The 57,671-nt window shown below is 63.5% G+C and carries 48 protein-coding genes (2 of these 48 cut by a window edge); 28 read left to right on the top strand and 20 right to left on the bottom strand.

Going from position 1 to position 57,671, the window contains the following annotated elements:
* Positions 1–506, bottom strand: partial view of a hypothetical protein gene (locus R2834_01630; protein ID MEZ4699002.1) — the start only. 1,246 nt of this gene lie to the left of the window's left edge; only the first 506 of its 1,752 coding nucleotides appear in the window; the start codon lies at positions 504–506; its stop codon lies beyond the left edge, outside the window.
* Between the two features lie 11 nt (positions 507–517).
* A complete protein-coding gene (locus R2834_01625) occupies positions 518–3,526 on the bottom strand; it encodes a tetratricopeptide repeat protein (protein ID MEZ4699001.1) in 3,009 nt (1,002 codons plus the stop codon).
* Between the two features lie 109 nt (positions 3,527–3,635).
* Between R2834_01625 and R2834_01620 the strand changes: the two genes are divergently transcribed.
* The 3 genes from R2834_01620 (at position 3,636) to R2834_01610 (ending at position 5,781) form a co-directional block, all read left to right on the top strand.
* Complete coding sequence (locus tag R2834_01620) at positions 3,636–3,857, top strand: hypothetical protein (protein ID MEZ4699000.1); 222 nt, start codon at positions 3,636–3,638, stop codon at positions 3,855–3,857.
* An 81-nt stretch (positions 3,858–3,938) separates the two neighbouring features.
* Positions 3,939–4,676, top strand: a complete 738-nt coding sequence (locus R2834_01615; GenBank protein ID MEZ4698999.1) for a hypothetical protein — start codon at positions 3,939–3,941, stop codon at positions 4,674–4,676.
* A 157-nt stretch (positions 4,677–4,833) separates the two neighbouring features.
* Positions 4,834–5,781, top strand: a complete 948-nt coding sequence (locus R2834_01610) for a PfkB family carbohydrate kinase (GenBank protein ID MEZ4698998.1) — start codon at positions 4,834–4,836, stop codon at positions 5,779–5,781.
* Here R2834_01610 and R2834_01605 read toward each other — a convergent pair.
* Positions 5,770–6,258 (bottom strand): hypothetical protein, encoded by a 489-nt coding sequence (locus R2834_01605; GenBank protein MEZ4698997.1) that lies wholly within the window; start codon positions 6,256–6,258, stop codon positions 5,770–5,772. The two genes, R2834_01610 and R2834_01605, sit on opposite strands and share 12 nt — an antisense overlap.
* Before the next feature lie 492 nt (positions 6,259–6,750).
* On the opposite strand from R2834_01605, the gene folB reads away from it, so the two are divergent.
* Positions 6,751–7,122: a dihydroneopterin aldolase gene (gene folB / locus R2834_01600; protein MEZ4698996.1), complete on the top strand. Its 372-nt coding sequence runs from the start codon at positions 6,751–6,753 to the stop codon at positions 7,120–7,122.
* Between the two features lie 30 nt (positions 7,123–7,152).
* On the opposite strand, the gene R2834_01595 is transcribed toward folB, so the two are convergent.
* Positions 7,153–8,529 carry a DUF839 domain-containing protein gene (locus R2834_01595; GenBank protein ID MEZ4698995.1) on the bottom strand — a complete coding sequence of 459 codons (1,377 nt, stop codon included), beginning with the start codon at positions 8,527–8,529 and terminating at the stop codon, positions 7,153–7,155.
* Positions 8,530–8,690: 161 nt separating this feature from the next.
* On the opposite strand from R2834_01595, the gene R2834_01590 reads away from it, so the two are divergent.
* A complete protein-coding gene (locus R2834_01590) occupies positions 8,691–9,506 on the top strand; it encodes a phosphatidylinositol-specific phospholipase C/glycerophosphodiester phosphodiesterase family protein (protein ID MEZ4698994.1) in 816 nt (271 codons plus the stop codon).
* A 197-nt stretch (positions 9,507–9,703) separates the two neighbouring features.
* Here the strand turns inward: R2834_01590 and R2834_01585 are convergent, their stop codons facing one another.
* Together R2834_01585 and R2834_01580 are read right to left on the bottom strand one after the other, a co-directional pair.
* Positions 9,704–13,459, bottom strand: coding sequence for a BamA/TamA family outer membrane protein (locus R2834_01585; protein MEZ4698993.1), 3,756 nt, complete (start codon positions 13,457–13,459; stop codon positions 9,704–9,706).
* Positions 13,460–13,464: 5 nt separating this feature from the next.
* Entirely contained in the window at positions 13,465–14,340 is an 876-nt protein-coding gene (locus R2834_01580) for an SdiA-regulated domain-containing protein (GenBank protein MEZ4698992.1), read from the bottom strand.
* A 194-nt stretch (positions 14,341–14,534) separates the two neighbouring features.
* On the opposite strand from R2834_01580, the gene R2834_01575 reads away from it, so the two are divergent.
* Together R2834_01575 and R2834_01570 are read left to right on the top strand one after the other, a co-directional pair.
* Positions 14,535–15,281 (top strand): DUF5706 domain-containing protein, encoded by a 747-nt coding sequence (locus R2834_01575; protein MEZ4698991.1) that lies wholly within the window; start codon positions 14,535–14,537, stop codon positions 15,279–15,281.
* 112 nt (positions 15,282–15,393) lie between these two features.
* Positions 15,394–16,173, top strand: coding sequence for an MBL fold metallo-hydrolase (locus tag R2834_01570; GenBank protein ID MEZ4698990.1), 780 nt, complete (start codon positions 15,394–15,396; stop codon positions 16,171–16,173).
* Here the strand turns inward: R2834_01570 and R2834_01565 are convergent.
* Both R2834_01565 and xseB read right to left on the bottom strand, forming a co-directional pair.
* Positions 16,157–16,873: a hypothetical protein gene (locus R2834_01565; GenBank protein MEZ4698989.1), complete on the bottom strand. Its 717-nt coding sequence runs from the start codon at positions 16,871–16,873 to the stop codon at positions 16,157–16,159. The two genes, R2834_01570 and R2834_01565, sit on opposite strands and share 17 nt — an antisense overlap.
* A gap of 82 nt (positions 16,874–16,955) precedes the next feature.
* Complete coding sequence (xseB, locus tag R2834_01560) at positions 16,956–17,165, bottom strand: exodeoxyribonuclease VII small subunit (protein MEZ4698988.1); 210 nt, start codon at positions 17,163–17,165, stop codon at positions 16,956–16,958.
* 136 nt (positions 17,166–17,301) lie between these two features.
* Here xseB and R2834_01555 point away from each other — a divergent pair, with 136 nt between their 5' ends.
* Positions 17,302–18,081 carry an SDR family oxidoreductase gene (locus tag R2834_01555; protein MEZ4698987.1) on the top strand — a complete coding sequence of 260 codons (780 nt, stop codon included), beginning with the start codon at positions 17,302–17,304 and terminating at the stop codon, positions 18,079–18,081.
* A gap of 74 nt (positions 18,082–18,155) precedes the next feature.
* Here the strand turns inward: R2834_01555 and R2834_01550 are convergent, their stop codons facing one another.
* Positions 18,156–19,214: a hypothetical protein gene (locus R2834_01550; GenBank protein ID MEZ4698986.1), complete on the bottom strand. Its 1,059-nt coding sequence runs from the start codon at positions 19,212–19,214 to the stop codon at positions 18,156–18,158.
* 198 nt (positions 19,215–19,412) lie between these two features.
* The gene (gene xseA, locus R2834_01545) at positions 19,413–20,663 is read right to left on the bottom strand and encodes an exodeoxyribonuclease VII large subunit (GenBank protein MEZ4698985.1); all 1,251 of its coding nucleotides are present in this window, start codon (positions 20,661–20,663) and stop codon (positions 19,413–19,415) included.
* A gap of 167 nt (positions 20,664–20,830) precedes the next feature.
* On the opposite strand from xseA, the gene R2834_01540 reads away from it, so the two are divergent.
* The 3 genes from R2834_01540 to R2834_01530 all read left to right on the top strand — a co-directional run bounded on the left by R2834_01540 (position 20,831) and on the right by R2834_01530 (position 22,824).
* Positions 20,831–21,307: a low molecular weight protein-tyrosine-phosphatase gene (locus R2834_01540; GenBank protein ID MEZ4698984.1), complete on the top strand. Its 477-nt coding sequence runs from the start codon at positions 20,831–20,833 to the stop codon at positions 21,305–21,307.
* A 136-nt stretch (positions 21,308–21,443) separates the two neighbouring features.
* Positions 21,444–21,965 (top strand): SET domain-containing protein-lysine N-methyltransferase, encoded by a 522-nt coding sequence (locus tag R2834_01535; GenBank protein MEZ4698983.1) that lies wholly within the window; start codon positions 21,444–21,446, stop codon positions 21,963–21,965.
* Positions 21,952–22,824 (top strand): fructosamine kinase family protein, encoded by an 873-nt coding sequence (locus tag R2834_01530; GenBank protein MEZ4698982.1) that lies wholly within the window; start codon positions 21,952–21,954, stop codon positions 22,822–22,824. Before R2834_01535 ends, R2834_01530 begins: the two co-directional genes overlap by 14 nt.
* Here R2834_01530 and R2834_01525 read toward each other — a convergent pair.
* From R2834_01525 to R2834_01515, 3 genes are all read right to left on the bottom strand, one after another.
* Positions 22,817–23,515: an HAD hydrolase-like protein gene (locus tag R2834_01525; GenBank protein MEZ4698981.1), complete on the bottom strand. Its 699-nt coding sequence runs from the start codon at positions 23,513–23,515 to the stop codon at positions 22,817–22,819. The genes R2834_01530 and R2834_01525 overlap by 8 nt on opposite strands.
* A gap of 5,716 nt (positions 23,516–29,231) precedes the next feature.
* Positions 29,232–30,596 carry a TrpB-like pyridoxal phosphate-dependent enzyme gene (locus R2834_01520; protein ID MEZ4698980.1) on the bottom strand — a complete coding sequence of 455 codons (1,365 nt, stop codon included), beginning with the start codon at positions 30,594–30,596 and terminating at the stop codon, positions 29,232–29,234.
* 106 nt (positions 30,597–30,702) lie between these two features.
* Positions 30,703–31,455: a sugar phosphate nucleotidyltransferase gene (locus R2834_01515; GenBank protein ID MEZ4698979.1), complete on the bottom strand. Its 753-nt coding sequence runs from the start codon at positions 31,453–31,455 to the stop codon at positions 30,703–30,705.
* 217 nt (positions 31,456–31,672) lie between these two features.
* Here R2834_01515 and R2834_01510 point away from each other — a divergent pair, with 217 nt between their 5' ends.
* From R2834_01510 to R2834_01495, 4 genes are all read left to right on the top strand, one after another.
* On the top strand, positions 31,673–32,968 hold the full coding sequence (locus R2834_01510) for a citrate:proton symporter (GenBank protein ID MEZ4698978.1): 1,296 nt from the start codon (positions 31,673–31,675) through the stop codon (positions 32,966–32,968).
* Positions 32,969–33,004: 36 nt separating this feature from the next.
* Positions 33,005–34,333, top strand: a complete 1,329-nt coding sequence (locus R2834_01505; protein ID MEZ4698977.1) for an acyclic terpene utilization AtuA family protein — start codon at positions 33,005–33,007, stop codon at positions 34,331–34,333.
* On the top strand, positions 34,333–34,635 hold the full coding sequence (locus tag R2834_01500) for a hypothetical protein (protein ID MEZ4698976.1): 303 nt from the start codon (positions 34,333–34,335) through the stop codon (positions 34,633–34,635). Before R2834_01505 ends, R2834_01500 begins: the two co-directional genes overlap by 1 nt.
* 114 nt (positions 34,636–34,749) lie before the next feature.
* Entirely contained in the window at positions 34,750–36,792 is a 2,043-nt protein-coding gene (locus R2834_01495; GenBank protein MEZ4698975.1) for an alpha/beta hydrolase domain-containing protein, read from the top strand.
* 64 nt (positions 36,793–36,856) lie between these two features.
* On the opposite strand, the gene rfbB is transcribed toward R2834_01495, so the two are convergent.
* Positions 36,857–37,939, bottom strand: a complete 1,083-nt coding sequence (gene rfbB, locus R2834_01490) for a dTDP-glucose 4,6-dehydratase (GenBank protein ID MEZ4698974.1) — start codon at positions 37,937–37,939, stop codon at positions 36,857–36,859.
* Between the two features lie 160 nt (positions 37,940–38,099).
* Between rfbB and polA the strand changes: the two genes are divergently transcribed.
* Positions 38,100–40,877: a DNA polymerase I gene (gene polA / locus R2834_01485; protein ID MEZ4698973.1), complete on the top strand. Its 2,778-nt coding sequence runs from the start codon at positions 38,100–38,102 to the stop codon at positions 40,875–40,877.
* Positions 40,878–40,902: 25 nt separating this feature from the next.
* On the opposite strand, the gene R2834_01480 is transcribed toward polA, so the two are convergent.
* From R2834_01480 to R2834_01470, 3 genes are all read right to left on the bottom strand, one after another.
* Positions 40,903–41,514 (bottom strand): hypothetical protein, encoded by a 612-nt coding sequence (locus tag R2834_01480; GenBank protein ID MEZ4698972.1) that lies wholly within the window; start codon positions 41,512–41,514, stop codon positions 40,903–40,905.
* A 592-nt stretch (positions 41,515–42,106) separates the two neighbouring features.
* Positions 42,107–42,562, bottom strand: a complete 456-nt coding sequence (locus R2834_01475; GenBank protein ID MEZ4698971.1) for a hypothetical protein — start codon at positions 42,560–42,562, stop codon at positions 42,107–42,109.
* Positions 42,563–42,565: 3 nt separating this feature from the next.
* Positions 42,566–44,107, bottom strand: coding sequence for a PA14 domain-containing protein (locus R2834_01470; GenBank protein ID MEZ4698970.1), 1,542 nt, complete (start codon positions 44,105–44,107; stop codon positions 42,566–42,568).
* A 247-nt stretch (positions 44,108–44,354) separates the two neighbouring features.
* On the opposite strand from R2834_01470, the gene R2834_01465 reads away from it, so the two are divergent.
* Together R2834_01465 and R2834_01460 are read left to right on the top strand one after the other, a co-directional pair.
* Positions 44,355–45,659: a pitrilysin family protein gene (locus R2834_01465; protein ID MEZ4698969.1), complete on the top strand. Its 1,305-nt coding sequence runs from the start codon at positions 44,355–44,357 to the stop codon at positions 45,657–45,659.
* A gap of 74 nt (positions 45,660–45,733) precedes the next feature.
* Positions 45,734–46,993: a pitrilysin family protein gene (locus R2834_01460; protein MEZ4698968.1), complete on the top strand. Its 1,260-nt coding sequence runs from the start codon at positions 45,734–45,736 to the stop codon at positions 46,991–46,993.
* An 18-nt stretch (positions 46,994–47,011) separates the two neighbouring features.
* Here the strand turns inward: R2834_01460 and R2834_01455 are convergent, their stop codons facing one another.
* Genes R2834_01455 through R2834_01445 form a run of 3 tightly spaced genes read right to left on the bottom strand, consistent with a single transcriptional unit; the run spans position 47,012 to position 48,491 of the window.
* Positions 47,012–47,206, bottom strand: a complete 195-nt coding sequence (locus R2834_01455) for a PspC domain-containing protein (protein MEZ4698967.1) — start codon at positions 47,204–47,206, stop codon at positions 47,012–47,014.
* Positions 47,207–47,208: 2 nt separating this feature from the next.
* The gene (locus tag R2834_01450) at positions 47,209–47,847 is read right to left on the bottom strand and encodes a PspC domain-containing protein (protein MEZ4698966.1); all 639 of its coding nucleotides are present in this window, start codon (positions 47,845–47,847) and stop codon (positions 47,209–47,211) included.
* A gap of 29 nt (positions 47,848–47,876) precedes the next feature.
* Positions 47,877–48,491, bottom strand: coding sequence for a 5-formyltetrahydrofolate cyclo-ligase (locus R2834_01445; protein ID MEZ4698965.1), 615 nt, complete (start codon positions 48,489–48,491; stop codon positions 47,877–47,879).
* 193 nt (positions 48,492–48,684) lie between these two features.
* Between R2834_01445 and ffh the strand changes: the two genes are divergently transcribed.
* The 10 genes from ffh to R2834_01395 form a co-directional block, all read left to right on the top strand.
* On the top strand, positions 48,685–50,034 hold the full coding sequence (gene ffh, locus R2834_01440) for a signal recognition particle protein (protein ID MEZ4698964.1): 1,350 nt from the start codon (positions 48,685–48,687) through the stop codon (positions 50,032–50,034).
* A 53-nt stretch (positions 50,035–50,087) separates the two neighbouring features.
* The gene (rpsP, locus tag R2834_01435; GenBank protein MEZ4698963.1) at positions 50,088–50,807 is read left to right on the top strand and encodes a 30S ribosomal protein S16; all 720 of its coding nucleotides are present in this window, start codon (positions 50,088–50,090) and stop codon (positions 50,805–50,807) included.
* A 20-nt stretch (positions 50,808–50,827) separates the two neighbouring features.
* Entirely contained in the window at positions 50,828–51,367 is a 540-nt protein-coding gene (gene rimM / locus R2834_01430) for a ribosome maturation factor RimM (GenBank protein ID MEZ4698962.1), read from the top strand.
* A 34-nt stretch (positions 51,368–51,401) separates the two neighbouring features.
* Positions 51,402–52,115, top strand: coding sequence for a tRNA (guanosine(37)-N1)-methyltransferase TrmD (gene trmD / locus R2834_01425; protein MEZ4698961.1), 714 nt, complete (start codon positions 51,402–51,404; stop codon positions 52,113–52,115).
* Between the two features lie 93 nt (positions 52,116–52,208).
* Positions 52,209–52,571: a 50S ribosomal protein L19 gene (gene rplS, locus R2834_01420; GenBank protein MEZ4698960.1), complete on the top strand. Its 363-nt coding sequence runs from the start codon at positions 52,209–52,211 to the stop codon at positions 52,569–52,571.
* Between the two features lie 18 nt (positions 52,572–52,589).
* A complete protein-coding gene (locus tag R2834_01415; protein MEZ4698959.1) occupies positions 52,590–53,408 on the top strand; it encodes an MqnA/MqnD/SBP family protein in 819 nt (272 codons plus the stop codon).
* Between the two features lie 9 nt (positions 53,409–53,417).
* Positions 53,418–53,882 carry an SsrA-binding protein SmpB gene (gene smpB / locus R2834_01410; protein ID MEZ4698958.1) on the top strand — a complete coding sequence of 155 codons (465 nt, stop codon included), beginning with the start codon at positions 53,418–53,420 and terminating at the stop codon, positions 53,880–53,882.
* 34 nt (positions 53,883–53,916) lie between these two features.
* Entirely contained in the window at positions 53,917–55,137 is a 1,221-nt protein-coding gene (tyrS, locus tag R2834_01405; GenBank protein ID MEZ4698957.1) for a tyrosine--tRNA ligase, read from the top strand.
* 185 nt (positions 55,138–55,322) lie between these two features.
* Complete coding sequence (locus R2834_01400; protein ID MEZ4698956.1) at positions 55,323–55,709, top strand: BlaI/MecI/CopY family transcriptional regulator; 387 nt, start codon at positions 55,323–55,325, stop codon at positions 55,707–55,709.
* Positions 55,710–55,711: 2 nt separating this feature from the next.
* On the top strand, positions 55,712–57,671 hold the 5' portion of the coding sequence (locus R2834_01395) for a M56 family metallopeptidase (protein MEZ4698955.1). The gene runs 689 nt beyond the window's last position; only the first 1,960 of its 2,649 coding nucleotides appear in the window; the start codon lies at positions 55,712–55,714; its stop codon lies beyond the right edge, outside the window.

Genomic DNA, 57,671 nt, shown 5'->3' with positions numbered 1-57,671 from the left:
CCGCTGCTGACGTCGTACGGATTCTTCAATTCGGAGAACGCGTCGTCCTGGCTCAGCAGGTTGCCCTCGGTCCCTTCGTAGTCCACCTGGGCGTAAAACGAGGTGCGCCGGGTGACGGGGATGTTCATGCGCGCCACGAGGAGCCGGCTGAGGTAGCGGCCGGCGCTGGCTTCGAGTTCGCCGCTCAGCGGCTGCACGTCGCCGAGGAACGACACGCGCGGCGGCTCGGGTTTGCTCACCGTAGACCCGGGGAGATCGGCCTTCGCCTGTTTATAGTTCTCCGTCAGCGGCACGCGCGACGAAGGGACCTCCGGCACGCGCGGCGGCGGGTTGAAGCCGATCAGCGGCTGCCGCTGGAGCGAGGGGAAGCTGATTTCGAGCTGGCCGAGGATCTCCACCTCGCGCGGCGAGATATCCGGCAGGATGGTGCGCGACGTGTCCGCGTTTTGCGCAAACGCGGACAGACTCGGCGCCAGCAGGGCGGCCAGCAACAAGAGGCGTGTCATCAAAGGACTCATCAGAGGGATGCCTTTTCTTTAGCGGCACGGTCAGCATAAATCGTGCCTCGGAATTCTTCGAGAACGCGATCGTACATCTGGGCGGCGTCGCCCCGTTGCCCGATCGCCATAAAGGCGCGTGCTTGCGCCAGATAGCCTTCGGCCATCCAGTTGGAGTATCCGCTGAACAGCACCGGCATCCGGCCCAGCTCTTCGATGGCGGCGCGGGCCTGGCCCTGGCGCGTCAGCAGGTCGCCGAGGCGGTAGAGCGCTTCGGCGCCGGTCTCGTCAGGGCTGTCGGACGTCACCTGGCGGTAGAGCTGGATCGCCTCCATCGGCCGGCCGGACGCTTCGTAGACGCGCGCGAGGCCGAGCAGGGCGGGGCCCATCTGGATGCGGTTCGAGTTAGTGCTGGTGAGTTCGGTCAGCTGCCGTTCGGCCTCACCCAGGCGGCCGAGGTTCATGAGCGCCTTCGCCTGCCCGTAGCGCGCCTGCGCCATCAGGGCCGGCGTCGCCCCGCTCATCGTCTCCAGGTTCTTGAACAGATCGAGCGCATCCTGATTGCGGCCCTGGTCCAGATAGATCTGGCCCAGCTTCAGCGTCGCTTCCGGCCGGCGCTTGCTGTCCGGGTAGCGATTGACGATCTGCTGGAGGAAGGATTCGGCCTCCGCCGGCTTGCTGCGCTCGGTCAGGATCGTCCCGATGTAGTAGTAGGCGTCCGGCAGGAGTTTGATGTTCTCCGATTCGCGCACGAAACGTTGGAAATCGGCCAGCGCCTCGTCGGTCCGCCCCGTCTGGTACTTCACTTCCGCCTGGCGGAAACGCAGCTCGTCGGCCACGGGCGACGAGGGGTTCGCCGCGGTGAACTCGTCGATGATGCTCGAGGCGCGGGTCGGGTCGTCGAGGGCGTCGAGCGCGACCTGGATGCCCGCGGCCGCGTCGGCGGCGAAGGGGCTGTCGGGATACTCGCGCAAGACCTTCTCGTACGCCGCGACCGCCTCGTCGAGCCGTTCGGCGTTGAAGAGCGCGTCGCCGATGCCGTACTGGCTTTTGGCGGCGAGGGGGTCGCGCGGGTAGTTCTTGATGAGGCTCTCGTACGCGGAGATGGCCTGGGTGTAGTTCTGGTTCAGGAAGTAGAGATAGCCCAGGTTGTACTGCGCCTCTTCCTTCCAGTCGCTTTCCGGGAAGTCGCTGAGCAGCTTCCGGAACGTCGCGATGGCGTCCAGCTGTTCGCCGGCGTTGTTGTAGGCCTGCCCGATCTGGTAGAGCGCGTAGTCGTCGCTGTCCTGACCGCCCACCTGCTGATAGGCCTGGATGGCTTCGGGATACCGCTTCAGGGCGTAATAGCTGTCGGCCAGCCGGAGCTGGGCGTCGGTGCGGTAGGGCACATAGCCGTCGGATTCGCGGTATTCCCGCAGGAAGGTCCGGAATTCGGTGATGGCGTCCTGGTAGTTCGCCTGCTTGAAATAGGTCCAGCCCAGCGCATAATGCGCGGCGTCGACGTGTTTGCCGCCCGTGTTGCCGCGCAGGTACTGCCGGAACAGGCTGGCCGCCCGGTTCAGGTCGCCGGATTGATGGTAGCTTTCGGCCGCCCAGAACAGGGCGTCGCTGCCCCATTCCGACGTCGGCGCGCTGTCGTGCAGGCTCATGAACGCCGGCGCCGCCTCCCGGTAGTTCTCGTACCGGTACTGGAGCCACGCTTTCTGGAAGAGGACCTCGTTCTTGAGATCCGCCGGCGCGGCGTTCAGCGCGATGGCGCGGTCGAAGTTGCTCAGCGCCGCGTCGAAGTCTCCGAGCGCGATCATCGCGCTGCCGCGGCGGTAGAAGGCTTCGCCCCGTAGGGACGAATTCGGGTAGTCGTTCAGAAGCCGGCTGAACGCGTCGCGCGAGACCTCCCAGTTGTGCAGCTCATAGGCCGTCATGCCCAGCTCGAAGAGCACGGTATCGGCCATCGGGCTCCGGGGGAACTGGTCGGCGGCTTCGTGGAAGAGGTTCATCGCCTCGGGCAGGTTGCGGGCCAGCTTTGTGTTGACGGCCTGATAGTAGGCCGACTTGCTGGCCAGTACGTCCCGGCTGCCCTGTTTGGCGAGCCCGAAATTGTCCGCCGCCCACTGGAAGGCGCCCTGGAAGTGGTAGTTCCAGGCGAGGCCGTAGAGGGCGTTGCGGTAGTAGGGGCTGTCGGGGCTGCTTTCGGTGAACCGGCGGTAGTGCACGATCGCGAGATCGCTGTTGCGCATCTGGTTGTACGACTCGGCAAGCAGAAAATGCGCGCGGTCCTGCGAATAGCTGTCGAGGTTCGGCATGCGGCGGTTCACCTCGTCGATCGCGCGCTGGTATTCGCCCTGCTCGTAATAGACCTCCGCCAGGGCCAGTCCGAGCCCCTGGGTGTAGGTAGAGTTGGGATAGCGGGCGGTGAGCAGTTCGAAGAAGCGGGCCGCGGCGTCCGGCTCGCCCTGTTCGATCTGCAGGGTCGCGATGGCGTAGAGCGCGGTGGGCGCCGTGGTGGTCTCCGGATATTCGAGCGCGGCCCGCTCGTAGTAGCGGATCGCTTCGGGCACGTTGTTCAGATGCGTGGCCGACTCACCCATCCAGTACAGGGCCTTCGAGGCAACTTCATCGGGCGGAGCCTGTTGAATAACACGAGCAAGGGTAGTAATCGCCCGGTCGTAGTTACCCTTCGAATAATAATACGTGCCCAGCGCCAGCCGCGCGTCATAGGCGAGAGGATGCGATGGATATTGATCCTCGAACGTCGTAAAAAGCGCGATCGCCTGTTCCTCCCTGCCCACGATCAAGGCGGACTCGGCCTGGTAATACAGGGCCTCGGGCGTGCTGATGTGATGCGGGTACCGCGTCCTGAAGTCATCGAACGCGTCGATGGCCTGCACATACAGCTGGTCCGAGTACAGCTTGAACGCTTCGGTATACACCCGCTCCGGCGTTTCGGCCGCGAATTGCGCGTGAGCCTGCGACGGGACGCAGCAGGTGAGGACGAGCAGAAGGCCGAATATCAAACGTGCCTGAACCATCGTCGAAGGGCGAAAGGCGGTTGGCATGAACTGGAAAGGATGATGCGGGGAAACGGGGGCGTTTGCGGATAGCAAAGGAATATACATCCGGGCCAAACAAGTGACGACCATGAAAAAAACAAAGCACGAACCTACGCCGGCCGCGACGCGTTCCGGCCTCGATCGCGAGACGAACGGTCACGCGGATGCCGCCGATTCCGAGCCGGCACAGGAAGCGGCATCGACCGATGTGCGCGGAGAAGCGACCAGATGGGTACAGGAAAATCAGACACTGGCGCTGGTTGGCGCATTTGGTGTCGGCGTCTTTCTCGGGGTGCTGCTCCGCAAATAGCGTCGGTTGCGGCGCTGCCCATGATAAGAATCTCCGGTAAAGCAGTTCCCTTTCCCCCTTTAATAGCCTGAAAACACGACCATGAACGATACACCTCCCAAAACCGAAACGACCGATGCCCTTCCTGAAGACGGAGCGCAGGAGTCCGCATCCCGCGTGGACGCGATGCTGGACGAGGCGCGCACCGCGTACGAAAAGGCGCGTCAGGAAATGACCGAGGCCACGGAACGGCTTCGCGGCGAACTCAAGAATTTCGACGCCCGGAAAGCGGGCGAAAATGCGCGCGAGTGGGTCCGGGAAAACCCGGGTCTTTCGCTGCTCCTCGCCGCCGGCGCCGGGCTGGTGCTCGGCAAAACGCTTGCCAACGCGCTCCGCGAGGAGCCGCTCACGTGGCAGGATCGGGCACGGATGCGCGCCGGACGCCTGTCGAACGAGGCGCGTCGCTTCGCCGATGAAGCCTCGCAGCGGGTCTCCCGCCAGCTGAGCGACTCGGGCGACGAGGTATCGAACCACATCCGCTCGCTGGGGAGCCGGATGCAGCACCAGGCCGGCGAACTCTCCAGCACGCTGGCCCAGCACGCCGGCGAACTGAGCGTGGAAGGCCTGCGCCGCGCGCAGCACTGGCTCGCCTCGCTGACCGATTCCGCCGAACAGGCGACGCGCTCCCTCCAGAAAGCCACCCGCGAGGCCGCCTCCGCCGCCGGCCAGCATGTGCCCGACCGGCAATCGCTGCGCGACGGGGTCAACCGGGCCGTCCAGACGCTTTTTGGCGTCATCGCGTTCAAGAAGATATCGGACTGGATCAAGGAGCGCTATTAGCGGGTTTGCTAGGCCGTTCATCGAGCGGCGCCGGGACGCGCTGCTTCCCTCTCATTAAGGATTGCCGGCTGCAGCGCGCATCGGGGCGCCATCGCCGCCATCGTCATGGCGGCGCGGGTGAGCCTCGTGCCGGACGGTCGGGGAGTACAACGAAGCGTTGAGTATTCTCGCCATTGGAACCGTCGCCTTCGATTCCATCGAAACGCCCTATGGATCGGCTGACCGCGTGCTGGGCGGCAGCGCCACCTACATCACCCTCGCCGCGCGGTTCTTTTGCGAGCCGGTGCGGCTCGTCGGCGTCGTCGGGGCGGACTTTCCCGAGCCGTACATCGAGGCGCTGCGGGGCTGCGGCGTGGATCTCGACGGGCTGGAAGTCGACCGGGGCGGGGAGACGTTCGCCTGGGCCGGCCGGTATCATGACGACATGAACGGCCGCGACACGCTGGCCACGCACCTCAACGTGCTCCAGACGTTTTCGCCCAAACTCCCCCCGCGTTTTCGCGACAGCCGGATCGTCTGCCTCGGCAACCTCGATCCGACGATCCAGATGCAGGTGCTCGATCAGATGGAGAGCCCGGACCTCGTCATCTGCGATACGATGAACTTCTGGATCGACCATACGCCGGACGCGCTCCAGCGGCTCCTGGGGCGCATCGACTGCCTGATGATCAACGACGAAGAGGCGCGCCAGCTGGCCGGCGAGTCAAACCTGCTGCTGGCGGCGCGGGCCATCATGGCGAAAGGACCGCGGATCCTGGTCATCAAGAAAGGCGAACATGGCGCCATCGTGGTGGATGACGAGTCGGTGTTTGCCTTCCCGGCCTTCCCGCTGGAGCGGATCCAGGACCCCACCGGCGCCGGCGATACGTTCATGGGCGGCTTCGCCGGCTACCTGACGCGCGAAGGCCGGTACACGAGCGACAGCATCCGCCGCGCCATCCTGTACGGAAGCGCCCTGGCCTCGTTCACGGTGGAACGCTTCGGCCCCGAACGCCTGCTCCATCTGCAGGCTGATGAGATCAACGAACGCGTGGCGGCCTACCGGCGGATCACGCACCTGCCGGAGATCCTCCCGCTGCCCGGATCGAACGGCTCAGGCCACTGAGAGGAGCATCCGCGCGTTCGCGATCCACTTGGATTCGATCAGGCCGGCGTCCACGCCGAGTAGTGCGGACACGGCCCGCACGTCGGCCCGTCCCCACTGCGCCACCTGCTCGACCGACGTGTAGCCGAGTTCGGTGAGTGCGCGCTGCACGTGCAGATCCATGCCCGGTATCTCCGAAATCGGATGCGCCCCGCCGTGCAGGTCGAGCCGCGGCTTCTCGATGTAGAACGAAAGCGGCCGGAATTCAGGGACCGAATCCCCGGAGGCGGGCACGCTCGCGAACGCCATGCCCGGCGCGAAGCTGGAGTCCGACGCGCGCGCCGATTCGCGTTTCGATTGCCGCTCCTGCCGGCGCTGCTCGAGTTGCGCTTTTTTGCGCTCGGACGATTTGGCTTTCAGGAAGAACAGAAAAAACATGATGCTGGCGATGCACAGCGGAATCGCCACGGCTGTCGATAAGAGGGCAAATAAAGACATGCTCACTTCGTTGCTGCGTTGGTGACTTCTTACCCGGGAAGTACTTTCCTTGCCCCGGGCAACCCCTTCCTGATCGATCAGGCCCGGAGTTGCCGCATCGGATCACGGAGACCGGACAGGCTTCGGAATTTCATCGATTCCGGCATGAACAGCCTTCGCGCGCACCTGGATGTCTCTCAACACATTGGGGTAGAAATGGAGAAGCGCACAGCGCGGCAGACTCTATGCCGGACTGCGCGCAGGCGTACCTTCACGACCATGCGGGCGAGTTATCACGATGCTCGGCGCTTCTAAAAAGCGTGCTCATAGATACGACGCGCTGAGCAATCGATTAAGTAAGATCAAGCTTAATTCAGGTGCGCCATTTACGCAAGTATCCGTGTGTGAATTAGCCAGTCCCATTCAGTTTATCGTGAATTCCCCCGGCACGCGTCCAGATGCTCCGCCGGCGGCGTACCTTGCGGCGTTTCGTTCAGCCAGCCCGCATCGGTCATGTCCACAGGCACCGTTCGCCTCATAAATGCCGTTTTTTACGCCCATCACGGGGTCATGCAGGAGGAACACCGGATCGGGGGCCGCTATGAAGTGGATGTGTCGATGGACCTCGATTTCGAAGCCGCGGCCCGGGAGGACGACCTGACCCGCACGGTGGATTACGAGCAGGTCTACCGCCTCGTTCAGCGTATCGTTACGGAGAATCGCTTCTACCTCATCGAGAAACTCGCCTACCTGATCGGCGAAGAGGTGCTGAGCGCCTACGGGCACGTGGAAGGGGTCGAGGTGCTCGTCCGCAAACCAAATCCGCCCGTCGGCGGCACATGCGACCGCGCGGAAGCGCTGTATCGCTGCCGGCGCGCCGACTGATCCCCACGAATCCCCCCGGAAGCCGGGTCGTCAGCTATAGCGCTCCCAGGGTCCGGTGATGGCCAGAGTGAGCCCGTCGACCTGGATGTTGACGAAGAGGGTGGACCCGTCGGGGGAGAAGGTCGAGCCGGCGAACTCGGAGTCGCTCAGGGTATTCGCCGCAAACCGTATCACCTCGCCATCCGGCGTGATGCGCAGCAGATGCTGGCTGCCCGGACCGTCCTCGCACACGACGAGATCACCCCAGGGCGATACGGTGAGGTTGTCCGCATTTTCGACGATGGATCCGTCGTTGGGCTCGACGAACAGCTCGAGCGTAGCCGGATTGCGGGATTCCTGGGCCTTGCCCTCGGACGGGCTCGGCGTATACCGCCAGATCTGCCCCTTTTTCTCGCGTCCGCCATTCGTGCAGGCGAAGTAGATCGCGCCGCCGCCATACCACATGCCCTCGCCCCGGGCGAAGCGGGCCGCGCCGGCTTCGAACCCCCGGAAGCGCAGGTCGTCGTTGGGCGCTTCCACGTCGTCCAGATCCACCCATTGCACGGTCTGGATGGATCGGAGCGGGACGGCGTTCGGGTCAGCCTCCGGCCAGTTTCGCGTGTCGAGGGAAGGGCGGTCGACGATGGCCAGCGCCTGGAGCTTGCCCCCGCGGGCCAAGTCGCCGGGCGCGACCGGGATGTAGCGATAGATCAATCCGTCGTGCCGGTCCTCGGTCTGGTACACGATGCCGCTGGCCGGGTCTACCGCGATGGCCTCATGGTTGAAGCGGCCCATGGCCTTGAGGGGAACCGGTTGGAACAGCGCGGGCCTGACCGTCGCCGGCACCTCGAAGTTGAATCCGTGATCTTTCGCGTTCACCTCGCCGGCGCGCTCGACGGTCTCCTCGCACGTGATCCAGCTGTTCCAGGGCGTGGGGCCGCCGGCGCAGTTGCGCTGCGTGCCGGCCAGCGAAAGAAATTCCCGGACGACGGACTGGCTTCGCGTGTCGTACACGAGGGTCGTCGTACCGCCGAGCGACGGCGTGCCGTCCGTCCCGGGGTCGTAGACGAACGATCGGTCGATCCGGGAAAACAGCGCATTGTTTTCGCCATAAGCGCCCATCCCCGGCGTGACATCCACTTCATGATTCCGGACAAGGATCGTCAGGCCGTCAGGGCCCGGAAACGCCGCCATGCCATCGGGGCGCGCCGGCACGACGAACCCGTCGGCCATCGGGTCGCCCGCGCGGGAGATCACCCGGTAAGAGAAGCCTTCGGGGAGATCCAGGATCTGCTGCGGATCGGAGGCCAGATGCGGGGCATACCGACGCTCGGAGAGCCGGGAATCGACATGGAACAGGCGGTGCAGCCCGGCAAAACCCAGCGAAATGGAGCCGGCCTGCTTGAAAAAATAGCGGCGTGAAAACATGTGGGCGTCGTGGTTGAGTGGAATCCGACGGATGCCTGCGCTATCCTGAACGCAGGCAGGGCGACGAAGGGGAATATACACTACGCACCGGGATGGCCGCGGGCGGACCGGGGCGAAAAGGGGTTTTTTAACGATAGCATGATGCGCGTTGCATGGTACGAATGGATCTGAAAGCATGGGGCAGGCTCTGCCGTATGGCGCTCGCCGGGGTTTTTCTTACACTGCCGGCGACGGCCCAGCCGGCGCCGCTGCTTCGCGCGCACGCGCACAACGATTACGAACACGAGCGGCCGTTGCTCGACGCCCTGGAGCGCGGCTTTACGAGCATCGAGGTCGATGTGCACGAGCGCGACGGTGAACTGCTCGTCGGCCACGACGCGGATGACCTGTCGCCGGACCGCACGATCGGGTCGCTGTACCTGGCTCCGATCGCAGACCGCGCCGCCGCGCACCACGGGCACCTGTTCCAGGGCGACGTGCCGCTGCAACTGCTCGTCGACTTCAAGACGGACGCGGCCCCGACCTATGCGGCCCTGGAGCGTATCCTGGAAGCCTACCGGCCACTGCTCACCCGCTACGAGAACGGCGTAGTTTATCCGGGCACGGTCACCGTGGTCGTGTCGGGCAATCGGCCTCGCGAGGCGATGGAGGCGCAGCGCGTTCGCTACGCCTTTTACGACGGCCGGCTGGACGACCTGGACGACAAACCCCACGCGCCGGCCTCACTGATGCCGCTCGTCAGCGCGAGCTGGCGCGACATCGCTCCCACCGGCACCGCGTCACCTGGCCGCCGCGTGCGCCGGCGCATCCGCAACCTCGTCAACACGGCCCACGCCCAGGGCAAAAAGATCCGGTTCTGGGCCACGCCCGAGGATGAAGACCTGTGGCGCCTCCTCTACGACGCCGGCGTGGACTACCTCAATACGGACCGCCTGGACGCGATGAAGGCGTTTATGGAGCTGGAGAGGGAGGGGTAGAGGATTGAAGATCAAGGATTGAAGATCAAGGATCAAGGAGCAAGAAATGCATCCCTTGATGGTCGATCCTCGATCCTTGACCCTCGATCCTTGACCCTCGATCCTTGACCCTCGATCCTTGACCCTCGATCCTTGATCCTCGATCCTTGATCCTCGATCCTACCCCTCGAACCCCGAAAGCTTTCAGCTTTCGGGACCTAGTACAGGAAGCCGAACGACACGGTCAGCACGCGCTTCTCCGCTGAAAACCCGTACGTGCCGGTGAGGACGAAGGCGTCGAACATATCCAGCCATAGACCCCCGCCGTAGCCGGGATGCCAGACGCGGCCAGCGGAAGGGTCGGCCTCGGTCCAGACGCGGCCCACATCGAAAAAGCCGAGCGCGCCGAGGTGCCCGATGGCGATATAGGTGGAGAAGTCGGCGAGCTTGGCGCGCAGTTCGGTGTTGGCATAGGCGCTCGTGCGGCCGGCGAACCGGTTGCTCCGCCAGCCGCGCACGGTGGACCGTCCCCCGATGGTGTTGGCTTCGAAAAACGGGAAGTCGCCGAACAGGTGCGCCGCCCCGACACGGGAGGCCAGCGTGACCTGCGGGGAGAGGGAAGGGGACAGGTACAGCGACCATTCGGAGGCGAGGCGGCTGTAGACGGCGTCGGCGTGGAGGATGCCGGCGTTGAACCGGGCGTCGCTGATCCAGCGCATGCCCTGGCTGGGGTTGGCGGGCCGGTCGGTTTGATCGATCGTGAGCGTGGCGCTCGCGCCGGCGTACACCTGGTCGTCGAAACTCTCCGGCGAAATGCCCAGCTGGGCGATGATCCCGCCCGAGGCATCGGATACTTCCGTGAAGCGAACGTGGCCGCCCACGGCGAGCTGCGCCCCGGGCTCTCCGAAGATCAGCGCCGGCGCCAGCGTGGCCTGCGCGAGCCGGGCCTGGTAGTATTCGGCGTCCGCCACCGTGTTTTGCGTCTCGTTGCCGAGGCCGAAGTAGTTGCGGATGTTGCGCGGCGAGCGGATGCCGGCCTGCAGCGCCACGTCGGTGCGGCCCAGCGCATCCACGAAGAGCCCGTCGTAGAGGACATTGTAGGCCCCGGTCAGCGCCGCGGCGTTCGCAACCAGCCGATGGCTCGCGGCGAACGGCTCCTTGCGGAAGCCGTTCAGCACGATGCGTACGCCGCCGCCGACGTACACCCCGTCGTCGTCGTTGTAGCCGAAAAAGAGCTGGGGCAGGCGGACGTTGTACTGAAAACCGAGCGGGTCGTACGCGTTGACGGCCGGGTCGTCCGAGCGCACGATGCGGGTGCTGCGGCCGGCGTGGGCGACCGTGTTGCTCGCCCGGGTGTCGTAGTACACCGCCTTGACGCCGCCGGCGCGGACGGTAGACCGGTCGTCGAACGTGTCCTCGCCCTCGCCGCCCACGGCGCGGACGGCGATGCCGTGCCGCACATCGCCCGAAAAAACGAACCGGTCGTCGCCGTCGAGCCCGTAGAGGACCACTTCCCGGGTTTCGCTGCGCAGGAAGGTGCGGCGGTACATCTCGGATCGCGTTTCGCCCTTCCGGGTGATCGAGTAGACGACGACTTCCGTGCGCTCGTCGTCGAGCCGATGCACCTCGAAGCGTTCGTGTTTGTTGGATCCGAACAGGTCGACGCGTCGCGCCCCCATGAGGTAGTAGGCCTCGGCGGCGGCTGGCAGGCGGTCCCGCCGGGCCTTGAGCGTCGCCTTGAGCCGCGCGCCGTGGAACGCGACCACGGAGGCGGGCAGGGCGTCGATGCCCTGTTCGATGACGTCGTCCGTCAGGGCCGCCTGGAGCGATTCCGCCTGGGCGAGCCAGACGGCGCGCGAGGCGGGGCCGGTGAGCCGGCGATCCTGGGGCATGCCGTTCATCGTGAGCCCCTTGAGGTTGCCGAAGTCATCCGCGAACTGCTGGAATTTGGGGTCGAAGCCGATCCGTGCAAGCGACGGCAGGACCCCGTCGAACCGGTTGAACGCCCAGTCGCGGTCTTTCGGCACCGGGCGATACAGCTTGCCCTTTCCGTCGGTGTCGTCGAATTCGGCCCAGCGCCACTGGTTCTTGTGCCGGTCCCAGTCGCTCAGCAGGATGTCGAAGAGGCGCGCCCGCACGAAGGCCTCCACGTCGATGCGGTTGTCGTTGTCTTCCTCGATCTCGGCATACATCTTCTGCGCGCTCACCACGTCTTCCGAGCGGCCGACATTCGGGAAATCCGACATGTCCTCGTCGGGCCGGAGCTCGAACATCATGAGCTGCCCCCCGAAGGTCTCCCGATAGACACCCAGCCGCGGGTCGTCGGGCACGTAGACGAGGCGCGGCTCGGAGTGGTAGATGCCGGCGGCCCGCGCGAGCGGTGGAATGGCGAAGGCGCCGTAGGGGTGGATCGACGCGATCTGATCCTGGACGAGGTCGCGCGCCACCGTGTTGCGCAGCGCCTGCGGCAGGGACACCGACGGATCCTTGTCGATGGACCGCAACCCGTACTCTCGCCCGTCGGCGCCCCGGAGCCGGAGTGAAAACGTCTGCATGCCCCCCCCGCGCTTGACGGGAGTCAGGCCGCCCGCTTCGCGGCCGAGATCGAGATAGGGGACCGTGACGGGCAGCGCCCAGATGTCGCGGTTGTGCCGGCCCAGGAGAAATTCGTACACACCTCCACGGACGTAACCCGGGTTGGCCGCCAGCGTGCGGGTGCTGTCCGTGTAGTCCGGGTACGCGTCCGATGCCTGCGCGGGGACTTCGGGGTCGACCGCTTCCCGCGAGGGCCCCTCGACCTCGGCGCGGAACACGAGTTCGCCCTCGGCGCCGTCGGGCTCCCATACCTCCAGCCAGACCGACCCGTCATCGTAATAGTTGAGCGCCGTAAACCCGGTATTCATGTGCGTGAAGGCGGCACCGCCGCCGCGGGCGACATGCTCCGGACGCGCGCCGGCGCCGCTCACGATGTACCGGTGCCGCGGACCCTCGAAGTACTGCAGGCTGTGTTCGTGCCCGGCTGCGTAGATCAGCGATTCGTGCTCGCCGAACGCGCGCTCCAGCCCGGTTCGCATCGCGCGGTAGACCGGATGCGCGAGATCTTGCCGCGATCCGTACAAACGGACGAACAGCGGGTACAGCGAGCCGACGAAGGGGAGCGGGAGATACGCCCGGTCCCACAGCTCGGTCAGCGGGAAGAGGTGGGTCTTGAACGCGTAGCGGCCGGCATGCTGGGCGTTGGAATAGATCGGATGATGCCCCACCACCAGCACATGCTCGTCGTCATGGTCCCGCAAGACCTCGTCGAGTTCGAGCAGCACGTCGCCTTCTTCCTCGACCTCGAAGTCGCCGGCATCGCCCGTGGCGCGTTCGTGCCGCGTGAGCCACCACTCGGTGTCGAGGGCGACCAGCGTGATGGCCGGCGTCAGTTCGACGACCGCCGGCCCGGGGAATCCGTCGTCGGGCAAGAAGGTGTTGCCCCGATCGAGGTACGATTCGATGTACGCCTCCTCACGCGCCAGCGCCGCCCGGCCACCGCGCGCGCTGTTATTCCAGTCGTGATTCCCGGGGATGAAAACCACCCGGCCCGGGAAGTCGCGCACAGCGTCGAGCTGCCGGCGAAGGCGAAGCTCGGCCGTAGACCGATCCGGATGCGTCGAGTCCGGCAGGCCGCAGCAGTAGATGTTGTCCCCGAGAAACACGACGGCGCCGCGTTCGCCGGCCGCATCGAGTTTGGTACCGAGCAGCGGGAGGGGATCGGGATAGCCGTCGCGCGGCGGGCTGCCGGCGTCGCCGATGAGAAACACGCGGTAGGTGATATGGTCATCCGTCAGCGCCGGCGGGTTCGACCGCCAGTCGCGATGGGCGGGGGCCGTATACGGGCGGGCTGCAGTGCACCCTGCGAGGCCGAGGAGCAGGGCGAGACCGAGGCCGGCGGCGCACGAGGTCAGGGCGGAAGTAGGGCGGGTGGGCATGCCGGTCAGCGGGGTCGGAACCGAAGCAGGGTGGCGGGTCCGGCGCCGCCCTCGTTGGAGAGATACAGGGTGCCGTCGGGCATGAAGGCGATGCCTTCGGGCTGGTTGAACGACGACTCGGGAATCGCCACCGCGGCGCGGACGGATCCATCGGGCTCGAGCACGACGATGCTCTTGAGCACCGAGGAGACGACGTACATCAACCCGTTGGTAGGATTGATGGCCAGCGCCGACGGTTTGAACCCGCTGGCGTCGACCAGCGGCGTGAGCGCACCGCGCAGCGCCCGGTTCAGGGGATGGCGATCCAGGTGGGTGACCGCGTCGGGGGTGATGATAAAAGCCGGCTCCTCGATCAGCTTCTGCTGCGTGAGATCGTACGCGTAGATGGTCTTTCGGCCCTTGAGACCGCGCCCCGGATACTCCTTGCACGCGATGAGCAACCGGTTATGAACAGCGTCGAACGCCAGGCCTTCCGTATCGTACCGGCTGCTCAGGTCGGTTTTGATCTTCTCCGCATCGGGGTCGTCGCGCTGCCAGTCGTCGATGCGCCACAGGGTGCCGTTGCTTTCGAGGATGAACAGGCCGTCGGGCGTCAGTTCGATGCCCTCGTAATCGCCGTCCTTTCCGAACCGGGTTTCGCGAACGACTTCGCCTGTCTCGACATTGATCACGAAGAGCCGGCCTTTTTCATCTTGCACGGCGCCGAGGTGGGTGTCGTCGAGCACGGTCAGTCCGGAGATTTCCCGGAGCACGCCCGGCAGTTCGTAGACGGCGTCGGGGTGGTCCAGGTCGTACGAGGCGAACGCCCGGGCCGGCGGGTCTGACGGCCGCGCGAGCACAAGGAGGCCGAGGGCGATCAAGACCGAAAGGTAGTGAGTCATCGTGTCCCGTGTGGGTGGGCGGAGCGGGTGGTTGCCGGTCACGCGCAGGGGCTGCGGTTGGATGGGCCCCGGTAAGATAGTAAATTGGACCGATCCACATCCCGGCGCCACGTGGCGGCCCGCTTGCGGGGGGTCGGGGCCCGAATACCCAGTGAGTTCCAACGCCGGCCGCATCGCGCGCCGCCCACCGTTCCATGCAAGAGAAAAAACGCAAGACCGTCGCATTGGATTCCCGCGACGAAGCACAGGATGCGACGTATCCGGCGTTCGGCGAGCCCGTGCCGGCGGATCCGCCCGACGAAAACGAGGCGGGCGGAGCCGGAAACGGGAAGAAGAAAAAAAAGAAGAAGCAAAAGAAAGGCGACGAAAAGGTCTCCGGTTCCTCCCGGGGTATCGAGACGCTGTTTCGCACGTCGTACCGCACCAACATGGACCTGAGTTCGCTCGCGGATACGAAGGCGAACATCATGATCAGCATCAACGGCATCATCATTTCGATCATCCTGGCGTCGATATCCCCCAAGATCGACGCGAATCCCTGGCTGATCCTGCCGACGACCGTTTTGCTCATCAGTTGCCTCATCTCCATCGTGTACGCCGTGCTCTCGGCCCGCCCCCGGGTGCATAAGCAGACGATCACGCTCGAAGATGTGCGCAACAACACGGCGAACATCCTCTTTTTTGGTAATTATGTATCGCTGAAGGAGCAAGAATACATCGCTGGTATGAAAGAACTGCTTCAGAATTCCGATACCTTGTACGAGCAGATGATCAAGGACATCTACAGCCTTGGCCTCGTGCTGATCAAGAAATACCAGTTGCTGCGCGTCTCCTACACGGCATTCATGTTCGGTTTGATCGCCGGCGTGCTGCTGTTCAATCTCGTGTATCTCTGGGTCGTCTTCTGGCCGACGGGTGCGGCGGGCGCGGTGTTGCCGTGATCAAAACGGGATCGTCTTTTGAGTGAGATATCTGGGCTTTAGTAAACGATAGGTCGTTATGACGGTCAAATTCTGGGGGGTACGGGGTTCCTTTCCCACTCCGCATCCCCAGATGCTTCGGTACGGCGGAAACACGTCGTGCGTGAGCATCGCGCTGGAAGGGGCGATGCTCATCATCGATGCCGGCACGGGAATCCGGCATCTCGGTCGCACCATTTCCGGCTCGGATGAACCGTTGTACATGCTGTTCACCCACCTCCATAACGACCACATCGAAGGATTTCCTTTTTTCCCCCCGCTCTACGACACGCACCACCGCATCCACCTGATCGAATACCGGCAGGGCGCCCTGCAATGGTCGCCGCTCTCCATGCTGGATGGCGTGCATTTCCCGATGCGCCCTTCAGCCGTCATCGCCGAGCACGCGCTCATCGAGGAGGCGGGGCCTATGTTTCTGCGGCGCCACGGCATGGAGGTGGATACCGTGCGCGCCAACCATCCGGGGGGGGCCTACGGCTTCCGCGTGACGCACGCCGGTCGTTCGTTCGTCCACATCCCCGATAACGAACTCAATCCGCCGGACTCGGAAAACCCCGTCCCGTTCGCCGAATTCGTCCGCTTTTGCCGCGGCGCGGACGTGCTCTCGCACGACGCCATGTACACCAGCGACGACATGCCGGCCAAGTGGGGATGGGGACACAGCCAGCTCGATCAGGTCTGCCGGCTCGCGATCGAGGCCGGCGTCCGACATCTCGTGCTGTTTCATCACGACCCGGAACGTACCGACGATGCCATCGATGTGCTGCAGGACCGCGCCCGCGCCCTGCTCCAGCCCCACGGCATCGAGTGCACGGCCGCCTACGAGGGGCTTACCTTTAATCTTGGGCGTTGAGGCCCGAGGCCGCCATGTGCTGGAGCAGCAGGCGGGCATTGGTCTGATTGCGGATGTCCTGGCTGGTTTGCGGCTTCAACACCAGCAACTGCCTGAGGTGGAGGAGTCCGCGTTCGGTGTCGCCGAGGCGCAGATAGGTGGTGGCCAGCTCGTGCTGCACGAACGGAATGAGGGGATCGAGCTCGGCGGCCCGGCATAGCAGCGCGAGGGCGTCGTCGATGGTGGCCTTCGGCAATTCGCCGTAGAAGAGGTGGGCCCACGTCTGTTCCACCCAGCTCAGGCCGGCCAGTTCGCGGTACAGAATCCCCAGCGCGACATAGGGATAGGCAAAATCGGGATCCAGCTCGATGGCGGTCCGGCTCTGGCGTTCCACCTCCCGCGCGAGGGCGATCCGCTCCTTTCCGCCCTTGAACTGCGCCAGGTTGCCCAGCGTGGCCGCCAGCAGAAAATGGGCCTGCGCGCTGTCCGGAAACGATGCCACGAGGCGCTCCGACAGGCTGACGGCCTCCTTGAAGTGGTCTTCCGCCGACCCCGCGCCGCGCTCGGCGAGGGCGTCGAGACCGATGTCGTAGTGGCACCGCGCCAGCGCGCGGGCCAGGGCGAACGGGAGCCGGCCTTCGGACAGGCGCTCCGCCTCGCTGTAGCGATCGAGGGCGCCGAGCGGGTCGTACCGGGCATAGAGCGAGTCGCCCAGCGCCATGGCGCGTTCATAGGCGCCCGCCTGCGCCTGCGCGAACTGCCACGCCGGCAGGAGCGCACACCAGAGCAGGAGGAGGAAAGGTCTATTCGAGGCGAAGCTCCTGGATGCGCAGTTCGGCCTTCTCGAGCCGCTCCTGGCAGCGCCGGACGAGTGCAATGCCCTCTTCATATGTTTTCACCGCCTCATCGATGCCCGGAGGATCGTTCTCGAGGGTTTCTATGATCTGTTCGAGACGTTGAAGGGCTTCCTCGAACGAGAGCGTTTCATGGATCGGGGCTTCGTCGTTGGACATCTCGTGAGCTGGTCTGGTTGCGATCGGGGGGTAGTACCCGGAACGCGGGGAATCGTTCTGCGCGATCTCTTCATGCAGGCGCACCCTCGGGTTTGTATATTCGGCTCGACCGATTGATCGAGCACTCCGAGAGGCCATGGACCTGCATCTACAAGGAAAAACAGCCCTGATAACCGGCGCCAGCCGCGGCATCGGGAAGGCGATTGCGTTGCAACTGGCGCGCGAAGGATGCCGGCTCGTGCTCTGCGCGCGCGACGCAGGCCGGCTGGACGAGGCCGCCCGCGACATCGCATCCGAAACCGGCGCGGACGTCGCCACCGTCGCCGCCGACATCACGAACCCCGACGCCCCGGCGCGCCTCGTCGAGGCGGCCGACAAACGGTTCGGGGGGATCGATATCCTCGTAGGCAACGCCGGCGGCAATCGCCGCAAGTCCCTGGTGGATACGACGGACGCCGACTGGGCCGACATCATCGAGCTGAACCTGATGGGCCACGTCCGCAGCGCCCGCGCCGTCGTGCCTGCCATGAAACGGCAGGGAAGCGGAAGCATCGTCTTCGTCTCGTCGATCTTCGGACGCGAAGCCGGCGGTCCCGGGCTGTCGATCTACAACACGACTAAATCGGCGTTGATCAGCATGGCCAAAATCCTCGCCCTCGAAGTAGCCGGCGAGGGCATTCGGGTCAACACCGTGGCGCCGGGCTCCATCCGTTTCCCGGGGGGCAGCTGGGACAAACGCTGTATCGACGACCCCGAAGGCATGAAGGTCTTCATCGAACAGAACCTCCCCCTCGGCCGCTTCGGCACCGCCGAAGAAGTGGCCGACGTCGTCACCTTCCTGTCCAGCGACCGCGCCAGCCTGATCACCGGCGCCTGCATCACGGTCGACGGATCGCAGTCGAAGTCGCTGATTTGAGGGTAGGTTCGAGGACCGAAGTTCAAGGCTTAAGGAAGCTATCCTCCTTAAACCTTGAACTTCGATCCTCGAACCTATTCAAACGCCATGACCGTGGCCACGAGGCGCCGCTGGCGGTCGTGCTTGCGGTTCCACTGGATGAGGATGGGGCTCTGGTAGGTGCCGTGGATGATGGCCGGCTGCTGGTTCTGCTCCCGGTCGGCGACGAGGAAGCGGACGGACCGTTTCATCTGCAGCGCGCGCGCCGCCTGGGCGGCGAGGACTTTCTGGATGCCGCGCCCGAATAAGGACGTGCTGAGCCCCAGGCGATCGAGGGTGCGGTTGACGACGTGCACCAGATCGTACTTGGCGTAGTTCAGCATCTTGTTCGGCACCGCGCGCGGGTCCTTGAGCATGTGCCAGCCCTTCTGCGCCACGAACCGCATCGGGTTGTGCAGGATCTCGGCGAGATCGTACTGCATGAGCAGCGTTTCGTACTCGTTGACGGTGAGGGCCGCGCCTTCTTCCTCAGGGGCGAGGTTGATCTCGACGCGCCCCTGCTGGATGCCGAGCCGGCGGACCTCATAGTCGAGCTGATCCATCAGGCCGAGCCGCGGATCCTTGAGGTTCACGGAATCGACGCGATGCCCGGAAACCGGCACGATCAGAGGGATGGTGTGGACGGGCACCTCGCGGTTGTAGCCGATCACGGTGGTCTTCCGCCGGCGCTTCGTGCCGTCGCACTCGCCGTCCAGATCCACGAAATACACCGGCATATCGCCCCGGTGCTCGTAGGTGACGCAGTTCTCGAGGCCGGAGCTGATGTAGGTCAGATGGGAGTCGCCGTTGAGGGGCTCGGACAGCTTCTGCTCCTCGGTCAATTCCGTGCGGAGATGCAGCTTGTCGTGGCAGTAGTTCGCGAGCGGGGGGAAAAGCTCCTTGAAGCCGTCGACGTAGGCGCGGACCGAATCCGGGCTATGATTGAGGCGGTCGCAGACGCTTTGCTCGAAGTAACCGGCGGTGGTGTGGAAGGAGCAGTAGAGCGCCTTGTCGTAGGTGCGGAAAAAGTCGGCGTTGTGCTCCTTCAGCCGGCTGGAGATGTCGATGACGTCGAATCGAGACGCCGGCGTAAGCTCTAAGCTGATTTCAGCCATGTGTATCTATCTAAAGGCGAAGATTCGGTGAAGCCTACAGCGAAACCTTCGCAATGTCAACTCTCGGAGCCGCGAAGGCGAGCCGGCCAACGCAGAGTCGCACGGGTGGGTGCCTGCGACCGACGTTCAACGTTACACGGCCGCCAAGGTTCGTGACCATGCGGCAGGCGGGCTTTCGCGTCATCGGGCCGCCGGCGTCTACGCCGGGTCGGTCCCGTCCGTTGCAGTATCGACCAGCCGGGCCGCTTTCTTACCGTCGAAAAAGCGCAAGGTGAGGTCGCCCTCCGGCGCAAACTCGTGCGACGAGAAGATGCGGCGGCCCTCCTGCTCCACGACGGCATACCCCTGCCGAAGGGGGCGCGACGGGTCGAGCAGCGTGAGGCGATGGCGGATGGATTCGAGCCGCGATTGCTGCAGGCTGATCATCCGGGGCGCCGTCCGCTGGAGCCGGCGGGCGTATTCGTCGACACGCTGTTTATGCTGATCCAGCAGATACAGCGGCTGCCGAAAGCCGTACGAGGCGACGAGCGCGCCGAGGCGCTGCCGGCTCCGCTCGATGCGCTGGCGCAGGAGAACGGTCAGCCGGCCCTCCAGGCCGCGCAGCAGGCCCAGCAGCTCGCGCCGGTCCGGCGCGACCAGTTCGGCCGCCATGGACGGGGTGGCGGCGCGGACGTCCGCCACGTAGTCGGCGATGGTGAAGTCGGTCTCGTGGCCCACCGCGCTGACAATGGGGATTTCCGAGGCGAAGATGGCGCGCGCGAGCACTTCTTCGTTGAAGGCCCAGAGGTCTTCGGCCGAACCGCCGCCCCGGCCGACGATGAGCACGTCCGGGCGGAGCGCGTCGCCGGCGGGGATGTCGTTGAAAGCCGTTATGGCCTCGACCACCGACTCGGCCGCGCCCATGCCCTGTACCTGGACGGGGCAGACGAGCACTTCGAGCAGGGGATAGCGCCGTTCGAGGATCGTGAGTACATCGTGCAGCGCCGCGCCGGATCCGGACGTGACGATGCCCACGCGCCGGGGAAACGCCGGCAGGGGTTTCTTGTGCGCGTCGTCGAACAGTCCCTCCGCCGCGAGTTTGGCCTTGAGCGCGGTAAAGGCCTGCTGGAGGGCGCCCTCGCCGCCGAGCCGCATCGCGCGCACGACCACCTGGAGATCGCCCCGGGGCTCGTAGATCGAAGCGCGCCCGTACGCCTGCACGAGCATCCCGTCTTCCGGACGGAAATAGATGGTTCGCGCCTGCTGCTGCCACATTACGCAGCGAACCTGCGCGTCGGCGTCTTTCAGGGTGAAATAACAGTGCCCGGACGTGTGGCGCTTGAAGTTGGACAGTTCGCCTTCCAGGCACAGGTCGCCGAATTCACGCTCCACCTGCCGGCGCGCTTTGGCGATGAATTCGGTAACGGACCATACCGGCGTCCGGCCGGCGGTGAGATCGGGTTCGCTCATGACGTGACGCGCTGAAACAAAAACGGGGAATGGTTCTTTGTGGGATGCAAGATGCGTGATACACGATGGGGGAGCGCTCCATACGTGAGGAGGCCCGTCCTGCATCCCGTATCCTGCATCCATGAAAACTCCCGCAACACCTCAAGCCCCAACCACGGAGGCCATTCTTGGACAAAAAGATACGCGTGATGTTTGTCTGCATGGGGAATATTTGCCGAAGTCCCCTCGCGGAGGGCGTTTTTCGCCATCTCGCGCGCGAGGCCGGCTCCGGCGACGCGTTCGAGATCGCCTCGTCGGGCACGGGCGGCTGGCATGTCGGGGATCCGCCGGACCGCCGCATGCGCCAGACCGCGACGCGCCACGGCATCTCGCTCGACGGCCAGCGCGCCCGCCAGTTCGAGCGCGCGGACTTCGAGCGCTACGACCACATCCTAGCGATGGATGAGGACAACTTGCGTCACCTGGAAGCTCTCAGCCGGCACGACGCGCACCGCGACAAACTCGCGCTCTTCCGCTCCCACGACCCCGAACCGGGCGACGGCAATGTGCCGGACCCCTACTACGGCGGCGACAGCGGCTTTGAGGAGGTGTACCGCATCGTGCACCGCACGGCTGGGGCGCTTCTTCAATCGCTGCGCGATTGAAGAAGCGCGGTTTCAGGTTTCGTGTTCAATGTTCAAGGTGACTTGCCCTGAGAACGCCTGCTGATTGAAGGGTTGGATGTGCAATTTCCTTAAACCTTGAACCTGCTTCATTAAACCCCTTCCAACCCCTTCCCCCATGCTGCACCCCGACATCGTCGTTCGCGACGGGCCCCACGGACAGGGGCTTTTTGCTGCCAGCCTTATCCGCAAGGGCGAAACCACCTGGGAGGCGGATCCCGGATGGGATAGTCCCGACAGGTATTTCACGGAGGCGGAGATCGCAAGCTGGCCTGAAGAGCGCCAGCGGGCGTTTTATTTCCACTCGTACAAGGTCGACGACATCCACTGGGTCGGCGGCGATCAGGAGCGGGATGCGTCGCTTTTGATGAACCATGCGTGCGAACCGAATACCTGGTTCGTATCGGATACCCGGATGGTGGCGATGCGCGACATCGCGGCCGGCGAGGAGATCACGTACGACTACGCGACCAGCCAGGACGAGGACACGCTGTTCGACTGCGCCTGCGGCTCGTCAACCTGCCGGCGACGTGTAACCGGGATGGAGCACCGGGAGGCGTGGTTCGCCGAGCGGTACGCCGGCCACACCTTGCGGCACATCGCCGAAAAAATGGCGCGCGCCGGCCATGTCGCTACCTGACGCGCTCATCGACACCCTGACGGCAATCACCGGCCCCCTTCGCGCCACGCATCCCGTCGGGGGCGGCTGCATTGCGCAGGCGACGTTTCTTGAGGCGGAGCGGGGAGATTTTTTTCTGAAATGGGGCCAATCGCCGGTCGGCGACACGTTTGCCGCCGAGGCGGCCGGCTTAAACGCCCTGGCCGGAGCCGGCAGCTCGCTGGTCGTCCCTTCCGTCGTGGGAATCGGATCCCCCTTGGCATCCCTGCCCGGTTTTCTGTTGCTCGACTGGCTCGTGGAGGGCCCATCCGGCCGGACCGCATCGACGGCGCTGGGACGCGGGCTCGCTGAGATGCACCGCGCGACCGCCGACCGATACGGGTTCGATTCCGACAATTTCATCGGCCGGCTCCCGCAATCCAATGGGTGGATGGCGCGTTGGCCCGATTTCTTCCGGGAGCGCCGGCTGGCCCCCCAGGTCGCGATGGCCAGGGAAAATGGCCGGTGGCAAAGCGCCTGGAATGCGCCACTCAATTCGCTGTATAGCCGGATCGACGACCTCATCCCGGCGCATCCGCCGGCTTCGCTGGTGCACGGCGACCTCTGGCAGGGCAATGCGCTCGCCCTGGCGGACGGTCGGGCCGCCCTGATCGATCCCGCGGTCTACTTCGGGCATCGGGAAGTAGACCTGGCGATGTCTGAGCTGTTCGGCCGGTTCGATCCGGGCTTTTACGCGGCCTATGCCGAGGCATGGCCGCTGGAGGCGGGCTATCCGGAACGGCGCGACCTCTACAACCTCTATCATCTCATCAACCACCTGAACCTGTTCGGCGGCGGTTATGCGGGTTCGGTGGCGGCCATCCTGCGCCGCTTTAGCTGACCGCCGGCGCGAGGATCACCTGCTCGATGAACGCGTCCGCGTCGGTCAGATCCTCCAGCAGGAGATCCGGGCCGTGCGCGACGAGCGTATCCCGCGTGTGGTGTCCCGTACACACGGCGACGGAAAACACATTGAGCGACCGGCCGCAGAGGATGTCGTGTTTGGTGTCGCCGATAATCACGATGTCCTTTCCGGCATAACGCCGGCTCGTGTGCGCCTCGGCGCGGTCGAGTGCGAAGGGGGCGAGCTGGTACCGGTCGTGGTGATCGCTGCCGAAGGCGCCGAACGGAAAGAAGTCCGCCAGCCCGATGCCGCCGATCTTGATGTAGGCCGTGGGCTGGAGGTTGCCGGTCAGGAGCGCCAGCTGCACGTCGTCGCGCTCCGCCAGCCGCTCGACGAGCGAACGCACCCCCGGCAATTCCCGGGTGTTCTCCGGGGTAAACGTTTCGGTAAACACCTCCACGAACAGTTCCAGCGTCCTCGGGAGCATTGCCTCCGCTTCCTGCTCCGTGAGACCGTTCAGCACCAGCACGTCGCGCATGATCTGGGGATCCGTCCGCCCCGAGAAGTCGACGCCCTGGGTGGTAACCGGGCAGCCGATCAGCTGCTCGATGCTGCGTTCCATCGCCTTGCGGCCCGTGCCGCGCGTGACCAGCATGGTGCCGTCGATATCGAAAAGAAGTAGTTTCATCCTGGAAAGGGTCGATTGAGTGTGGCGACGGAATGCCTGGACCGGATGATTAGGGTCTGGGAACCCGAAAGGCCATATTCTAATCAGTTAATTGGACTGCGATCAAGTTCTTGAAGGGCCTCACGAGCGCTGGAAGTCCAAGTTTGTGATCAGCTCGACATTGATAGCCCTTCTTCGTAGTGGGTAAGCGATGTAGCGTGAGAGCAATGCGGTGAGCGACTTTTCAACGAGATCTGAGTTCTCATACTCATTTCGATCCCCTTCTGAGAACAAGCCGAGTACAGCTTGCCCAACGGCTAATGCAAGAGACGGATCACTTGCAGTATGTGGTGCGATTGTGTCCACAAAGTGATTCTGCGGTCAGTCGCAAGGAGGACGCCAGAATTCATAAGAATAATGTCAATCAACGTTCGTGTCTCTGCTGTCAGTGGTCGATAGTTTTCATTCCGGGAACGTTGGAAAACGCGCCTTGGCACTGCCTGTAGGTCTTTGTCTGGATATGTGGCCGCACTAACCAATACGTCCAAGGCGAGTTGTGAGCTGTGAGACCAGAAGTATGCTGCGGCATAGGCAGGCGGAGGAGGCAACACCCGGGGGGAACGCCCTCGTGAATGACACCCGAATTCGTGTCTCTGCTTCAGGGTCTTCGGTCCCCACAAACAAGACAAAAAGTAGCTCACCGTACGCCTGTAAGGCGTTCCTTGTAAGGAGACTATCCACTTGGTCCAACCAGGCGTAAGCAATTGAGCGAGGTAAATGATCAAGTGACAAGGCGAAACCAACCAAGCCTTCAGGTCGGTCTAATGCAGTCAGTGCCTGCGACAATATGGAGCTGACGATCTTGGTTGACCGTTCAAGGGCTTCCTGCCCCGGTTCAATAAAGAGATTGAGTGATAAAGACAAGGCTTTCGCAAACGTATATGGCCCAACATCGCCATCTAACAAGCGTTCAGGAAAGCGGAAAATGTACCATAAGCGGTTCGGACGCCCAAACTGCCAACCGCGTAGGCTCGCAAAATACGTCCTCTACCTTCACTCTCGGACGAAAGGCGGTGGCCGAACAGCAGAGGAGCGCTCCGATCGAGATTCGGATCGTAGATGGTGGACGGATCATCGTCCTTCGCCTCCCCAGAACCATCCTTCGAGGATTGCAAGGATGTCGTCAGAAAGACCCAATGGGACGGTCGCCAGTGCGCGTGTGGCACAGTCTCGAAACCTTGACGAGTCGAAACCTCGACCAATCAAATCAGCGACAGTTGCAGGAAGTTCGATTTCTGGCATGTTCGGCCCAATGATCCCTGTCCCTTCCCAATTCCGTCGAGGGCCGCAGCCACCGATAGATCGTGCTGTGGTTGGGCAGTCGACCTGATCAAAGTATCAACTCGCAAAGGGTTGGCTTTGACGAAGTCACCGAATGCTAACGCAAGTTCCTCTTTACCACCTACGTTTTCATTTGTGCTACTACATTACCATATCGTCTAGCCAGAAGGGATCCTTGACCGGCTAGAGATTCATCAATTGCCTCGATCAATTCCGAATCGCTCAACTCCGCCATCGCTTTCTGCAGAAATCGGAGAGCGTAATTGCAGAAGAAGCCAGTAATGGCCTTTCTTCGATAATATCTGGCATCGATGCTTCCAAGTGGAGCGCTCATCAATAAATCCTGCACTCGCAATCAAGCGATTGAGTAGGGAAGTCGAGTTATATTCAAAATGGACTCTCTATCCGCTGGAGCGACTTCATCATTAATTGGAGGTTCTAGATGACGAACCACATCTTCAAGACGAAAAAGGCTTGCTGTATCTAGATGAGGCGTAAGATAATAATAAGGGTGCGAGTTGCTCCCAACTTCAGAAAACCATTCTCAACCAGAGCGAAGGCGCATGTCTCCGGTAAAGGTACTCCAACACAGCAATAGGGTGAGAAGCTGCTACTTCAGCAAACATAAGAACCTGATGTTAGGGTTCGGTCATCAGTCTGAAGTCGTTCTGCGATTTTTAGGAAGTGATCAGGGCTTGCACTGGCGATAGAAGCCATAATTTGGCCGGCAACGCCGTCGAAATTTCCTGGCCGCTTCTTCGGGGTTGCTAAACTGAAAGGAATAAGTTTTTCGATAGCGGCCGTTTGAGGGTGACGAAACAAACGTATCTTCCAACAACGCCTTCTCAAACCATGGCCAGACGATTTCTACGAAGCTTTTCAGTTGCTACGCTAATCTTTCCGATCACAAGAGCCCATTGATGCCAGCTTTCAACCACATGTCGTCACGCTGACATTAAATAATATCGTTGCGCCTCGCTTGAAACCGAAGCCGATTCGTCAGTCACATTGTCAGTTGAATTCTTTGATCTACCAAAACGGTGGGCGATATTTGTCCACCTTGCTGCACTCTCTTCTGCGCGTAAAGCCTCAATGAAATCGGTGTCAAGTGCTATGCGAAGCGAACGAAATGCAGAGGTTATATCACCGCGAAGGAGGCTTCAACTGCGAGATGTCGCTGAGGGTTACCTAGTCTTGGCAATATGGGCTCAACAAGCCCTGGCGACTTCTGGCCACCAAGCAGGTATATCGTCCAGGGCCCGAAAGTGACAGGAAATCATTCTGGATTGGAGAGCCAGTATGCTGATACAAGTTCGAGAATTTCTTGTCCGTTTCCCCTTTTTGCGGCTTGAGTGAGGATGCCTAGCACTGAATGAGAGCAGTCTGGAATGGTTTACTCATCCATCGTGAGAGTGTCCCATTGGTGTAGATCTCGAACCAGCCGGGGCTGTGGGCCATAAGGGAAAAACCGCTTGGCTTCATGGTCGTCTGCAAATAATAACCGAGCGCTGCCACTTCGTCGGTTGTTGGGTTCCATTGGCGAGCTAGATACTCTTTTACGAGGGACAGAATGTGCTCTCAGGAAGCCTCCATACAATAAATCGTTAAGTACTCGAGGGATATTGTTTCGACCGAGATTCTCGTAGAGAGACAAGTGCAGAATAGAAGTACTGGACGCACAAACAACCCATGCTGGCGGTCGCGTACATGGTTGATGAGTGAATCAGGATCTCTTACGAACGATCCGGGCTCCGGGCAAACTCGAATAATGTCTGATGCCTGAAACCTATGTGTACGTCCTTCGGGTTCGTATACCAGAATATCTGCCTGAATCAATTCGGAGAGCGACTCTGAATAACTATCGAAAATCGCTGATGGCGCCAACAACTCCTGTGTTTCGAGCAAAGCTGAACGATTCTTTCAATCAGTTCGATACGACGCTCAGCATTTTTTCCCTGTACGATCATTCCATAGAGCTTCATCACAAAGCATACCATGATTTAAACCTGTCCTTTGCGAGCCACAGTCAAGAAAACACCCAAATAAAATGGCACGCAAAGTATCTCGCGTACGACAGAACTCATTTTCATCGGATCGTGTCCATTGTCAGTAAGTATCCGGTGAAACGGCTTTCCACTCGAATGGCGGGAGAAGAACTACTTCTGTAAAAGCACTCTGGAAGCGCACATCCGCCGAGCGTTCGAAAGGCCGGCACAGTCGCGACGATGTGTATCCCAGGAACATCGCGGATGCGATAACAAGGTCGAGTATTGCATTTAATCTCTCGGACCAGTCAGTTATGCTCGAACGGCATCAAGTTGATCGAGAAGTACAACTATGGGCTCTTGTTTTGCGAGACTCCGCAGTGATGTTACCAATCCACCTGGTAGACCGCGGACCAAAATCATCCCTCACAATATTAGTTGGCAGGATATCAGCCTTCAATGCTAGGAGAGTGTTTCCATCGTTACTCAGTTTGCTCCTAGCTCCGCCAGCAATGAAGATTTTCCAGTCCTGGCAACCCTTCAATGAATTGTTACTGTGGAAGGTAAGATTTTTAATCGGTCAAGGGCAGGCCAGGACTGTGCGTTCGATGCACGTCTTCCGTCTGGCAAAGACCTCATGGGTTCAAAGAAGGCAATGAGGCGGCTGCCATTCAGTTCTTTGACAAGAAAACCATCTGATCGGGCATAGCGTGGACTGGTCTTCAGTCTGCCACTTAAATTGTTGGAATCTTCTTCAAGCGTGCTCGGAGCTCTTGATGTCTACCTTTTTGTCTATCATGAACTCCGGCACCACCCTCTCCCATTCAATAGTGTTTTACGGACCTCCTTATTGAAACAAACCGACGATCTTTTGGCCGCTTTAGCCTTTCTGATGGACCTTGTCCACCAGGCGACATGTGCCCTTCGACAAGTCGCTCACTCATTTGTCCTCATCTGTTTCTTTCCTGCTTAACCAGACATCAGGCAAAAAGCCAGAGCCGGCCGCTATCTTCCCAGGAAGTCATCACCTGCAGTCTCCATGCCTGGCAGTGCCTCGCTTTATTTTATAGCTTTTTGGCATTTTAGCGCCAAATTGACCGGATCCGAGAATTGAGATTTGAATGCTTTGAACGCCGGCGTGATTAATACTTTGTCAGCTATTCCGCAGCTGCGGTATTCCGCATTTCTAAGGATACCTATTGAAGAAAATGGATCGAGCATGATCAGAAGGAAGCAGGTTTGCCCATTCCGTCTGCATGCGAGCAACTCCTGATTTGAAAGAAACAACTTTTACGAAAAAGTCGATCCTGAATAACAGTGGATCATAATCGAATTGCAGACCCTGTGCAAATAAAATTATAGTAATGCGATTTCGCTTGAGCCGTAAAAAGAAAACGCAGGGGCGCGTCAGCCATTCTCACGCCCTGGGCTGATCCTGTCCGGCTCATGATGACCGGCCTTTTGGGGGCGTCTGATGCGAGTCTCATCTTGCTCCATCACAAACCCAGACCCCTCCCTGATCCTCGTGGCGGATTTCGTCGACAAGCCACTTGCCTTCGCGGCATACAGCCTGTTCGGACAGTTGACGACCAGCGCATCGGTCGCCCCGATGTTGCGGTAGGCGTGCACACCACGCGGGCGGGACGGTGACGATCACCAGTTGGCTCACCGAATATCGTTGACGTTGGCATGGTACTCGGTGGTCGTTCCTCGTGCGTCCACCGACCAGCGGAACGGCTGTAAAACAAAGAAGCGATCAGCCAGCGACATGTTTCGATGCAGCCGCCGGTTGCCGGCAGGTCAGCGAGATAGCCTCTCGCCGAGGTGGAAGTCGCCGGCGTTATCGTGCGAAAGCCGCCAGCCAGCCTTTCGGGATCGGCGTTCTTCCCGGGCAACGGTGCGGTGAACCTGCAGTAGTTCGCGCGTCGGTCAGGATGATCAGGATCGCCTAATGGATGCACTTTCGCGAACCAGTAAACTGACGTTGTTGCTGCCGCAAACGGTCACTGGTCACTTGTTTTGCTTTGCAAACGGTCACTGAGTCACTTGTTTGCTTTGCAAACGGTCACTGGTCACTTGTTTGCTTCACCAAACGGTCATTGGTCATTGTTTGCTTCGCAAACGGTCACTGGTCATTGTTTGCTTCGCAAACGGTCATTGGTTGTTGTTTGCTTCGCAAACGGTCATTGGTCACTTGTTTGCTTTGCAAACGGTCACTGGTCACTTGTTTGCTTCGCAAGCGGTCATTGGTCACTTGTTTGCTTTGCAAACGGTCATTGGACACTGGTCATCGGGAGTGCTTGATGCTCGGGGGGACCTGCGACCACACCCAGTGACCGATGACCAGTGACCATTTTCTGACCAATGACCAGTGACCAACACGCCACGTTCCAGCCTTCCGCTGCGCCCCGTCATCCAATCTCCGGCGTGTCGATAAGGGCGACGGCGGCGTCGATCTCGTCTTGCGTGAGGGAGTGGCGTTCGAGTTTGCCGGCGAAATAGGCTTCGTAGGCGGACATGTCGAAGTTGCCGTGCCCGCACAGGTTGAACAGGATGACGCGCGGCTCGCCGGCTTCCTTCGCCGCCAGGGCTTCCTTGATGGCGACGGCGATGCCGTGGTTGGCCTCGGGTGCCGGGATGATGCCTTCCGCCTTCGCGAAGGCGATGCCGGCCTCGAAGGCTTCGAGCTGGTCGACGGCGTCCGCCTCGATCAGGCCATCCTTCAGAAGCTGGCTGACGACGACGCCGGCGCCGTGGTAGCGGAGTCCGCCGGCGTGGATCTTCGCCGGCACGAAGGTATGGCCGAGCGTGTACATCGGGAGGAGCGGGGTCATGCCGACGGTGTCGCCGAAGTCGTACCGGAAAACGCCGCGCGTGAGCTTCGGGCAGCTCGTCGGCTCCGCGGCGATGCAGCGGATCGACTTGCCTTGCGTCAGGTTGTGGCGCAGGAAGGGGAAGCTGATGCCGGCGAAGTTGCTGCCGCCGCCGAACGGCGCGATGACGACGTCCGGCATCTCACCGGCCATCTCCATCTGCTCCTGGGCTTCGAGGCCGATGACCGTCTGGTGCATCAGCACGTGGTTCAGCACGCTCCCGAGCGAATATTTGGTATCCTCCCGCATGGCGGCCTCCTCGACGGCCTCCGAGATCGCGATGCCGAGGCTGCCCGGGCTGTCGGGGTCCTGCGCGAGGATCGTGCGGCCGGCCTGCGTGCGATTCGTCGGGCTGGCGAAGACGTTGGCGCCCCACGCGTTCATCATCATCTTGCGATAGGGCTTTTGCTCGTAGCTGATGCGCACCATGTAGACGTCGCATTCGATCCCGAACAGCTGGCAGGCGAAGGACAGCGCGCTGCCCCACTGGCCGGCGCCCGTTTCGGTCGTGATGCGCTTGACGCCTTCCTGCTTGTTGTAGTAGGCCTGCGGGACGGCGGTGTTGGGTTTGTGCGAGCCCGAGGGGCTGACGCCTTCGTATTTATAATAGATGTGTGCCGGCGTATCGAGCGCCTTCTCGAGTCCGTGCGCCCGGTGCAGTGGCGTCGGACGCCATTTCTTGTAGATGTCCTGCACCTCGTCCGGTATCTCGATCCACGGGTCGCCGCTCACTTCCTGCATGATGAGCGCCATGGGGAAAAGCGGCGCGAGCGCGTCCGGGCCGATGGGCTCCCTGGTGCCGGGATGGAGGGGGGGAAGCGGCTTGTTGGGCATGTCCGCCATGATGTTGTACCAGGCGGTGGGGAGGCGTCGCTCGTCGAGGAGGAATTTGGTCTGTGCCATCGTCGTCGTTGGTCAAACTGCGGGTAGGGTTGCGCCGGCGAATATACGCACGTCGACTGGGAGAAACAGGGGGGATTGAGGGGGGAGCGGAGCGCCTGCCGAAAACTCACCCCAACTCCTCATACACCAGCTCCCGCGCCAGTTCGTTGGCCTCGTGCCAGCCTTCGAGCGTGCCGGCATCGCCCCACCAGCCCTTCAGGACGCCGTGCGTCAGCCGGCCCTGGCGGACGTACGCGCTGCTCACGTCGCTCACCTCGTATTCGCCCCGCGCACTCGGCTTGAGGGCGCGGATGATGTCGTACACGCCGGCGTCGTAGAAGTAGATGCCCGTGACGGAGTAGTTGCTCGGCGGATCGGCCGGCTTTTCGATGATCTCGACGATGCGGCCGTCCTCAAACCGCGGCACGCCGTACCGCTCGGGGTCGTGCACCTGCTTGAGGAGGATCCGCGCGCCCCCGCCGTCCCGGGCGAGCTGTTCGCGGTAGGCCTTCACCTCGTCGCCGATGTCCTCGGCCAGGATATTGTCGCCCAGGATCACCAGAAAAGGGTCAGAGCCGGTGTAGATCTCGCAAAGCGCCATGGCCTGGGCGATGCCGCCGGGTTCGTCCTGCACGCGGTAGGTGAGGTCGAGTCCGAGCGATCGCCCGCTGCCGAGGAGATTGACCACATCGCCCATGTGTTCGGGGCTGGTGACGATGGCCACCTCGCGGATGCCGGCGCGGCGCATCCGCATCAACGGATGGTAGATCATCGGGTACCGGCCCACGGGGAGGAGGTGCTTGTTCGTGACCTTGGTCAGCGGATAGAGCCGGCTGCCGGTCCCGCCGGCGAGGACGACGCCCTTCAAGGAATGGTTCAAGGGTGCAGGTTCAAGGTTTAAGGACCGATAGGGTATCGTTTAGAGGCGGCGAGGCTACGGTTCGTTGATCCTTAACCCTTGAACCTTGATCCCGCCACAGCGCCGGACATCCTGTCCGGCGCTTCCTTGTTCGCACAAGTGGTCGCTCCGTTCCATTCCGGTTGATTTCTGGCAGGACAACGCGTAACCTCGAAGGCCCAACCGACCCCGCATCCCGATGTCTGCCCTGATCGGTCTTTTTACCATCGTAGCGCTCCTGGCCGTCATCATGACGCGCCGGCTCTCGCCGCTCGTGGCCCTCATCGTCATTCCCATCGCCGCCTCGCTGCTCGGCGGACACGGGCTTGAGACGGGCGCCTTCATCACGAACGGCATCAAGAATCTCGCGCCGGTGGTGGCCATGTTTGTTTTTGCCATCCTGTTTTTCGGGGTGCTGACGGACGCCGGCCTGTTCGATCCCGTGATCGGCCGCATGCTGCGCGCCGTCGGGGCGAGGCCGGCGTGGATTGTGCCGGGAACGGCCTTGCTGGCGGCGCTCGTTCACCTCGATGGATCCGGTGCGGTCACGTTTCTGGTGGTGATACCGGCCATGCGGCCGTTGTACGATGCGCTGAAACTGGACCGCCGGCTCCTCGCGGCGGCGGCGGCGATGGGGGCCGGCGTGATGAACATGGTGCCCTGGGGCGGTCCCACGATTCGGGCTGCCTCGGCGCTGGATGTGCCGGTGATGGAGATTTATGCGCCGATGCTGCCGGCGCAGGCCGCAGGGCTCCTCGCCATGCTGGGTCTGTGTTATTACCTCGGGCGGCGCGAAGGCCGCCGGCTCGGAATCGGCGACGCCGTCGAACCGGTCTCGCTCCCCGCGATCCCCGACGACGCCGCAGCGCTCCGACGGCCCGGAAGGTTCTGGATCAACGCCGCCCTCACCGTGCTGGTCCTGGGCTCGATGGTCTCCGGCAAGGTGCCGCCGGCCGTCAGCTTCATGGTGGGCGCCGCCCTTGCGCTCACGATCAACTACCCGGACCTCGCCCTCCAGCGGCAGCGCGTGGATGCGCACGCCAGGGCGGCGTTGATGATGGCGAGCATCCTGCTGGCCGCCGGCGTCTTCACCGGCGTGATGCAGGGATCGGGGATGCTCACTGCGATGGCAGAGGCCGCGGTAGGGTATGTGTCTCCGGGTCTGGCGGTGCATATCCCGGTGGCGCTCGGCGTGATCTCGATGCCCCTCAGCCTGCTTTTTGACCCCGATTCGTTCTATTTTGGGGTGCTGCCGGTCGTTTCGGGGGTGTCGGGGTTGCTCGGTGTGCCGGATGCCGCCGTCGCGCAGGGCGCGCTCCTCGGGCAGATGACGACAGGATTTCCCGTGAGCCCCCTCACGCCGGCGACCTTTCTGCTGGTCGGCCTCGCCGGCGTCGAGCTGGGCGACCATCAGAAATTCTCCATTCCCTTGCTCTGGGGGCTGTCTCTCGTGATGACCGCCGCCTGCATCGTCTTCGGCATCTTCAAGGTTTGAGCGATGCATAGCGGAAAACAAACGCGAAAAGACGCGGTGCGTCTGGGGTCCGGGGCCGGTTATGCGGGAGATCGCATCGAGCCGGCCGTCGAACTCGCCGAAAAGGGCGGCATCGACTATCTCGTTTTCGAGTGCCTCGCCGAGCGCACCATCGCGCTGGCGCAGCTTGCCCGCCGGCGCGACCCCGCATCGGGGTACGACCCGCTTCTCGAACGGCGGATGCGCGCCGTGCTGCCGGCTTGCGCGTCGCGTGGCATCCGCATCGTCACCAACGCCGGCGCGGCCAACCCGGTCGCCGGCGCAGAAGCGGTCCGGCGCGTCGCGGCCGCGCTTGGATTGGGCAGGCTCCGGATCGCCGCCGTGACAGGCGACGATGTCCTGCAGCAACTCGACCTTGTGCAGGACCTGATCCTCGAGACGGGCGAGCCGCTGGCGGTCCTCGGCGATCGCATCGTGTCGGCCAACGCGTACATCGGCGCGGCGCCGATCGTCGAGGCCCTCGCCGCGGGCGCCGACGTCGTCGTAACCGGCCGGGCCGCCGACCCGGCGCTGTTCCTCGCGCCCCTGATCCACGAATTCGGATGGGCGATGGACGACTGGGCGCACCTCGGCCGCGGCACGCTCGCCGGCCACCTGCTCGAATGCGCCGGCCAGATCACCGGCGGCTATTATGCCGATCCAGGGTACGACGAGGTCACCGATCTTGCGCGACTCGGCTTCCCGATCGGGGAGGTAACACCGGATGGCGCGATCGTCATAACCAGCGTGCCGGAATCGGGCGGGCGGGTCACCGAGGCCACCTGCAAGCAGCAGCTGCTCTACGAAATCCACGATCCCGCCCGGTACGCCACCCCCGATGTGCTGGCCGATTTTTCGCAGGCGACGGTGCGGGAAATAGCCCCGGGCCGCGTGCAGGTCGACGGCGCCTCAGGCCGGCCAAGACCGGATCGCCTCAAAGCGAGCATCGGATACCACGATGGCTTCATCGGCGAGGGGCAGATATCCTACGCCGGCCCCGGCGCCGAGGCGCGCGGCCGGCTGGCGCTGGAGATCGTCCGCGAACGGCTGCGGCTGACCCGGGTCGACGTGTCGGAAACGCGTTTCGAGCTCATCGGCATCGATGCCCTGCATGGCGCCGAGCGGTCTGCCGGCTTCTCGCCCTATGAGGTACGTGTCCGCGTGGCGGGCCGGGCGACGCAGCGGGAGGCGGCGGAGCGGCTGGCAAACGAGGTCGAGACGCTGTATACCAACGGCCCCGCCGGCGGGGGCGGGGTGGCGAAGTCGGTGCGCGAAGTCATTGCCGTAGCCTCGACGCTCATCCCGCGGGAGCGGGTCGCGACGGCCGTTCACTACCTGGAGGTTTGATGATGCAGCTGCGAGAAATCGCCCACGCCCGCGCCGGCGACAAGGGGCGGACATCGAATATCGCCGTTTTCGCCCGCCGGCCGGAAGACTACCCGCGCCTGCTGCGCGAACTGACGGCCGAACGGGTCAGGGCCTTTTTCGGCGACCGCGTCCGAGGCTCCGTCACCCGCTACGAGGTCCCGACCCTCCATGCGCTGAACTTCGTCCTCGAAGAAGCCCTCGAAGGCGGCGTCACCCGTTCCCTGGCACTGGATGCCCACGGGAAAAGCCTGAGCTCGATGCTGCTGGGGCTGGAGCTTTAATCACAAAAAAATTATGTCATTCCGAGCAGTTCGCCGGCCCACCGTCGAGCGTCGCCGAGGGACCTCCCGAATGCAGCAGGGCGCTGCTCGGAATGACGAGATGGTTGGATTGCCATGACCTTGCACCGCACCGCGTTATTCCTCATTGTCAACCTGCTCCTGGGTACCGGCACCCTGAACGCCCAGATTGTCCGCCTGGAGATCCGGGAGCGTATCACGCCAGCACCCGAAAACCCCGGCTACGAGAAGCTTGTCGGGCGCGCGTTCGGCGAGGTCGACCCTTCCGACCCGCGCAACGCCGTCATCACCGATCTGACGCTGGCGCCGCGAAACGAAGCGGGCCGCGTCGCCTATGCCGCCGACTTCATCCTCCTCAAACCCATCGACCTCTCCCGGTCCAATGGGATCCTCCACTATCTCGCCCCCAATCGCGGCCGTGCGATCCCCGCGCCCGATTCGGTCCTTATGGCGCAGGGGGTCTCGTTCCTCTGGGGCGCGTGGCAGGGGGATGTGCCGACCGGGGGGAATCGGCTCACGCTGGACGTCCCCATCGCCCGTCGTGCCGATGGGTCGCCGGTGACCGGCCCGGTGCGCGTCGAGTTCGTCGGGCTGCCCGGACCGCCCCGGCCCGAGATGCCGCTTCAGGGCAACTATTTCAACGCCGGCCAGATGGCCTATCCGCCTGCCCGGCCGGACCATGCGGGCGCCGTGCTGACCCGGCGCGTCAGGGAAACCGATGCACGCCAGTTCATCCCCAACGACCGATGGGCGTTTGCCTCATGCGATACCTCAACCCACCCGTTTCCCGGGATACCGGATGAAGAACACGTCTGCCTCGAAGGCGGCTTCGAGTCCGACTACCTCTACGAACTCGTCTACGAAGCCCGCGACCCGCGCGTGCTGGGGTTGGGACTGGCCGCGATCCGGGACATGGTGACCTTCTTCCGGGGCCGGACATCCGCGGCGGCCGGCGACCCGAATCCGCTCGGCGCGTCGATCCGCTTCGCCCTGGGCGCCGGCGTGTCGCAGTCCGGCAACCTGATGAAAACCTTCGTCCACCTCGGATTCAATGAATCGCTCGACGGCCGGCGGGTGTTCGAGGGGCTCTTCCCGCTCGTCGCCGCGCGGCAGACGAACATCAACATGCGTTTTGCCGTCCCGGGCGGCGGTGGCGGCGTCCGGGCTGACCATCGGGCGTTCGGGCAAAGCTCGGCGCGCGGTTTTGCGCCCGACTATCACGACGACATCCGCGGCACCACGGGCGGGATCTTCACCCGGTGCGCGGCTTCCGACACCTGCCCGAAGACGTTCCTCGGCCTGAGTGGCTCCGAGTTGTGGGCGCTCCAGGGGTCGCCGGCGCTGACCGACGCCTATGGGACGCGCGACCTCGTTCAGCCCGAGGATCTCCGCATCTATTATTTCGCCGGCACCCAGCACGGCACGTCGCCCGTGTCCTGGAATCCGGCCATGACGGTCTATCCCGCCGGCGTCGAATCCACGTTCGATCCGATCGTGCGTGCGCTGTGGCAGCGGCTGACCGCCTGGGTGCTGGACGGGACGCCGCCGCCGTCCAGCCGCGTGCCCCGCGTCGGAGACGGTACGCTCGTGCCGCCCGAGGCGCTCGGGTACCCGGCCATGCAGGGCGTGTCGTTTCCGGTGCAGGGCGAACCGCAACCGGTGCCGGCGTTCGCGTATCTGGCGCGCTACACCAGCCTCGGCCTGCTGGACTTCGGGCCCCGCTTCGACGAGCCGGACGAGAGCGGCATCGCGGATGTGCTTCCGCCGGCCTATCTGGGGAAAGATTATGCGATCCTCGTCGCGGCCGTCGACGCCGACGGCAACGAGGTGGCCGGCATTCAGCCGCCCGGCAACGCGGCCCCTCTGGGCACGAATCTGCCCTACAGCTATGGCGCCCGCCTCGATCTGGGTGACCTCTTCTGGCTGAGCGGCACCTTCATCCCGTTTCATGAAACGAAAGCCGGCCGGCTGGCAGCCGGCGACGAGCGGCTTTCGCTCGAGGAACGGTATGGCGATCACGCCGGCTACGTCGAGGCCGTGCGCCGCGCCGTACAGACGCTGGTTGATCAGGGGTTCATGCTGCCCGATGACGCCCGCCGCACGATCGCGCAGACGGAATCCAGCGATGTGCTTAAATGAGAGCCGCAGCTGCTTCGAGTCCGCCGGCTACGCGGTCGGCTCGCAGGCCGGGGCTTGCGACCAACTACCGCCCGTGGTATTGCCTGAGGTAGTAGTCGCGGTAGGATTGATCCACCACTGCCGACAGCCAGTGCTGGTTCTCCAGGTACCAGTCGACCGTCCGCCGGAGCCCGGTTTCGAGGGTGTGGCGGGGTTTCCATCCTAGGGACCCGGTGAGTCGGGTGTGGTCCATCGCGTAGCGGAAGTCGTGTCCGGCGCGGTCCTTGACGTAGGTGATCAGCGCCTGTCCCGTGCCGGCCGGCCGGCCAAGGCGCTCGTCCACCAGATCCAGCAGGAGTCGGACCAGTTCGATGTTCGGCCGCTCGCTGTCGCCGCCGATCGTATAGGTCGCGCCGGTTTCGCCGTGAAACAGGATGGTTTCGATGGCCTCCGCGTGGTCCTCGACATACAGCCAGTCCCGCACGTTCGTCCCCTGGCCGTACACCGGCACCGGTTTATCGTGCAGGGCGTTCAGAATAAACAGCGGGATGAGCTTTTCAGGAAACTGGTAGGGGCCGTAGTTATTCGAGCAATTCGAGAGGACGACGGGGAGATCGTACGTGTGATGGTACGCCCGCACGAAGTGGTCCGATGCCGCCTTGGAAGCCGAATACGGCGAGCGGGGATCGTAGGGCGTCTCCTCACTGAAAAACCCCTCGTCGCCGAGGCTGCCAAAGACCTCGTCGGTGGAGATGTGGTAAAAGCGGTAGTTGCCGGCGTCCGTCCAGCGCTTGCGCGCGGCCTCCAGCAGCGCCATCGTCCCCATCACATTCGTCCGCGCAAATGCCAGCGGGTCGAGGATCGAGCGGTCGACGTGCGACTCCGCCGCGAGGTGGATCACGGTCGTGAAGCGGTGTTCGGCGAACAGGGCATGCAGGGCCTCCAACTCCACGATATCGCCCTGGACGAACCGGTAGTTCGGGGCGTTTTCGATGGCCTGGAGGTTGGCGAGGTTGCCGGCGTAGGTGAGTTTGTCCAGATTAACAAAAACCACCTCCGGATGCCGCGGCACCAGGTGAAGGAGCAGGTTGGACCCGATGAAGCCGGCGCCGCCGGTGACGAGCACGCGCTCGGGGTGGTGGGTGGGGCGAGCAGGGTCACTGGACATCGGTCATCATTTCGGTCGAGGCGGCAGGGAAGGTTCAGCCGTCCAATGGTCAATCGGGCGCGGCGGTTCCGTCGGACGAAATGTCCTGTCTGGGATTCGCGATTGCGGACGTGGCCTTCGTACATTGGCGGACGTCAACCGTCCAACTCCGCTCCGAGCCGTGGTCAAGAATAACACCCTCTATCTCCTCGATGCGATGGCGCTCGCCTATCGCTCCCATTTTATTTTCATCAGCCGGCCGCTGATCAATTCCAAAGGCCAGAACACCTCGGCGACCTACGGATTCGCCTCCGCGTTGCTCAAACTCATCGAGGATCACAAGATCGAACACATCGCGGTCGTGTTCGACGTCATGGGCGAGGGCGGGACGTTTCGCGACCAGCTGTTCGGCGAATACAAGGCGCACCGCGATCCGCCGCCCGAAGAGCTGCTGGCCAACATCCCCGTCATCAAGGCGCTCGTCGAGGCCTTCGACATCCCGGTGGTGGAGCGCGAAGGGTTCGAGGCCGACGATGTGATCGGCACGCTCGCCCGGCTCGCCGAGGCGGACGGGGAAAACGTCGTGATCGTGTCGCCCGACAAGGACTTCCAGCAGCTCATTTCGGAGAAAATCACGCAGTACCGGCCGGCGTATCGCGGCGAGGAGTTCGACCCGATCACGCTCGATCGCTTCCGGGAGAAGTTCGGCGTCGAGCCCATCCAGTTTATCGACATCCTCGCGCTGATGGGCGACAAGGCGGATAACGTCCCGGGCGTCCCGGGCATCGGCGAAAAGGGGGCGATCCAGCTCGTGCAGGAGTACGGCAGCGTGGAAGCGCTGGTGGAACACGCGAGCGAACTCAAGGGCAAAAAGGCCCGCGAAGGCCTGACCGAGCACCGGGAGGCCGCGCTGCTGAGCAAGAAGCTCGTGACGATCATCACCGACCTCGATGTGGATCTCGACTGGCACAAGCTCAAGATCGCAAAGCCCAACCTCACCGAGATCGACAGGATCTGTCAGCTCATGGAGTTCGGCGGCCTGCGGGAGAAGCTGATGACGAAGGCCCGGACGATCCTGGGCGAGGAGCCGGCGCCGGCCGGCGCGGTGGCGCCCGGGCAAACCCTCAGCCTCGGGCTGGATGCCGGCGAGGCGGTCAGCCACTACGACCCCGAGACGACGACGTACCAGATCGTCCATAACCGCCAGGAGCTGGAGGCGATGGCAAAAACCCTCGCCGCGCAGCCCCGGTTCGCCTTCGACACCGAGACCACCTCCGTCGACGCCATGATGGCCTCGCTGGTCGGCATGTCGTTTTCGTGGGAGATCAACCAGGGTGTCTACATCCCCACGCCGCTGCCCGACGGGACCTCGACCCCCGACATTCTCCAGGTCGTTGGTCCGTTATTGGAAGGCGAAAAACCGAAGATCGGTCACAACCTGAAGTACGACATCACGGTGCTGCGCCGGCATGGGGTGGACGTGGCCGGGCCGTACTTCGACACCATGATCGCGCACTACCTCCTCGCGCCCGACGAACAGCACGGGCTCGACTGGGTGTCGCGCGCGGTGCTCAACTACCGGATGATCCCCATCAGCGACCTCATCGGCACCGGCAAGAACCAGAAGTCGATGCGCGATGTCCCGCTGGATCAGATCGGCCCGTATGCCGCCGAAGACGCGGACATCTCGCTCCGGCTCGCGACCATCCTTGAGGAAGAACTCGACCGGGAAGGCCTCCGCAAGATCGCGGACGACATCGAGTTTCCGCTGATGGACGTCCTGGTGGAGATGGAGATGACGGGCGTACGGGTGGACCGAGACGTGCTCGCCGACCTCTCCAGGCAGATGGCGATAGACATTGCCGCCTACGAGAAGCAGATCTACGAGGCCGCCGGCGAGGAATTTAACATCGGCTCGCCCGTCCAGCTCGGCGTCATCCTGTTCGACAAGCTCGGCCTGCCGATCGTCGAAAAGACCCCGAAGGGCCAGCCCTCGACGCGCGAGCGCGTCCTGGAGGAACTGGCGACCGAGCATCCGCTGCCCGGCCTCATCCTCGACTGGCGGGAGCTCGCCAAACTCAAGAGCACGTACGTCGACAGCCTCCCCGAACTCGTCAATCCCGAGACGGGGCGCATCCATACGAACTACAACCAGACGATCGCCGCGACGGGCCGGCTATCGTCCACGAACCCCAATCTCCAGAATATCCCCATCCGAACGCCACAGGGCCAGGCCGTGCGTAAGGCGTTCATCCCGGTCGAGGGGAATGTGCTCATGGCGGCCGACTACGTGCAGATCGAACTCCGCATTCTCGCGCACATGAGCGGCGACCCGGGGTTAAAAGCGGCGTTCGAGCAGGGCGAAGACATCCACACCGCCACGGCCGCTCTCGTGTATAAAATCCCCATCGATCAGGTCACCAAAGACCAGCGGCGCAAGGCGAAGGAGGTCAACTACGGCATCCCCTACGGCATATCGGCCTTCGGCCTGGCGCAGCGGCTGCGCTGCCCGCGGTCCGAGGCGCAGATGCTGATCGATCAATACCAGCAGGCCTATCCGGCGGTCGCCGGCTTTCTGGCGATGCAGGTCGAGAAGGCGCGCGAAAAGGGGTATTGCGAGACGCTCCTGGGCCGCCGGCGCTACGTGCCGAACATCAATGCCCGCAACCGCAACGAACGCTCCGCCGCCGAGCGCATCTCGGTCAACATGCCGATCCAGGGCACCCAGGCCGACATGATCAAACTCGCCATGATCCGGATACATAACCGCCTCGCCGCCGAGAAGCGAAACGCGAAGATGATCCTCCAGGTGCACGACGAACTCGTGCTGACGCTGCCGCCGGCGGAAGTCGACGACGTTCGCGGCCTCGTGGAGCACGAAATGGTCAACGCGCTGAAGCTGGATATCCCGATCGAAGTCGATATCAACGTGGCGAACAACTGGCTGGAGGCGCATTGAGCCGGCCGGCGCCTGGGCGTGCCGCTCAGCCGGGACCGCTGTGGTCGCCACCGCCGTCGCCACTCCCGTCGCCGTGGCCGCTATGATCGTCATCCCCGCCGCCGCCGCCCGTGCCTCCGCCGTCGCCCGTGCCGCCACCGTCTCCAGCACCGCCGCCCGTGCCACCGCCGTCGCCAGCACCGCTGGCCGTACAGCTACCGGCCGGTGGATTGAGGGTTACGTGGATATCGCTTTCCCTGGGGCCGCTCACCACCGTGCAAACGAGATTTCTTGACGTATCCGAGGCATCCTGCGAATTCACAGCGGTGATCACGAAATCCGCGCCGGACACGGTCGCGGTATAGAAGCCGTGGACGTTCCGGTAGGCGCCGTCGGTCAGTGTAAAGCCAAGCTGATGCAGGTCGAGCGACAGGCCGGCGAAGCTGGCGCGTGCGGCGCTCGATGGAGACCCGCCGCCGAAGGCGACCGGACGCGCCAGCCAGGCCTGGGCGTCTGAGGCCAGCTGCACCGACGTCTCGGTGAGCGATTCCAGGTTAAACCGTTTCCGGGCGTAATTCATCGACTCGATGCCAGATACGACCGCCATACCCACCACGACGGTGCCCAGCACGAGAAGTAGCAATTGTTGCTGACCCATAGGTCCGATCTCCTACATGGCCTTGTGCACCACGGCGCTGCGATCGCCCGTTGCAGGATTCAGGGACGCCGGATCACCCCCTGTAAACGAGGTCGTTCGGGGGTTATCCTGCATCATGAATCCCGCATCGCTGTATCGCTTCGATCTGGTGCGTAACGCCACTTAATGACTGACAGGGACGAGTAGCGGGAACCGCAAAGCGCGAAGCCGGCGAGGGAGCGCACGGTTCTACCAGACGGGAGGCGGTAGATGAGGGGCATGTGCGTCCGACGCGTGGCGTTTTCCCGGTTCGCAAAGGGGCGGAAACGACGCGGGACGTCGGATCCGTTGGCGAATCTTCCTGCCCAGGGATTCAAGGGATATGCCCGATAGCGGAATCGGCGGTCACATCGGCAGAAATCGCCTCGAATGATGCCAGAAAGGGCGGTGTGACGGGTACGGCCGGCGTCGCCGGAGAGGCGGGCTGTCCAGAATGTTTACAGATGTCGCCGGAATGAGCACCCACCCGGATGTGCCAGGATGCCTCCTGGATGGGCGCGATGCAAGTGAGCAGACAGTTGACGCCGCGTCGACGTGTCTGGGCACCTCCCGCCTAACAGGTGCCCGCGGCCGGGTTGACTTCAATCGCGATGTCGTCGTCGGTTGTGCCGCTCACGATGGTGCAGACCAGGTTGATGAACGAAGACGCGTCTTCCCCACGCGAATTGGCCGTGATGACGAATTCGGCGCCGCGGACGGCGCCCCTGTAGGTGCCGTCGGTCGTGCTGTAGACGTCGCCGACGGTGACGGGGTAGCCCAGGGTAGCGAGGGTCAGGGTGAGGCCGCTGAAGTCGCCCTGCGCTCCGCTGCCCAGCGTCCCGCCGCCCCCGAACGCGGTGGGGCGGAACAGCCACGCCTGCGCCTCCGCGGCGATGCGGACGGACGTCTGGCTCAGGGCGTCGGCGTTGAAGCGTTTCCGGTAATAGCCCATGGCCTCGATGCCCCCCACGATGGCGAGGCCGACAACGACCAGGGCGAGCACGAGCAGAAGCAGTTGCTGTTGACCCATACCTTATTCGCACCCCGCCTCTGCGGGAAAACAGGATATGATGCCGGCGACGAAACGCAGGATGAGCGCCGCGTCGTAGGCAGAGATTTCGCCGTTACCGGAGACGTCGGCAACGGCTGCAGAGGGGGGTGTTAACAGGATTTGCCCTACGGCATGGACGAGGATCTGGGAGGCATCCAGGGCGGAAATGGCGCCGTTGAGGGACACATCCCCCAGGAGGGGACCGTCTCCTTCGTCGGCATAAAAGAGCGCCGAGGCCGGGATCTCGGTCTTGGCGAAGCCGGGGCCGGCCCAGCTGGCGGTCAGCGCCGCGTCGCCGGTTCGCTCGAAATAGCCCACCGTGATGGCGTGCAGGCCGGCCTTGAGTCCGATCTCGCCGCTGCGTTCCTGGACGGACTGGATGCTGTCGTTGTCGACCACCAGCAGGTCGCCGATGAAAAGCTGGCTCCCGTCGTCCGACGCCGTGTAGAGGGTGTAGGTGCCGTCCGTCGGAGCGTTCAGGTAGCCTCTGAAGCGGAGCAGATAGCCGTCGGCGATTTTCGCCTCATCAAGGTCGATGTCGTCCGTGATGCCGGAAGCCGCCGGCGTGAGGGCGTCGAAATGGCCCAGGAAGTCCCAGGACTGCTCGTAATAATCGAAGCGGATGCCCTGGCGGGCGTTCGCGGGCTGGTCGGCCGGGCGGAGGCCGTCGCCGCCACCGCCGCCGAGCGTCCGGTAGGTGGCCGTGGCGCTCACGTTGAATGCGGGGATCGTCACGGTGGTGCTGGGAAGGAGCGCGTCGGCGATGAACGCCGTCGATCCGGTCCAGCGGTCGAATTCCTGTCCCGCCGGCGCCGAATTGGCTACGATGGAGACAACCGTTCCCTCCGGATAATCGCCGCTGCCCGCGCCGTTGGTGACGGTGAGTGTGCTGATGCCGCTTGCGCCGTTTTCGGTCGGGGACTCCGGGTACGACGTATTCTCCGGATCCGACACGTCGCTCCGGTACACGTGAATGCGGTCCAGCTTGAAGTTGTTGGAGCGTCCGGAAAGGTAAACGGTGTGGACGCCGGCGCTCAGCGTGTAGAGCGGACTCTCGAACACGCCGCCGCTCGGTTCCAGCACCGTGTGAAACGTAAATCCTTCCGCGATGCGGGTGCTTGGGTGGACGGCCTTGTTCCAGTCGCCGCCATCCACCTTCAGCCAGCAGTCGTTTTCCTGGTCTCCCGCCGGCGCGCCGAGGTGCGACATGCGCAGCTTGACGTAGTAGTCGCCGGCGGTGTCGACCGAAAAGACCAGCGCGATCGTGCCGTTGCCCGGGGTCGTGAGTGAATTCGGACCGTTCCAGCGGATGTAGCCGTCGCCGGTGTAATTCGCTTCGGAGGATTCGATCACCCAGTCGCCGGCGAGCGGCAGCGACTCGGCTTCGACGACCACGAGGCCGTTCTGGGCGATATAGGTGTCGCTCTGGGCGTGGGCGAGAAGCGGGGTCAGGCCGAGGAGCAGCGCCAGGATGAGCGGAGTGCGCCGCCGTGCGGCGCGCGGCGTGAGGGACGAGGAATGCATGTCGGGCTGGGAGGTGTGGGGAGGCAGGCAAGGCGATTCCCGCGCATGCCCAAGGAGTATGCCAGAACGGCCCGAAAAGAGGGTTGTGCGCCAATGGCGCACCGGTCGATGCGCCAGACCGCTCGTTCCAGTCCGAAAGCAGATGCTAAAACACGTCGCGGGCGTCCCGGAAACCGTCCACCGACCCTCCCGTTAGACGCTCTCATCGCCTTCCATCCCTCTTTGGATCTCACGCTGAATACCATACATGCCTAACGGAGAACCCGCTCCCGCGCCGGCCGGCTACCGCTTTGTCGAAACGTCCGGCGGCGTATCCCACTTCGTGCTGGAGGCCAACGGGCTCCACGTACTGGTCCTGCCGAACGACGCCGCGCCCGTTGCCACCTTCATGATCACCTATCTGGTGGGCAGCCGGAATGAAGGGATCGGGCTGACGGGAGCGACGCACTTCCTGGAGCACCTCATGTTCAAGGGGACGCAGCGCTTCAACAAGGCCAGCGGCCTCACCCTCGACCGCGCGCTCCAGCGTGTCGGCGCGCAGCTCAACGCGACGACCTGGAACGACCGCACGAATTATTACGAGCTGCTGCCGCGCGAGCACCTGCCGCTGGCGATCGACATCGAGGCGGACCGGATGCGGGGCGCGTTGCTCGATCCCAAAGAGATGGAGAGCGAGCGGACGGTCATCCTGAACGAATACGACCGCGGCGACAACGAGCCGTTTCGCAAGCTGTACCAGACCGTCTGGAGCGTGGCCTACATGGCGCATCCGTACCACCACCCGACGATCGGATGGCGCTCGGATATCGAACAGGTCACGCCGGCCGGATTGCGCGGCTTCTATGACACCTTCTACTGGCCGAACAACGCCGTCGTCTCCGTCATCGGCGACGTGGAAACGACGGATGCCCTGAACCGCGTGGCCGATCACTTCGGGGACATCGCGGCCTCGCCGCACGCGATCCCCACGTTGCGGGTCCAGGAGCCCGAACAGCGGGGCGAACGGCGGGTGGTGGTGAAGAAGGCCGGCGAACTCGGCACGCTCATGCTCGCCTACAAGGCCCCGGAAGCCCTCCACCCGGACGCCACGGCGCTCGACGTGCTGTCGGTCGTGCTGGGCAGCGGCAAGCGGAGCCGGCTTTTTCGGAAACTGACCGACCGGGGCATGACCACCCGCGCGTCGGCGTCCATGAGCCATTTTAGGGACCCGGGCCTTTTTTCGCTCTATGCCTTCCTGGCTCCGGACAAGACGCATGCGGACGTCGAAGCCGCCGTGCGCGAGACGATCCGGGAAGTCCAGCACGATGGGGTCGATGCGGACGAAATCGCCCGCGCGCGCAGCGTCCTGCATGCTTCCGAGGCCTTCGGGCGGGACGGCCCGTATGCGGTGGCGTCGCAGCTCAACGAAGCGATCGCCGCCGGCGACTGGAAGCTGTATACGACCTATATGGACGAGGTGAACCGCGTCACGGCGGCCGACGTCCAGCGCGTCGCGCAGACCTACCTGCTCGACGACACGTGCACGGTGGGGTATTACATCCCCGAAGCCTGAAGCCGGAGCCGGCCAGGCGCCGGCCCGCACCCTTCTTTTTTGCCAACCATCCCCTTTGCATCCAGCGTCCGCGCATGACATTCCAGGAACAGATCGGTGAGCACGCGGTCGGCGCCGGCCGGCTATACACGTTGAAAACACGCATCGAGGACGTCGTGTCCTGGCGCGGTATCGTCGTGGCGAACCCGCAGTTCGAGCGGGGGGATGATCTGGTGATGCACCTGATGGTGAATCTGCTGGACAAGGGGACGAAGCGCCGGGACCGCTTCGAGATCGCCGACGTCCTCGAAAACCGCGGCGCCCAGCTGGGGTACGAGGCCACCGGCATCCGCCTGGGGTTCTGGGGGAGGGCGCTCCGGCGCGACGTGCCGACCGTGCTGGGGGTCATGGCGGAGCAGCTCCGCGAGCCGCTATTCGATCAGGAGGAGTTTGAGAAGGCGCGGCAGCGCATGCTCGCCGCCGTGCGTCGCAATATGGAGAACACGGGCTCGCAGGCCGCCGGCGCCCTGCTGCGTCAGCTCTACCCGCCCGATCATCCCAATTACTCCATCGCGGAAGAAGATGAGCTGGAGCAGCTCCAGCGCGTCACGCTGGACGATGTGGTCGCCTTCTACGACCGGCACATCGGAGCCAACGAGCTGAACATCGTGATGGTGGGGGATGTGGATGAGTACGAGGCGCGCGAGGCGGTCGACGCCGGCCTCGCGGAATGGCCGGCTCGCGAGGCGCCGCCGCGGTATGCCGTGAGCGCGCTGGAATCCCTCGGCGGCCGGCGCGTCGTGCGCCCGATGATCGACCGCAAGAACCTCGACGTCCGGATGGGACATGCCGTGCGCATGCGGCGCGACGACCCCGCCTATCCGGCCCTGTTTCTCGCCAACCAGATCCTCGGCGGGACGTTTTCGTCGCGCCTCATGGATATCATCCGGGACGACATGGGGCTCACCTATGGCATCTACTCCGGTCTGGCCGGCATCTCCACGCGTTACGAGGGGCACTGGCGGGTATCCGTCACGCTGAGCCAGGAAAACCTGGAGCGCGGCATCGAGGCCACGATCGCCGAGGTGCGGCGGTTTGTGGAGGAGGGGCCGACGGCGCGCGAGCTGGAGGAACACATCACCACCCTCACCGGATCGTTCAAGGTGAAGCTCGCCACGACGAGCGGACTGGCCGCGACGATTCTTACCGGCGTCCGCAACGGATTCGGAACCCGTCACCTCGACGACTGGCCGGCGCGCATCGAAGCGCTCACCGAGGCCGATGTCCGCACGGCGATACGCCGGCATTTCCACCCGGACCGGTTCGATGTAGCGATCGCCGGCACCCTGCCCTGAACCGGTCGGCCGGATCGATCAGCCTTCTTCCGGGACGATCACGGCCAGGATGATATAGAGGATGAGGCCGGGGAAGCCCACCATCAAGAAGCTGAGGAGGACGTAGGCGACGCGGATGAGCGTCGGGTCCATGTCGAAATAGTCCGCGATGCCGGAGCAAACCCCGGCGATCATCTTGTCTTCCATCGAACGATGGAGGCGTTTCGTGCTCATGCTTATTTCACCTGGTCGCGAATGATCGTGATCTGTTTCTCCCTGGGACGGGATTCCGGCTTGGGCATCACGGCGGCCAGAACGAAATACGCGATGAGGAAAGCGCCTTCCGACACGATGGTGCCGATCACGAAGGCGATGCGGACGAGCGTGGGGTCGAGGTTGAAGTACTCGGCGATGCCGCCGGCTACCCCGGCGAGCTTCTTGTCGCGCGATTTCCAGAGTTTGCGTTTCCCGCCTGTCGTCGGTTCCGGGGCGGGCGCTTCCTTCTCGATGGTGCGCTTGGCGACGCGGACCTTCACCTTGCTCTTCTTTTTCTTCGGCCGCCACGAAAGCACGCCGAAACCGAGCAGAATGATGAGGATGCCGGCCAGCCAGGGCAACATCTCGACGAGCGCGCCCAGATTCGGAACGCCGATTCCCTGCCACCCGAGCTCTTGCAGGATGTAGGCGATGCCCACGAGAATGAGCGAGAGGCCGGCGATGGTCGGGAGATTCCAGATCCCTTCCTTCTTTTTGTCTTCCTCCTCGAACAGCAGACTCTCAAGCTCTTCATCGCTCAGATGTTCGAGGTTGAGTTCGCCGTCTTCGGATTCAAAACTCAGCTGGTCTTCGATCGGTTTTCGTGTACGTGTCTTCATCAGTGCAATAAGCTACAGGTACTCCGCCCTTACGGAGCGGCCGAATCGGTTGTTGCGTCGGGATGGCTGACGCGGATCATGCGCGATTCCGTCGCAAGATACGAAACAGGCACGTCATGCGGCTCCCTCGGCAGGGCGTCCACGAGACAGGCCTCGAATACCGGGCAAACCGTCGGAGCGGCCAGCCCCGCCAGGAAGGCGTCGTAATACCCCTTTCCGTATCCCAGGCGGTAACCGAAGCGATCCGCGCCCAGGGCCGGGACGATGATCAGGTCGATCGCGGCGTCCGGAACGGTTCGATCGCCGGCGGGTTCATGCACGCCCCAGGATCCGGCGCGAAGGCGGTCTGCGCCTTCGAACAGGCGGTGCGTCATGCCGGTATGCGTCTGGGGTATGACCACCGGCAGCAGAATTTGTTTTCCCAGCCCGTATGCGGCCAGGAGCAGGGGACGCAGGTCGATTTCGCGTCGCCGCTCCAGCGGCCAGTAGGCGTGGATGCAGCGCGCCGCCTGGAATGCGGGCAGCGCGGCGATCCGCGTCGCGATCGCGGCGGACCGCTCGGCGTGTTCGGCCGGCGTGAGGCTGCGCCGGTAGGCGTCGAAGCGGCTGCGCAGGTCGGACTTCGCGGGATGTTCGGCGTGCATGGGGCGAAAAGGGAGGCTGTCCTTCGCTAACTCGTCAAAAATTCGATGTTTGTTCAGAACGAACTGGCCATGGCGACGTTGGAGAAGCCGTTTGTATCGTCTATTTTAACCTTTCTACGCCCGGAATAAACTCCTGGCGCCGGATCGAGCGTGCACGCCGGTCCGGCGATTCTGTTTTCTGTTCGACGACCTCATGTTCGAAAATCTAAGCGACAAGCTGGAAACGGCGCTCAAGTCCCTCTCGGGGCAGGGGCGAATGAACGAGCTCAACATCGCCGAGTCGATGCGTGAGATTCGGCGCGCGTTGCTGGATGCGGATGTCAACTACCAGGTCGCGCGGGACTTCACGGACAAAGTAAAGGACCAGGTTCTCGGGAGCAAGGTGCTGAACGCGGTCTCCCCGGGGCAGCAGCTCGTCAAGATCGTGTACGACGAGTTGATGGATCTGCTCGGCACGGTGCAGGTCGACGTGAAGATGTCCCCGAAGCCGCCGACGATCATTCTCGTCGCCGGCCTCCAGGGTTCGGGCAAGACGACATTTTGCGGCAAACTGGCCGCCTATTACAAGGCGAAGGGTTTTGCGCCGATGCTGGCCGCGGCGGACGTATACCGCCCCGCGGCGGTCGACCAGCTGAAGACCCTCGCGGCGACGGTCGGCGTGCCGGTGCATGCGGTCGTGGAAAACGGTGAGGTCGTCCGCGACGCCGTCCGCGTGGCCCGCGAGGCCGTTTCGGAGGCGCGCAAAAACGCCAACAACATCCTCATCATCGACACGGCGGGCCGTTTGCACGTCGACGAAGAGATGATGCGCGAGGTCGAGCAGATCAAGCAGGCCGTACAGCCGACCGAGATCCTGTTCGTCGTCGACAGCATGACGGGGCAGGATGCGGTCAACACGGCGCTCGAGTTCAACAAGCGGCTCGACTTCGACGGGGTGGTGCTCACGAAGCTGGACGGGGACACTCGCGGCGGCGCCGCGCTCTCGATCCGCTCCGTCGTGCAGAAGCCGATCAAGTTCGCGTCGATGGGCGAAAAGCTCGATGCGTTGACGCCGTTTCATCCGGACCGGATGGCGCAGCGCATCCTGGGCATGGGCGACGTCGTTTCGTTCGTCGAGCGCGCCCAGGAGCAGTTCGACCAGAAAGAGGCCGAGAAGCTCCAGCGGCAGATCCGCTCGGAAGATTTTAATCTCGAAGATTTTTACGAACAGCTCCAGCGCATCAAGAGCATGGGTTCGCTGAAAGACCTCCTGGGCATGATCCCCGGGGTCGGCAAGCAGATCCGCGATCTGGATGTGGATGACGATGCGTTCAAGCACATCGAGGCGATCATCAATTCGATGACGCTGATGGAGCGGCGCAAACCGGATATCCTCAACGGGAGCCGGCGCCGGCGCATCGCCGACGGCTGCGGCATGGAGGTCAAGGACATCAATCAGCTCATCAAGCAGTTCAATGAGATGAAGAAGATGATGAAGACCATGTCGAAGCTGATGGGCAAGGGTAGAAACGTCGACCTCCAGGGACTCCTGGGCGGGCGATAATACAACGTGTATTCACTCCGTAACCAAGAAGCGATACCAAGGAGAGAAGCAAGGTGGCAGTAAAACTCCGTCTACGCCGAATGGGGCGTAAAAAACACCCAATTTACGCTGTGGTGGCATCTGATACCCGCAGCCCCCGCGATGGCAAGTACATCGAGGATCTCGGACGCTATTACGCCGTCGACGAGCCGGTCCGTGTAGAGCTCCAGGAAGATCGCGTGCTGTACTGGCTCGAGCAGGGCGCGCAGCCGACCGATACGGTTCGGAGCCTCTTCAGCCGCCAGGGCCTGATGCTGGCCGCGCACATGCGCCGCAAGGGCAAGTCGGAAGAAGAAATCCAGACCGCGGTGCAGGCGTTCCTCGCCGAGCGGGGCAGCAAACAGTCGGTCAAGCGCACCGTCGCCGATCAGCGCCGCGAAGCGCTCGAAGCTGAGCGCAAGGAAGCCTCCAAGAAGGAAGCCGAATACGCCAAGGCGCGCGCCGAAGCCGAAGCCAAGGCGGAAGCCGAAGCCGAAGCGGCTCGCCGGCAGGCTGCCGAAGAGCGTCTGAAGCAGAAAGAGCAGGCTGCGGCCGAAGCGAAAGCGGCGCAGGATGCCGCGAACGCCGAGGCGTCCGCTACCGAAGCCCCTGCTGCTGAAGCGCCGGCTGCTGAAGCGCCCGTCGCGGAAGCACCGGCCGCCGAAGCGCCCGCTGCCGAAGCCGTGGCCGAGGAACCGGCTGCCGATGAAGCGCCGGCCGCCGAAGGCGAAGCCGAAGAAACCAAGGAAGACTGACGCCGCGCGTCAACCGAGCCATGCCTTCCGCCGACGCGCAATCGCTTCGCCGTATCGGGCGAATCCTGCGCGCGCACGGCGTGCTGGGCGAGCTCAAGGTGCTGCCGGCCCTGCCCGACGACGAGGTCTATACCGATCTCGAACGGGTCTGGCTGGGAGACACCCCCGAAGAGGCCGCCGAACAGGCGGTCGAATCGGTGCGGTTTCAGCATAACGCGAAAGGACGCCTGGTCCTGCTGGGGCTGACCGCTATCACGGATCGCGATGCGGCCGAGAGCCAGCGGGGCCGATCGGTCTTCGCGGCGGCGTCGGATCTGCCCGCCCCGGAGGGCGAGACCTACGATGTCGACCTGCTGGTCGGCCTCGAGGTGCACGCCGAGGGGCAGCGGATCGGCCGGGTGGCCGAAGTGCTGGATATGCCCGCTCACCCCACGCTGGTGATCGAGCGGGAAGGCCGGCCGGACGCGCTCGTGCCTGCCGTGCCTGCGTTCATTGAAACGATTGATCCTGCCGCCGGGCTGCTGGTCATCCGACCCATCGATGGGTTGCTCGATGACTGAGCCGGCGCGCCGTATCGGGTATTTCGGGTAAACCGTGCGCATAGATATCGTCACCGCGCTGCCGGACATCGTCCGTGGACCGCTGGAACACAGCATCATCCATCGCGCCCGGGAAGCCGGGCTCGTGACGATCCACGTGCACGACATCCGGGATTACACAACCGACAAGCACCGCCAGGTGGACGACTATCCGTTTGGCGGCGGCGCCGGCATGGTGCTCAAGCCGGAGCCGATCTTTGCCTGCATCGAACAGCTGATGGCCGACGCCGTGGAGCGCGGCGTACCGGTCGACGACGTGATCTACCTGACCCCGGACGGGGAGGTGTTCACGCAGCCGATCGCAAACCAGCTTTCGCTCAACAGGCATCTGATTCTGCTGGCCGGGCACTACAAGGGCGTCGATCAGCGGGTCCGCGATGCGCTGGTTACCCGTGAGGTTTCCGTGGGCGACTACGTGCTCAGCGGGGGCGAACTGCCCGCCCTCGTGCTCGTCGACGCGCTCGTTCGCCTCGTGCCCGGTGTGCTCGGCGACGCGTCGTCGGCGCTCACCGACTCGCATCAGGACGGACTGCTTGCGCCGCCGGTCTACACGCGCCCTGCCTCGTATCGCGGGCGCGACGTGCCCGGCGTGCTGCTCTCCGGAGACCACCGGGCCATCGACGCCTGGCGCGACGAACAGAGTCTGCTTCGCACGCGCGAGCGCCGGCCCGACATGCTGGATGCGGCGGACCTGGATCAATCGACATGACTACTTGAATACACGCCTGTACACACGCCGGCTCGCCGGCGGTTTTTGCACTCATAGAACTCGAATAGTTAACCCGATAAGCGGAGGTGGCCCATGGCTAAGGATCTGATGGGGATCGTAGAAGCGACCCAATTTCGCGATGATGTTGTCGCTTTTGTGCCCGGAGACACGGTCAATGTGCACGTGCGCGTCGTCGAAGGCGATAAGGAGCGCATCCAGCAATATCAGGGTGTCGTGATCGGCATCCAGAATAGCGGCTCCAACCGCACGTTCACCGTTCGGAAGATTTCCAACGGCGTCGGCGTGGAGCGCATCTTCCCGATCTATTCGCCCAAGGTGGCGAAAGTGGAAGTGGTGCGTCGCGGCAGCGTTCGTCGCGCCAAGCTCTACTACCTCCGCAACCTCCGCGGGAAGGCGGCGCGCATCAAGGAAAAGATGTACGATCGCGCCAACTGATTTCCCCGGCTACCCACGATGCGCATTGCCATTTGGGACGAGCCGGCTCTCGATGTATTCGCGGCAGTCATGGAGCAGGGCGGACGCTTTGCTCCATCTGTCGTTCGTAGGGGGACCCGCGCCGAGTGCCGAAACTGGATCGTGCTGGGGGAAGTGGATGTCGCGCTCGTCCCGACACTGACGCTTTTCCGCGAGCAGGATCTGTTCGACGCGCTGCCCGCCGTGGCGCTGTCGTCTTGGGCGTATGTCCAGGCCGAAATCATCCTGCACAAACCGCTCGGCGAGGCCATCTCCACGGTCGGCTTCGATCCCCGGTACGCCCAGGAAGTCCTGCTCACGCAGATCGTCCTGAAAGAGCACTACAACGTCGTGCCGGGCTTCAAGCCGGTGGACGCCTCCACCGTCCAGGCGCTGCTCGACGCGCCGGCGGACGCCACCATCGTCGTCAATGCGCCGCCCGGATCGATCCCGGAGACCATGGAACGGCTGGATCTCGGGCGCGAGTGGTACGAACTGACCAACTACCCGATGGTCTGGGGCGTGTTCGTCACGCAACGCGGCGCGGCGAATACCGACTTCGTTCGCCGGCTCACGACCTACGCCGGCCTGGCGGAGCAGCGGACCGAGGCGTGGCTCGAGCAGCATCCCGTCGATGCCGCGCGCGCCGACCTCTACCAGAACCAGCTGCGGTACCGCCTCGACGACCTCGCGGTCGCCAGCTTTACCGCCCTCCAGGATTACCTGTACTTTTATCTCGCCACCGACGATATCGCGCCGGTTTCGTTCTACGAAGTGCCGGCGGACGAAGACGATTCGGACGATATCCCGCTGTTGTGAGCCCCTGCCATGAGTGAGGACATCAAACTCGTAGCGTCCAACCGCAAGGCGCGCCATGAATTCCACATCGAGGATACCCTCGAGGCGGGCATGGTGCTGCATGGCACGGAGGTGAAGTCGCTCCGCGAGGGCAAGGTGCAAATGCAGGACGCGTTCTGCACGGTACAGAACCACGAGATGATGCTGCTCAACTGCCACATCTCACCGTTCAAGCACGGCGGGCACTTCAACCACGAAGCAACCGCGCCCCGCAAGCTCCTGCTCCACCGCAAGGAGATCGAAAAGTGGCGCGAGGCCATCGAACAGAAAGGCTTTACCATCGTCCCGCTCCGGATCTATTTCAAGTCGGGACGCGCGAAAATCGAGATCGGCCTTGCCAAGGGCAAAAAGCTGTACGACAAGCGGGCCGACATCGCCGATCGCGATTCGAAACGCCGGCTGGACCGCGTGATGCGCAGCGGCAAGGACGAGTAGTACGACCGTTTATCGCCATCAGTCTGAAATCACCATGTTTCTACCCGTCGAAGAGCAGCTGGCGCACATCCGCCGCGGGGTGCACGAGATCCTTCCTGAAGCGGCGCTCAAGGAAAAACTCCAGCGGTCCTACGATACCGGAAAACCCCTCATCGTGAAGCTGGGATGCGATCCGAGCCGGCCCGACCTCCATCTCGGGCATTCGGTCGTCCTCCGCAAGCTGCGCCAGTTCCAGGACCTCGGCCACCAGGCGGTCCTCATCGTGGGCGACTTCACCGGCATGATCGGCGACCCGAGCGGTAAGTCGAAGACGCGCCCGCCCCTGTCCCTCGAAGAGACGCGCCAGAACGGGCAGTCCTATTACGAACAGGCATCCAAAATCCTCGACGGCAGCAAGGCCCGCATCCTCTACAACTCGGAATGGCTGGGGCCGATGTCGTTTCGGGACGTGATCCAGCTCGCCGGCAAATACACCGTCGCCCGCATGCTCGAACGGGACGAATTCGAGCGCCGCTACAAGGGCGGAGAGCCGATCGGCGTGCACGAATTTCTCTACCCCCTCGCCCAGGCGCAGGACTCCGTCGCCATCGAATCGGACATCGAGCTGGGCGGCACCGACCAGAAATTCAACCTGCTCGTCGGCCGCGATATCCAGATAGCGAACGGGATGGATGCGCAGGTCTGCATCACGCTGCCCATCCTCGAAGGGACGGACGGCGTCGAGAAGATGTCCAAGTCGCTCGACAACTACATCGGCATCAGCGAGGCGCCCGAGCAGATGTACGGCAAGACCCTCTCGATTCCCGACGAACTCATCTTCCGGTATTTCGAACTGGCGACGGACGTGAAGACGGAGGAGTTGGCCGAACTCAACGCCTACGCCAAGCGCGATCCCCGCAACGCCAAACACGACCTCGCCCTGCGCATAGTCCAGATGTATCACGGCGAGCAGGCGGCGCGTGACGCGCGCGCGCATTTCGAAAAAACGATCATCGCCGGCGGCGTGCCGGACGAGATCGAAACGTTCACGCCGGCCATCGAAAACGGCGCCTCGATCCAGCTGGTCAAGCTCATCGCCGCGGCCGGGATGGCCGCCTCGAACGGAGAGGCACGCCGGCTCATCCAGCAGCAGGCCGTCTCGATCGACGGCGCCCGCGTCGACGACCCGGCGCTCGAGGTCGATCTCGCCGCCGCTGCCCCGTTTGTGCTCAAGGTAGGCAAGCGCCGGTTCGTCCGGGTCGTCTGGAACGGTTGAGCCCATCGCGTTCGGGATACGTCCTCCCGGGCGTCCATGCCTCGCCGTTCGACGTGGTGTGCTAAATATTTAGCAGAAAGACTTGACAGGTGAGGTGCGTCGTGTTATTTTGTGCTAAATAATTAGCAGTGCGTAACCCCTGCGAGGCAGGGGACGTACGCCCAAAACCCTGGCAGAAAACGCGTATGACGACGCCTAACCACGAACACCTGAGCCGCCGTGAACGGCAAATCATGGATGTGATCTATCAGAAGGGGAAGGCGACGGCCGCCGAAGTGATGGATCAGATACCGGACGCGCCCAGCTACTCCGCCGTGCGCGCGCTCATGCGTATCCTCGTTGAAAAAGGGCATCTCTCGTACAACCGGTCCGGCAATCGGTACCTCTACAAACCGACTGTCTCGCGCCAGACGGCCAAGCAGAACGCGCTCCAGCACGTCCTTTCGACCTTTTTCGAGGGATCGGTGTCGCAGGCGATGGTTGCGTTGCTGGATCTGTCGGAGGATTTGCCGGATGACGAACTCGAACGCCTCGCCGCTCTGATCGAAAAAGCCAAAACGGAAGGGAAATAGGTATGGACAGCCCACTTTTTTCGCCGGCCTTCACCCGTGAGGCGTTTGTCGTGCTCATCGATTACGCGCTGAAAGGCGCCCTGATACTCACCGCGACCGGCCTACTGATGTATGCCTTGCGGCAGTCATCCGCGGCGTTGCGACACGCCGTGTGGGGCGTCGCGCTGGCGCTGGTGTTGCTCATTCCCATCGCCCCGCTGGTCGTTCCCGGGCTTCAGGTCGGATTCATCGCGCAGGGGGTGCTCCCGGGTGAGCCTGCCATGACCGCGCTGGAGGTACCGGCGGAGGCGGAGATCGCGTACGTGCCGGCGAATGGAAAGTCGTACTTCGTGTATAACGCCGATGAGACGACGCGGGCGACGATGGATCCGGAGGTAACGGCGTTGCTGGGGAATGAGGTGTCGCCGAATGCGCGCATCGTGCGTCCGCCGGCGGGAGGCAGCGCTTATCTGTATCAGGAGAGAGAAGCGCCGGTCGTGCAGGAGGCGATGGACTTGACGGCCGCGCCGCTGCTCGAATCCCTCCTGTCGTTCGTGCGGTCCGCGGGCTGGACGGACTGGGTGTTGCTGACCTGGCTGGGTGGCATCGTATTTCTTCTGGGCTGGATGCTTTCCGGCATCGTGGGGTTGTTCTGGCTCCGCCAGCGGTCGATGCCGCTCGAGGGCGAGGCGTGGCAGGATCTGGTGGATGAGATCGCGGAACGCTATGCGTTGCGCCGGACGGTGACGCTGATGACGAGCGGCCGGATCGCGATGCCGATGACCTGGGGGCTGTGGCGGCCTGTGGTCCTGTTGCCGGTGGATGCCGAAGACTGGCCGGCGGAGCGCCGGCGCTCGGTGCTGCTCCACGAGATCGCGCACATCGCCCGCTGGGACTATGCGACGCAGACGTTCGCCTACGCGGTCTGCGCGGTGAACTGGTTCAACCCGCTTGTGTGGCGCGCATCGAACCGGATGCGGCTCGAGCAGGAGAAGGCGTGCGACGACCGCGTGCTCTCGCACGGGATGAAGGCAACCGACTATGCGACGCATCTGATGGATCTGGCGCGCACCGTCCGTTCGGCGTTCGTCTCGCCGGCGGCGGCCATGTCCATGGCGCGTCCCTCGCAGCTCGAGGGCCGGGTGGTTTCGATCCTCGATGACCGGCGGGACCGGCAGGCGCCCTCGTGGAAACGGGTAGCCGGTACGGTGGCGGCCGCCATCGCCCTGATCCTCCCACTCGCCGCGATGCAGGTGTGGCAGCCCGAGGTCTATGAAGTGTCGATGGCAGCGGATGCACCGGGCGAGTTCGCCCTGGCCGAAGTGCCGGCCGTAGCCGAGGTGCCGTCCGTTCCGAGGCTGTTTACCCAGCCCGAATCGCTGGCGGACATCGAGGTAGCGCTCTCCCGGCAGCCGGTTGTGGTCTGGAGCGACCCGGACACCACCGACGAGGATCGGCGCGTGGCGCGCCAGAAGGCCATCAAGGCATTGCGCAGCGCGCTGAAGGATGAAAACGTCGATATCCGCCGGGATGCGGTGGTCGCCCTGGCTCAGATCGGTGGGGACGACATGGTCGACGCGTTTTCCGAGGTCGTGCGCAACGACCCGAGCGTCGAAGTGCGCCGGCAGGCCGTGCTCGCGCTGAGCCGGATCGAGGGCGACGCCGCGAATGCCGGACTCACCGCGGCGCTGTCCGATGCCGACCGCGACGTCCGCCGGCAGGCGCTCATGGGGCTCAGCAACCGCAACGTCGCCGGTTCGGTGAGCGTTTTCCGCAAGGCGCTGCAGGACGACGATGCGATCATCCGCGAGACGGCCGTCCGTGCGCTCGGGATGCGCCCGGGTAAGGAGGCCGTCGAGGTCCTGAGCGAGGTGCTGGTCAACGACCGGTCGCGCGATGTGCGGATCGCCGCGGCGCGCAGCCTCGGGGCCATGCGAGACATCCGGGCCGTCGATGCCCTGTCGGACGCGATGGAGGACGAGG

The sequence above is a fragment of the Rhodothermales bacterium genome, from assembly GCA_041391505.1.
Taxonomy (GTDB): domain Bacteria; phylum Bacteroidota; class Rhodothermia; order Rhodothermales; family JAHQVL01; genus JAWKNW01.
The sequence above is the reverse complement of the archived record's forward strand: the minus strand, read 5'-3'. Positions and strand labels throughout refer to the sequence as shown.

Bases quoted from the DNA above. Each gene is read 5' to 3' on its own strand.
- R2834_01625 (MEZ4699001.1), bottom strand. From the start codon at position 3,526: ATGGTTCAGGCACGTTTGATATTCGGCCTTCTGCTCGTCCTCACCTGC.
- R2834_01620 (MEZ4699000.1), top strand. From the start codon at position 3,636: ATGAAAAAAACAAAGCACGAACCTACGCCGGCCGCGACGCGTTCCGGC.
- R2834_01615 (MEZ4698999.1), top strand. From the start codon at position 3,939: ATGAACGATACACCTCCCAAAACCGAAACGACCGATGCCCTTCCTGAA.
- R2834_01605 (MEZ4698997.1), bottom strand. From the start codon at position 6,258: ATGTCTTTATTTGCCCTCTTATCGACAGCCGTGGCGATTCCGCTGTGC.
- folB (MEZ4698996.1), top strand. From the start codon at position 6,751: ATGTCCACAGGCACCGTTCGCCTCATAAATGCCGTTTTTTACGCCCAT.
- R2834_01595 (MEZ4698995.1), bottom strand. From the start codon at position 8,529: ATGTTTTCACGCCGCTATTTTTTCAAGCAGGCCGGCTCCATTTCGCTG.
- R2834_01590 (MEZ4698994.1), top strand. From the start codon at position 8,691: ATGGATCTGAAAGCATGGGGCAGGCTCTGCCGTATGGCGCTCGCCGGG.
- R2834_01585 (MEZ4698993.1), bottom strand. From the start codon at position 13,459: ATGCCCACCCGCCCTACTTCCGCCCTGACCTCGTGCGCCGCCGGCCTC.
- R2834_01580 (MEZ4698992.1), bottom strand. From the start codon at position 14,340: ATGACTCACTACCTTTCGGTCTTGATCGCCCTCGGCCTCCTTGTGCTC.
- R2834_01575 (MEZ4698991.1), top strand. From the start codon at position 14,535: ATGCAAGAGAAAAAACGCAAGACCGTCGCATTGGATTCCCGCGACGAA.
- R2834_01570 (MEZ4698990.1), top strand. From the start codon at position 15,394: ATGCTTCGGTACGGCGGAAACACGTCGTGCGTGAGCATCGCGCTGGAA.
- R2834_01565 (MEZ4698989.1), bottom strand. From the start codon at position 16,873: ATGGCGCTGGGCGACTCGCTCTATGCCCGGTACGACCCGCTCGGCGCC.
- xseB (MEZ4698988.1), bottom strand. From the start codon at position 17,165: ATGTCCAACGACGAAGCCCCGATCCATGAAACGCTCTCGTTCGAGGAA.
- R2834_01555 (MEZ4698987.1), top strand. From the start codon at position 17,302: ATGGACCTGCATCTACAAGGAAAAACAGCCCTGATAACCGGCGCCAGC.
- R2834_01550 (MEZ4698986.1), bottom strand. From the start codon at position 19,214: ATGGCTGAAATCAGCTTAGAGCTTACGCCGGCGTCTCGATTCGACGTC.
- xseA (MEZ4698985.1), bottom strand. From the start codon at position 20,663: ATGAGCGAACCCGATCTCACCGCCGGCCGGACGCCGGTATGGTCCGTT.
- R2834_01535 (MEZ4698983.1), top strand. From the start codon at position 21,444: ATGCTGCACCCCGACATCGTCGTTCGCGACGGGCCCCACGGACAGGGG.
- R2834_01530 (MEZ4698982.1), top strand. From the start codon at position 21,952: ATGTCGCTACCTGACGCGCTCATCGACACCCTGACGGCAATCACCGGC.
- R2834_01525 (MEZ4698981.1), bottom strand. From the start codon at position 23,515: ATGAAACTACTTCTTTTCGATATCGACGGCACCATGCTGGTCACGCGC.
- R2834_01520 (MEZ4698980.1), bottom strand. From the start codon at position 30,596: ATGGCACAGACCAAATTCCTCCTCGACGAGCGACGCCTCCCCACCGCC.
- R2834_01510 (MEZ4698978.1), top strand. From the start codon at position 31,673: ATGTCTGCCCTGATCGGTCTTTTTACCATCGTAGCGCTCCTGGCCGTC.
- R2834_01500 (MEZ4698976.1), top strand. From the start codon at position 34,333: ATGATGCAGCTGCGAGAAATCGCCCACGCCCGCGCCGGCGACAAGGGG.
- R2834_01495 (MEZ4698975.1), top strand. From the start codon at position 34,750: ATGACCTTGCACCGCACCGCGTTATTCCTCATTGTCAACCTGCTCCTG.
- rfbB (MEZ4698974.1), bottom strand. From the start codon at position 37,939: ATGTCCAGTGACCCTGCTCGCCCCACCCACCACCCCGAGCGCGTGCTC.
- R2834_01480 (MEZ4698972.1), bottom strand. From the start codon at position 41,514: ATGGGTCAGCAACAATTGCTACTTCTCGTGCTGGGCACCGTCGTGGTG.
- R2834_01475 (MEZ4698971.1), bottom strand. From the start codon at position 42,562: ATGGGTCAACAGCAACTGCTTCTGCTCGTGCTCGCCCTGGTCGTTGTC.
- R2834_01470 (MEZ4698970.1), bottom strand. From the start codon at position 44,107: ATGCATTCCTCGTCCCTCACGCCGCGCGCCGCACGGCGGCGCACTCCG.
- R2834_01465 (MEZ4698969.1), top strand. From the start codon at position 44,355: ATGCCTAACGGAGAACCCGCTCCCGCGCCGGCCGGCTACCGCTTTGTC.
- R2834_01460 (MEZ4698968.1), top strand. From the start codon at position 45,734: ATGACATTCCAGGAACAGATCGGTGAGCACGCGGTCGGCGCCGGCCGG.
- R2834_01455 (MEZ4698967.1), bottom strand. From the start codon at position 47,206: ATGAGCACGAAACGCCTCCATCGTTCGATGGAAGACAAGATGATCGCC.
- R2834_01450 (MEZ4698966.1), bottom strand. From the start codon at position 47,847: ATGAAGACACGTACACGAAAACCGATCGAAGACCAGCTGAGTTTTGAA.
- R2834_01445 (MEZ4698965.1), bottom strand. From the start codon at position 48,491: ATGCACGCCGAACATCCCGCGAAGTCCGACCTGCGCAGCCGCTTCGAC.
- ffh (MEZ4698964.1), top strand. From the start codon at position 48,685: ATGTTCGAAAATCTAAGCGACAAGCTGGAAACGGCGCTCAAGTCCCTC.
- rimM (MEZ4698962.1), top strand. From the start codon at position 50,828: ATGCCTTCCGCCGACGCGCAATCGCTTCGCCGTATCGGGCGAATCCTG.
- rplS (MEZ4698960.1), top strand. From the start codon at position 52,209: ATGGCTAAGGATCTGATGGGGATCGTAGAAGCGACCCAATTTCGCGAT.
- R2834_01415 (MEZ4698959.1), top strand. From the start codon at position 52,590: ATGCGCATTGCCATTTGGGACGAGCCGGCTCTCGATGTATTCGCGGCA.
- smpB (MEZ4698958.1), top strand. From the start codon at position 53,418: ATGAGTGAGGACATCAAACTCGTAGCGTCCAACCGCAAGGCGCGCCAT.
- tyrS (MEZ4698957.1), top strand. From the start codon at position 53,917: ATGTTTCTACCCGTCGAAGAGCAGCTGGCGCACATCCGCCGCGGGGTG.
- R2834_01400 (MEZ4698956.1), top strand. From the start codon at position 55,323: ATGACGACGCCTAACCACGAACACCTGAGCCGCCGTGAACGGCAAATC.